Annotated in this window: 66 protein-coding genes and 1 pseudogene (2 of these 67 running past the window's edge); 18 read left to right on the top strand and 49 right to left on the bottom strand. The window is 50.8% G+C overall.

The genetic code is table 11. The features are described 5' to 3' along the window. From tssH to ETEE_RS21705, 8 genes are all read right to left on the bottom strand, one after another. On the bottom strand, positions 1-2,547 hold the 5' portion of the coding sequence (gene tssH, locus ETEE_RS18405) for a type VI secretion system ATPase TssH (protein WP_038631659.1). The gene continues 117 nt to the left of window position 1, outside the view; the window shows 2,547 of its 2,664 coding nt (coding positions 1-2,547); its start codon is at positions 2,545-2,547; its stop codon lies beyond the left edge, outside the window. 177 nt (positions 2,548-2,724) lie between these two features. Next, the gene (gene hcp, locus ETEE_RS18410) at positions 2,725-3,216 is read right to left on the bottom strand and encodes a type VI secretion system effector Hcp (RefSeq protein ID WP_038631662.1); all 492 of its coding nucleotides are present in this window, start codon (positions 3,214-3,216) and stop codon (positions 2,725-2,727) included. A 5-nt stretch (positions 3,217-3,221) separates the two neighbouring features. Beyond that, positions 3,222-4,952 (bottom strand): OmpA family protein, encoded by a 1,731-nt coding sequence (locus ETEE_RS18415; RefSeq protein WP_038631664.1) that lies wholly within the window; start codon positions 4,950-4,952, stop codon positions 3,222-3,224. After that, positions 4,949-5,638: a type VI secretion system protein TssL, short form gene (tssL, locus tag ETEE_RS18420; protein WP_034166038.1), complete on the bottom strand. Its 690-nt coding sequence runs from the start codon at positions 5,636-5,638 to the stop codon at positions 4,949-4,951. Before tssL ends, ETEE_RS18415 begins: the two co-directional genes overlap by 4 nt. Further along, entirely contained in the window at positions 5,635-6,975 is a 1,341-nt protein-coding gene (gene tssK / locus ETEE_RS18425; RefSeq protein ID WP_038631667.1) for a type VI secretion system baseplate subunit TssK, read from the bottom strand. Before tssK ends, tssL begins: the two co-directional genes overlap by 4 nt. A 17-nt stretch (positions 6,976-6,992) precedes the next feature. Then, complete coding sequence (gene tssC, locus ETEE_RS18430) at positions 6,993-8,540, bottom strand: type VI secretion system contractile sheath large subunit (protein ID WP_038631670.1); 1,548 nt, start codon at positions 8,538-8,540, stop codon at positions 6,993-6,995. 33 nt (positions 8,541-8,573) lie between these two features. After that, complete coding sequence (gene tssB, locus ETEE_RS18435) at positions 8,574-9,071, bottom strand: type VI secretion system contractile sheath small subunit (protein WP_034171959.1); 498 nt, start codon at positions 9,069-9,071, stop codon at positions 8,574-8,576. Between the two features lie 513 nt (positions 9,072-9,584). Then, positions 9,585-9,797 carry a hypothetical protein gene (locus ETEE_RS21705; RefSeq protein ID WP_174434940.1) on the bottom strand — a complete coding sequence of 71 codons (213 nt, stop codon included), beginning with the start codon at positions 9,795-9,797 and terminating at the stop codon, positions 9,585-9,587. Positions 9,798-9,820: 23 nt separating this feature from the next. Between ETEE_RS21705 and ETEE_RS22130 the strand changes: the two genes are divergently transcribed. From ETEE_RS22130 to ETEE_RS20540, 3 genes are all read left to right on the top strand, one after another. Further along, the gene (locus ETEE_RS22130; protein ID WP_034165339.1) at positions 9,821-10,339 is read left to right on the top strand and encodes a hypothetical protein; all 519 of its coding nucleotides are present in this window, start codon (positions 9,821-9,823) and stop codon (positions 10,337-10,339) included. Positions 10,340-10,521: 182 nt separating this feature from the next. After that, positions 10,522-10,674 carry a Hok/Gef family protein gene (locus tag ETEE_RS20535; protein ID WP_071881934.1) on the top strand — a complete coding sequence of 51 codons (153 nt, stop codon included), beginning with the start codon at positions 10,522-10,524 and terminating at the stop codon, positions 10,672-10,674. 639 nt (positions 10,675-11,313) lie between these two features. After that, positions 11,314-12,393 (top strand): acyltransferase family protein, encoded by a 1,080-nt coding sequence (locus ETEE_RS20540; protein WP_158407655.1) that lies wholly within the window; start codon positions 11,314-11,316, stop codon positions 12,391-12,393. A gap of 37 nt (positions 12,394-12,430) precedes the next feature. On the opposite strand, the gene ETEE_RS18455 is transcribed toward ETEE_RS20540, so the two are convergent. From ETEE_RS18455 to ETEE_RS18595, 30 genes are all read right to left on the bottom strand, one after another. Then, on the bottom strand, positions 12,431-12,958 hold the full coding sequence (locus ETEE_RS18455) for a tail fiber assembly protein (protein WP_034165338.1): 528 nt from the start codon (positions 12,956-12,958) through the stop codon (positions 12,431-12,433). 2 nt (positions 12,959-12,960) lie between these two features. Further along, positions 12,961-13,884 carry a hypothetical protein gene (locus ETEE_RS21720; protein WP_051905111.1) on the bottom strand — a complete coding sequence of 308 codons (924 nt, stop codon included), beginning with the start codon at positions 13,882-13,884 and terminating at the stop codon, positions 12,961-12,963. 56 nt (positions 13,885-13,940) lie between these two features. Continuing rightward, on the bottom strand, positions 13,941-14,534 hold the full coding sequence (locus ETEE_RS18465; protein ID WP_034165337.1) for a YmfQ family protein: 594 nt from the start codon (positions 14,532-14,534) through the stop codon (positions 13,941-13,943). Next, complete coding sequence (locus ETEE_RS18470) at positions 14,531-15,673, bottom strand: baseplate J/gp47 family protein (RefSeq protein WP_034165336.1); 1,143 nt, start codon at positions 15,671-15,673, stop codon at positions 14,531-14,533. Before ETEE_RS18470 ends, ETEE_RS18465 begins: the two co-directional genes overlap by 4 nt. 1 nt (position 15,674) lies before the next feature. Beyond that, positions 15,675-16,112: a phage GP46 family protein gene (locus ETEE_RS18475; protein ID WP_034165335.1), complete on the bottom strand. Its 438-nt coding sequence runs from the start codon at positions 16,110-16,112 to the stop codon at positions 15,675-15,677. Next, a complete protein-coding gene (locus ETEE_RS18480; protein WP_034165333.1) occupies positions 16,109-16,693 on the bottom strand; it encodes a phage baseplate assembly protein domain-containing protein in 585 nt (194 codons plus the stop codon). Before ETEE_RS18480 ends, ETEE_RS18475 begins: the two co-directional genes overlap by 4 nt. Continuing rightward, the gene (locus ETEE_RS18485) at positions 16,690-17,775 is read right to left on the bottom strand and encodes a phage baseplate assembly protein (RefSeq protein WP_034165332.1); all 1,086 of its coding nucleotides are present in this window, start codon (positions 17,773-17,775) and stop codon (positions 16,690-16,692) included. The genes ETEE_RS18480 and ETEE_RS18485 overlap by 4 nt, the downstream gene beginning before the upstream one ends. After that, complete coding sequence (locus ETEE_RS18490; protein WP_034165331.1) at positions 17,772-19,172, bottom strand: DNA circularization protein; 1,401 nt, start codon at positions 19,170-19,172, stop codon at positions 17,772-17,774. The genes ETEE_RS18485 and ETEE_RS18490 overlap by 4 nt, the downstream gene beginning before the upstream one ends. A 179-nt stretch (positions 19,173-19,351) precedes the next feature. After that, positions 19,352-21,157, bottom strand: a complete 1,806-nt coding sequence (locus ETEE_RS18495) for a transglycosylase SLT domain-containing protein (protein ID WP_034165330.1) — start codon at positions 21,155-21,157, stop codon at positions 19,352-19,354. Between the two features lie 141 nt (positions 21,158-21,298). Then, positions 21,299-21,577, bottom strand: coding sequence for a phage tail assembly protein (locus ETEE_RS18500; RefSeq protein WP_034165329.1), 279 nt, complete (start codon positions 21,575-21,577; stop codon positions 21,299-21,301). Position 21,578: 1 nt separating this feature from the next. Then, entirely contained in the window at positions 21,579-21,950 is a 372-nt protein-coding gene (locus ETEE_RS18505; protein ID WP_034165328.1) for a phage tail tube protein, read from the bottom strand. 3 nt (positions 21,951-21,953) lie between these two features. Further along, a complete protein-coding gene (locus tag ETEE_RS18510; RefSeq protein ID WP_034165327.1) occupies positions 21,954-23,456 on the bottom strand; it encodes a phage tail sheath subtilisin-like domain-containing protein in 1,503 nt (500 codons plus the stop codon). After that, positions 23,453-23,644 carry a DUF2635 domain-containing protein gene (locus tag ETEE_RS20550; protein WP_071881935.1) on the bottom strand — a complete coding sequence of 64 codons (192 nt, stop codon included), beginning with the start codon at positions 23,642-23,644 and terminating at the stop codon, positions 23,453-23,455. The genes ETEE_RS18510 and ETEE_RS20550 overlap by 4 nt, the downstream gene beginning before the upstream one ends. 3 nt (positions 23,645-23,647) lie before the next feature. After that, on the bottom strand, positions 23,648-24,193 hold the full coding sequence (locus ETEE_RS18515) for a hypothetical protein (protein ID WP_034165326.1): 546 nt from the start codon (positions 24,191-24,193) through the stop codon (positions 23,648-23,650). Then, entirely contained in the window at positions 24,190-24,549 is a 360-nt protein-coding gene (locus tag ETEE_RS18520) for a head-tail joining protein (RefSeq protein ID WP_034165325.1), read from the bottom strand. The genes ETEE_RS18515 and ETEE_RS18520 overlap by 4 nt, the downstream gene beginning before the upstream one ends. A gap of 4 nt (positions 24,550-24,553) precedes the next feature. Next, on the bottom strand, positions 24,554-24,892 hold the full coding sequence (locus ETEE_RS18525) for a hypothetical protein (RefSeq protein ID WP_225865080.1): 339 nt from the start codon (positions 24,890-24,892) through the stop codon (positions 24,554-24,556). A 1-nt stretch (position 24,893) separates the two neighbouring features. After that, positions 24,894-25,943: a major capsid protein gene (locus tag ETEE_RS18530; protein WP_034165323.1), complete on the bottom strand. Its 1,050-nt coding sequence runs from the start codon at positions 25,941-25,943 to the stop codon at positions 24,894-24,896. Between the two features lie 130 nt (positions 25,944-26,073). Beyond that, positions 26,074-26,478, bottom strand: a complete 405-nt coding sequence (locus ETEE_RS18535; protein ID WP_034165321.1) for a head decoration protein — start codon at positions 26,476-26,478, stop codon at positions 26,074-26,076. After that, complete coding sequence (locus ETEE_RS18540; protein WP_034165319.1) at positions 26,478-27,059, bottom strand: hypothetical protein; 582 nt, start codon at positions 27,057-27,059, stop codon at positions 26,478-26,480. The genes ETEE_RS18535 and ETEE_RS18540 overlap by 1 nt, the downstream gene beginning before the upstream one ends. 1 nt (position 27,060) lies before the next feature. Beyond that, on the bottom strand, positions 27,061-27,930 hold the full coding sequence (locus ETEE_RS18545; RefSeq protein ID WP_034165318.1) for a S49 family peptidase: 870 nt from the start codon (positions 27,928-27,930) through the stop codon (positions 27,061-27,063). After that, positions 27,927-29,564 carry a phage portal protein gene (locus ETEE_RS18550; protein WP_034165316.1) on the bottom strand — a complete coding sequence of 546 codons (1,638 nt, stop codon included), beginning with the start codon at positions 29,562-29,564 and terminating at the stop codon, positions 27,927-27,929. The genes ETEE_RS18545 and ETEE_RS18550 overlap by 4 nt, the downstream gene beginning before the upstream one ends. Continuing rightward, complete coding sequence (gpW, locus tag ETEE_RS18555; protein WP_034165315.1) at positions 29,564-29,827, bottom strand: gpW family head-tail joining protein; 264 nt, start codon at positions 29,825-29,827, stop codon at positions 29,564-29,566. Before gpW ends, ETEE_RS18550 begins: the two co-directional genes overlap by 1 nt. Before the next feature lie 8 nt (positions 29,828-29,835). Continuing rightward, entirely contained in the window at positions 29,836-31,965 is a 2,130-nt protein-coding gene (locus ETEE_RS18560) for a phage terminase large subunit family protein (RefSeq protein WP_034165314.1), read from the bottom strand. Further along, positions 31,907-32,488 (bottom strand): hypothetical protein, encoded by a 582-nt coding sequence (locus ETEE_RS18565; protein WP_034165313.1) that lies wholly within the window; start codon positions 32,486-32,488, stop codon positions 31,907-31,909. The genes ETEE_RS18560 and ETEE_RS18565 overlap by 59 nt, the downstream gene beginning before the upstream one ends. Before the next feature lie 242 nt (positions 32,489-32,730). Continuing rightward, complete coding sequence (locus ETEE_RS18570; protein ID WP_034165312.1) at positions 32,731-33,369, bottom strand: hypothetical protein; 639 nt, start codon at positions 33,367-33,369, stop codon at positions 32,731-32,733. Positions 33,370-33,371: 2 nt separating this feature from the next. After that, positions 33,372-33,566, bottom strand: a complete 195-nt coding sequence (locus tag ETEE_RS18575) for a hypothetical protein (protein ID WP_034165311.1) — start codon at positions 33,564-33,566, stop codon at positions 33,372-33,374. Positions 33,567-34,227: 661 nt separating this feature from the next. After that, on the bottom strand, positions 34,228-34,428 hold the full coding sequence (locus ETEE_RS18580) for a hypothetical protein (protein ID WP_034165310.1): 201 nt from the start codon (positions 34,426-34,428) through the stop codon (positions 34,228-34,230). A gap of 36 nt (positions 34,429-34,464) precedes the next feature. Further along, positions 34,465-34,935: a lysis protein gene (locus ETEE_RS22215; RefSeq protein WP_034165353.1), complete on the bottom strand. Its 471-nt coding sequence runs from the start codon at positions 34,933-34,935 to the stop codon at positions 34,465-34,467. An 11-nt stretch (positions 34,936-34,946) separates the two neighbouring features. Then, on the bottom strand, positions 34,947-35,423 hold the full coding sequence (locus ETEE_RS18590) for a glycoside hydrolase family 24 protein (RefSeq protein ID WP_034165308.1): 477 nt from the start codon (positions 35,421-35,423) through the stop codon (positions 34,947-34,949). A gap of 3 nt (positions 35,424-35,426) precedes the next feature. After that, positions 35,427-35,747 (bottom strand): phage holin, lambda family, encoded by a 321-nt coding sequence (locus tag ETEE_RS18595; RefSeq protein ID WP_034165307.1) that lies wholly within the window; start codon positions 35,745-35,747, stop codon positions 35,427-35,429. 593 nt (positions 35,748-36,340) lie between these two features. Between ETEE_RS18595 and ETEE_RS18600 the strand changes: the two genes are divergently transcribed. Next, a complete protein-coding gene (locus ETEE_RS18600) occupies positions 36,341-37,204 on the top strand; it encodes an NYN domain-containing protein (RefSeq protein WP_034165306.1) in 864 nt (287 codons plus the stop codon). Positions 37,205-37,440: 236 nt separating this feature from the next. Here ETEE_RS18600 and ETEE_RS18605 read toward each other — a convergent pair whose 3' ends face one another. The 5 genes and pseudogenes from ETEE_RS18605 to ETEE_RS18625 form a co-directional block, all read right to left on the bottom strand. After that, on the bottom strand, positions 37,441-38,211 hold the full coding sequence (locus tag ETEE_RS18605) for an antitermination protein (protein ID WP_034165351.1): 771 nt from the start codon (positions 38,209-38,211) through the stop codon (positions 37,441-37,443). Between the two features lie 19 nt (positions 38,212-38,230). After that, a pseudogene (locus ETEE_RS18610) lies at positions 38,231-38,596 on the bottom strand (DUF968 domain-containing protein); the annotation flags it as partial. Positions 38,597-38,863: 267 nt separating this feature from the next. Next, complete coding sequence (locus tag ETEE_RS18615; RefSeq protein WP_034165305.1) at positions 38,864-39,598, bottom strand: replication protein P; 735 nt, start codon at positions 39,596-39,598, stop codon at positions 38,864-38,866. Continuing rightward, entirely contained in the window at positions 39,595-40,638 is a 1,044-nt protein-coding gene (locus tag ETEE_RS18620; RefSeq protein ID WP_034165304.1) for a helix-turn-helix domain-containing protein, read from the bottom strand. The genes ETEE_RS18615 and ETEE_RS18620 overlap by 4 nt, the downstream gene beginning before the upstream one ends. Then, positions 40,631-41,521: a Rha family phage regulatory protein gene (locus ETEE_RS18625; RefSeq protein ID WP_081926460.1), complete on the bottom strand. Its 891-nt coding sequence runs from the start codon at positions 41,519-41,521 to the stop codon at positions 40,631-40,633. Before ETEE_RS18625 ends, ETEE_RS18620 begins: the two co-directional genes overlap by 8 nt. Here ETEE_RS18625 and ETEE_RS18630 point away from each other — a divergent pair. Continuing rightward, a complete protein-coding gene (locus ETEE_RS18630; protein ID WP_015461732.1) occupies positions 41,501-41,773 on the top strand; it encodes a BrnT family toxin in 273 nt (90 codons plus the stop codon). The two genes, ETEE_RS18625 and ETEE_RS18630, sit on opposite strands and share 21 nt — an antisense overlap. Then, on the top strand, positions 41,733-42,017 hold the full coding sequence (locus ETEE_RS20560) for a BrnA antitoxin family protein (RefSeq protein WP_034165303.1): 285 nt from the start codon (positions 41,733-41,735) through the stop codon (positions 42,015-42,017). Before ETEE_RS18630 ends, ETEE_RS20560 begins: the two co-directional genes overlap by 41 nt. 46 nt (positions 42,018-42,063) lie before the next feature. Here ETEE_RS20560 and ETEE_RS22140 read toward each other — a convergent pair whose 3' ends face one another. From ETEE_RS22140 to ETEE_RS18650, 3 genes are read right to left on the bottom strand one after another with little or no spacing between them, the layout of a single operon-like run. Continuing rightward, a complete protein-coding gene (locus ETEE_RS22140; RefSeq protein ID WP_227625195.1) occupies positions 42,064-42,429 on the bottom strand; it encodes a DUF4222 domain-containing protein in 366 nt (121 codons plus the stop codon). Positions 42,430-42,434: 5 nt separating this feature from the next. Then, on the bottom strand, positions 42,435-42,962 hold the full coding sequence (locus ETEE_RS18645) for a YmfL family putative regulatory protein (RefSeq protein WP_034165302.1): 528 nt from the start codon (positions 42,960-42,962) through the stop codon (positions 42,435-42,437). Positions 42,963-42,981: 19 nt separating this feature from the next. Continuing rightward, entirely contained in the window at positions 42,982-43,188 is a 207-nt protein-coding gene (locus ETEE_RS18650) for a Cro/CI family transcriptional regulator (protein ID WP_034165301.1), read from the bottom strand. 90 nt (positions 43,189-43,278) lie between these two features. Between ETEE_RS18650 and ETEE_RS20565 the strand changes: the two genes are divergently transcribed. Beyond that, a complete protein-coding gene (locus ETEE_RS20565; protein WP_071881937.1) occupies positions 43,279-43,929 on the top strand; it encodes a LexA family protein in 651 nt (216 codons plus the stop codon). Positions 43,930-44,855: 926 nt separating this feature from the next. Beyond that, complete coding sequence (locus ETEE_RS18660) at positions 44,856-47,681, top strand: hypothetical protein (protein ID WP_158407656.1); 2,826 nt, start codon at positions 44,856-44,858, stop codon at positions 47,679-47,681. Between the two features lie 480 nt (positions 47,682-48,161). Here the strand turns inward: ETEE_RS18660 and ETEE_RS18665 are convergent, their stop codons facing one another. Next, complete coding sequence (locus ETEE_RS18665) at positions 48,162-49,835, bottom strand: P-loop ATPase, Sll1717 family (protein ID WP_034165299.1); 1,674 nt, start codon at positions 49,833-49,835, stop codon at positions 48,162-48,164. A 504-nt stretch (positions 49,836-50,339) separates the two neighbouring features. On the opposite strand from ETEE_RS18665, the gene ETEE_RS18670 reads away from it, so the two are divergent. Beyond that, positions 50,340-50,627, top strand: coding sequence for a hypothetical protein (locus tag ETEE_RS18670; protein ID WP_034165298.1), 288 nt, complete (start codon positions 50,340-50,342; stop codon positions 50,625-50,627). Here ETEE_RS18670 and ymfI read toward each other — a convergent pair. Next, the gene (gene ymfI / locus ETEE_RS18675; protein ID WP_034165297.1) at positions 50,606-50,896 is read right to left on the bottom strand and encodes a YmfI family phage protein; all 291 of its coding nucleotides are present in this window, start codon (positions 50,894-50,896) and stop codon (positions 50,606-50,608) included. The two genes, ETEE_RS18670 and ymfI, sit on opposite strands and share 22 nt — an antisense overlap. 149 nt (positions 50,897-51,045) lie before the next feature. Continuing rightward, a complete protein-coding gene (locus tag ETEE_RS18680; protein ID WP_034165296.1) occupies positions 51,046-51,516 on the bottom strand; it encodes a hypothetical protein in 471 nt (156 codons plus the stop codon). Positions 51,517-51,762: 246 nt separating this feature from the next. Here ETEE_RS18680 and ETEE_RS18685 point away from each other — a divergent pair, with 246 nt between their 5' ends. The 9 genes in view from ETEE_RS18685 to ETEE_RS18725 are tightly spaced (at most 60 nt apart) and all read left to right on the top strand, a layout consistent with a single transcriptional unit that may run on beyond the window. Next, entirely contained in the window at positions 51,763-51,963 is a 201-nt protein-coding gene (locus tag ETEE_RS18685) for a hypothetical protein (RefSeq protein ID WP_034165295.1), read from the top strand. After that, positions 51,960-52,349, top strand: a complete 390-nt coding sequence (locus ETEE_RS20935) for an ead/Ea22-like family protein (RefSeq protein WP_081926447.1) — start codon at positions 51,960-51,962, stop codon at positions 52,347-52,349. The genes ETEE_RS18685 and ETEE_RS20935 overlap by 4 nt, the downstream gene beginning before the upstream one ends. A gap of 60 nt (positions 52,350-52,409) precedes the next feature. Next, positions 52,410-52,598 carry a hypothetical protein gene (locus tag ETEE_RS18695; RefSeq protein ID WP_034165294.1) on the top strand — a complete coding sequence of 63 codons (189 nt, stop codon included), beginning with the start codon at positions 52,410-52,412 and terminating at the stop codon, positions 52,596-52,598. A 3-nt stretch (positions 52,599-52,601) separates the two neighbouring features. Further along, positions 52,602-53,192: a hypothetical protein gene (locus ETEE_RS18700; protein ID WP_034165293.1), complete on the top strand. Its 591-nt coding sequence runs from the start codon at positions 52,602-52,604 to the stop codon at positions 53,190-53,192. Further along, complete coding sequence (locus ETEE_RS18705; protein WP_034165292.1) at positions 53,192-53,563, top strand: hypothetical protein; 372 nt, start codon at positions 53,192-53,194, stop codon at positions 53,561-53,563. Before ETEE_RS18700 ends, ETEE_RS18705 begins: the two co-directional genes overlap by 1 nt. Next, a complete protein-coding gene (locus ETEE_RS18710; protein ID WP_034165291.1) occupies positions 53,556-53,891 on the top strand; it encodes a hypothetical protein in 336 nt (111 codons plus the stop codon). Before ETEE_RS18705 ends, ETEE_RS18710 begins: the two co-directional genes overlap by 8 nt. After that, positions 53,891-54,721: a hypothetical protein gene (locus tag ETEE_RS18715; protein WP_034165290.1), complete on the top strand. Its 831-nt coding sequence runs from the start codon at positions 53,891-53,893 to the stop codon at positions 54,719-54,721. The genes ETEE_RS18710 and ETEE_RS18715 overlap by 1 nt, the downstream gene beginning before the upstream one ends. Then, complete coding sequence (locus ETEE_RS18720) at positions 54,718-54,975, top strand: DUF4224 domain-containing protein (protein WP_049703817.1); 258 nt, start codon at positions 54,718-54,720, stop codon at positions 54,973-54,975. Before ETEE_RS18715 ends, ETEE_RS18720 begins: the two co-directional genes overlap by 4 nt. Then, positions 54,975-55,925, top strand: partial view of a tyrosine-type recombinase/integrase gene (locus tag ETEE_RS18725; protein ID WP_034165289.1) — the 5' portion only. Its footprint extends 60 nt past the window's final position; only the first 951 of its 1,011 coding nucleotides appear in the window; it begins with the start codon at positions 54,975-54,977; its stop codon lies beyond the right edge, outside the window. Before ETEE_RS18720 ends, ETEE_RS18725 begins: the two co-directional genes overlap by 1 nt.

Raw genomic sequence — 55,925 nt, forward strand, 5'->3', positions numbered from 1 at the left:
CAGCAGTTGCTGACTCAGCACCGGCAGGATTTGCTGGTTGAGAAGGCTGTCAACGTTACGCGCACCGGTATCCGGCAACAGGCAGGCCGCGGTCAGCGTGTCATACAGGCTCTCGCCAATCTGCATGGTCAGACCGTAGTGACGCTTCAGGCGTTGACTCACCTGGCTGAGTTTCATCTCCACGATGGTGCGCATGGCTAATTCTGCCAGCGGACGGTAGATAACTGTCTGGAAACGGGCCAGCAGCGCGGGCTGGAAGTGGTCACGTAAAGTCGGGCGCAGCAGTTCGTGCAGGTCGCTTTCGCTGGCACCTGGCTGTTCATCCAGCAGCTGCATCAGGTGGTCGCTGCCGAGGTTCGAGGTCATCAGAATAACGGTATTACGGAAGTCGATTTCACGCCCTTCGCCGTCGCGCATAAAGCCGCGGTCGAACACCTGATAGAACAGGTTTATCACGTCACGATGGGCTTTTTCCACCTCATCCAGCAGCACCACGCTGTACGGACGCTTGCGCACCGCTTCGGTGAGAATGCCGCCCTGGCCGTAACCCACGTAACCCGGCGGAGAGCCTTTTAGCTGGGATACCGTGTGCGGCTCCTGGTATTCAGACAGGTTGATGGTGATGAGGGATTTCTCGCCACCGTACAGCACATCCGCCAGCGCCAGCGCGGTCTCGGTTTTCCCCACGCCACTCGGACCAACCAGCAGGAATACGCCCTGCGGGCCGTTCTCAGACGTCAGGCCGGTTTTCGCCGCGCGCAGGCGCTGGGCAATGGCGATCAGCGCCACGTCCTGCCCCACTACGCGCCTACCGATTTCAGCTTCCAGGGTCAGCAGTTCGGTCTGTTCATCTTTCATCAGGGAAGACAACGGAACGCCGGTCCAGTCGGCAATCACGTTGGCCACGGTGCGGGTGTCCACGTCCAGCGACAACAGTGGCGTGCTGCCCTGCAGCGCGGAGAGCTGGTTTTGCAGGTTGTTGATATCGGTCTGACGGCTGATGTCCGGGCGCACGTCGAGCAGTTGTTTGGTCAGGCTCAGCTCGCGACCATACTGGGTTTCCAGCACGTCGAGTTCGACAATCAGGTCGTTCTGCTGCTGCTCAATCGCCGCCAGGCGTTCGCCGTGCTGATTATTACCCAGCGCGATATCTTCCAGCAGCGCCTGCTTTTCGATATCCAGCGCGGTGAGCTGTGCGCGATACTGGGTCAGCGCTTCCGGCACGGTGTCGAGACTCATTCGCACACGGGCAGAGGCGGTATCCAGCAGGTCAACGGCTTTGTCCGGCAGCTGGCGTCCGGTCAAATAGCGGCGCGACAATGTGACGGCCGCGCGTACCGCGTCGTCAGTGATATGTACGCCGTGGTGTTCGGCATAGCGGGATTTCAGGCCACGCAGCATCAGGCAGGCGGTCTCGTCGTCTGGCTCGTCCACTTTCACCATCTGGAAGCGGCGCTCCAGCGCGGCATCACGCTCGAAGTACTGCTTGTACTCGCTCCAGGTAGTGGCGGCAATGGTGCGCAGCTCGCCACGTGCCAGCGCCGGCTTCAGCAGATTGGCCGCATCTGCGCCCCCGGCTGAATTCCCCGCCCCGATGATGGTATGCGCTTCGTCGATAAACAGCAGGACAGGCACCGGCGACTGCTGCACAGCATCGATGACGTTTTTCAGGCGCTGCTCAAATTCGCCCTTTACGCCAGCGCCCGCCTGCAGTAGACCGAGGTCCAGGGTACGCAGAACGACTGTTTTCAGGCTTTCCGGTACGTTGCCTTCGGCAATGCGCAGCGCCAGCCCTTCCACCAGGGCCGTTTTGCCGACGCCCGACTCACCAACCAGGATCGGGTTGTTCTTGCGACGGCGCGAGAGAATATCCACCATCTGACGGATTTCCGTGTCACGGCCAAACACCGGGTCAATCCTGCCCTCTCTGGCCTTGGCGGTGACATCAAGGGTGAATTTATCCAGCGCGTTCTGCAGCGCAGGCGACAACTCGCCTTCTTTGCCTTCAGAAACGCCGACCGGGCGGCCCACGAACTCAACCGTATCGCTTTTGGCTAATTCTTCATCCAGCTGCACATCCGGGCGTTCGTCTGACTGCGCATCAAGCAGCGGACGCAGACGCTCCAGCTGACTCTGGCCGAGGGTCAGCAGCGGCCACAGGCCATCGCAGCGCACCAGTTTTGGCCTATCGGCCAGCGCCATCAGCAGATGCACACTGCGGATATGCTCTTCGCCATTAAGGGAGGCAATCAGCCAGGCTTCCTGCATCAGCGTCTGAATGCTGTTTGAAAGCTGCGGGCGACTGCAAACAGAGCGGGGAAGTGAATCCAGCCAGCCGAGCAAATCCTGCCACAGCGCATCCATATCCCACTCATAACGGCGGGCCAGCACCGTCAGGTCACCCTCCCCCTGCTCCAGCAGCTTCAGCAGCCAGTGCTCAGGCAGGATTTCCGCATGGGTGCGGATCTGGCAGAGCGAGGCCGCCCCCTCCATCGCACGGGCACAGTGAGGATTCAGACGTCGCAGCAGGATGGCTGGATTTTCCATGACTTTCTCTCTTTGTCGGTTCCTGGACACGCTACCGCCCCTCACTATTTCCCGTTCAGGGGACCAAAGCGCACACGGTCGGGCTGGCAGTTTGTGGTTTTCTTTGCTCAACGCCCGCGCAGACAGACGTTGAGCAAAAATGGAAAAGCGGACAGAAAAAACCTGTCCGCTGGTGACTTACGCGGTAGCGCGTTCGCTCCAGGAGTCGGAATGAATGATGTTGCCGTCTTTGTAGGTCCAGGTGATTTTTTCGTAACGCAGTTCGATCTGCTCAAGGTGGTTGTGTTTCTCGAAGGCAGGATCCTTGATGTCGTGCATCTTCGGAGCCACTTTCACCACCTTCACGTTCTCCAGTCTGGTGTTGAAGTACTCCACTTCCTGGCCCGCATCGTTGATTTTGTACCACTTGAATTCCGCAGACTTCAGGGTCTGACCGGTGGTCACCGCCTTGTACAGGTACGGGCTGGACGAGTCGATTTCCTTGGTGAACAGGAATGGGGTGTGGATACGGGTGCCGGTCAGCTTGCCGGTGTTGTTATCGGTCGGGATATACAGGTTATGCTCCTGGGCCACCACTTCGATGCTGCCTTCGCGATCCTGCACGTCCACAGACCCTTTAATGTCCGCACCGCCGTCGTCCTTCAGCCAAAGATAAACAGGAATTGCCATGAGAGTTACTCTCCATTTGATTGTGATACGTCATCATCCTGCGATGACGCTGGGGTTTCGCCGGGTATCTGACAGGCATTAGCCTGCGGTACCAGACTGATTTCGACACGACGGTTAAGTGCGCGCCCTTCCGGGGTGTCATTGGTTGCGACCGGGCGGCTGGCGCCATAGCCCTGCACCGCAAAACAGCTTTCCGGCACATCGCCAGTGTCACGCATCCAGTCGCGTACCGCTTCGGCACGCTTCAGGGACAGCATCTGATTCAGTTGAGGGCTGCCGGTGTTATCGGTGTGACCACTGACGACAATCAGCCAGCCCGGCTTCGCCTTGATGCCGACCAGTGAGTTCACAAGCCATTTGGTGGAGCCGGTTTTCAGTACCGATTTGCCGGAATCGAACAGCGACAGACTGTCGAGACGCACCGTTGTCGGAGTCGATTGAGATTTCGATACCCGTTTGGGCGTCGGCTGCGCTTCAGATTCAAACGGCGGGGGCACATAAGCATGGATCGCATCCAGTAGCGGCATTCGCAGACGCTCACCCTGATATAAACCGAGGCTCAGACGGGGCGGTATCCCGTTGCGCGCCAGATTATCCAGCGCTGCCGCATCGTCACGCAGGACAGCAACGGCGTCGGCTTTGGGGCCGAAATCATGCATCGGGATACGGTCGTAGCGGGCAATATCGAAGCTCACACGCTGCAGTAACTGACGATTGTTCCAACCACTACTGAGCAGCGCTGCAATCGCCGCCAGCGTGAAAATCCCGAGCGCACAACGGAAGGCTCGCCCACGCGGCGTCAGGCCTCGCCCCTCCGGCAGCAATGGCAGGATAAAATCTGGCAACGGGGAGATAACCGAACTGTCCGTTCCCACTGGCTGCCAGCCCGCCACCTGCTGCATGGCGGTGTGGCGGGACAGCCACGCGGTCCAGGCCGATGTGGCCAGACTTCCGGCAAGGATCGGCCCCATACCCCACAGCTCCGCAACAGGTATAATGGCAGGAAAATCGGAGTTCTCATCCATAAAGACAGCTTTGACGTGTTGATGGAACCAGCTCATCAGGCTGTTCATCAACACCTGTTGCTGCATCGCAGGCGACCCACCGGCGGTGACCCATGCAGCGATGGAACCCGGCGCCGAAGACGCACGCCAGACTCTCACGCCTTCCCCTGGGATAGCCGCCTGCCAGAGCAGATCATTCGTCATCGCGCTGCCAATCTGACCATGCAGGACCAGCGGCACAGAATGACCCGTCTCTTTACGCAGCCGGCTGATTTGCCAGCGCAGGGCCAGCAGGCAACGGGTTAGATGCCCGCTGTCGGCGTATTTCTGCGGACAGACGCTGACCATCACCGACAGCTGATCTCCCCAGCCAGGGCGAAGCCATAACAGCTGACGGGCTGTCTGCTCCAGATCCTGAGGGCTCTCCACCCGGATCCAGCACCCCTGGGTGACGGTCAGGACCTGAGATTGCCCGGGCCAGGCCTGGGGGAGATCCCCACAGACCAGCACCACGGGCTGGCGATACGTGGCGTCAGGCAGGTCGTCGGGGCGCAACGTCGATTCATGCTCTGCACGCCGGCTGGCCACAATCCAGCACGCCAGGATAACCCCCAGCAGCGCCAGCAGAAGCAGCATGGAACCCCCTCGGGCTCCCGGCAGAAAACCCAGACAGATCACCGAACTCAGCAGGGCGGCCCACAGCGCAAGTCCGCGCTGTTGTGCCGGACTCATTTCACGACTCCCGGCAGCAGGCTCAACAGCATCTGATCCAGCCAGTGATCCAGGCCCCACCAGAGTGCGGCGACCGCCAACATGCTCAAAGCAATACTCACGGGCCATGACGCCAGCCAGCCGCCCACGCCCCATCCAGCACGGCTTTCCGCCAGCACCGGATGGGACGCTGGATAGCGGAACGGCGTGACATGTTCATTGAGTGCATTGACGAGTTTCTGACGTTCCGGGTCATTCTGAGAATGGAAACTGCCCAGGAAACCCAGCATCATCACACGCTGGAAGCAGGTCACAACGGCATGATCAGGCGCCGGCTCACGCAGCACATCACGCATCCGATCGCAGAGCGTATCGCCGGCATCCATGGTCCCCAGGAAATGTCCCTGCAGGGGAATGTCATACCACTGCACACAGGCGTCATCCTCCACGCCGCGCCCCTTGACCGTCTCATCAAGCAGCGCACATTGCGCGGCAAGAATGTGCTGACAGCCCGCCTCATCCAGCTCACGCGCTTTCAGCTCTTGCTGGACCCGCTCCACATCAGCAATACAGCGCTCCCACAAGGTGCGCCCTTCGCCATCCTGGAATGTCGGGCCGTGACGCAGGCTGATGACCTGCAGCCAGGTATCCTGCAGCAGGGCGTCAATATCGATGGACGCGGCCGCGCCGCGTTTACGCTCACTCATGTTCTCAATACCGCAAAGAGTTCAAGCTCAGGCTCGCCGAGCATCCCCGGGACATAAAACATACAGCTGCCGCTTTGCAGCATCTCGGTGGCCAGTGGGTGTGTCACATCGAGGCTGAAATACTGATTTTCCAGGCGCAGCGGAATGGCGGCCGGCACATGACGTAGCGGCGCCAGAGGCACCCCCACCCGTGAAGAATTGACGATACTCCTGACATGATCGGGACTACCGACCTTGCACTGACGCGGGAACTGTTCCTGTAGCTGAGCCGCCGGTATCGATGAACGTACGGAGAGATAGTAATCAGCCCCTTCGCGCAGGCGCGGGTCATGCAGACGGGCATGCCAGACGTGAAGCCGGGCATCGTGCTCAAGCTCAATCGACACCACCCGCGACGGCAGGCTGGCTTCCAACAGATCGCCCAGCAAATCAAACAGCGGCGGAAAAACGTTATTCAGCTGCTCATGCTGCCAGACAGGAATAGCACTCACCTGGTGCTCCAGTGAGAAGGTCAACAGGCTGCCCGCAAGGCGCGCCAGCTCCGGATACAGACGCTCGGGCGGGCTTTGCGGGTGACACTGAAACTGCCCCAGCACCGGCTCCGCGCTGTTTAGGGCANNGAGCAGCCAGAACAGGGAGACGTCCGCCACGGCAAAATCCGCCATGCGCTCGTTACTTTCCCTGCGCATGGCCATCAGGCGACGGCGGCGGGCGCGCAGCTGCGTCATCAGTTGCTCCAGTTGGGTCACCAGCCAGCGACTGCTCTGGATGGTAAGGAGCGGGGGGAGATACGCCTCATCAAGCGCCCAGCGCCCCTGTGAATCCTGCCGCAGACGAGCGACCGGGCAGATCAGGTAATCGCTGTTGTTCTGATGGATGAAACGCAGCGTCAGCTCCGGCTGCATCACCGCAATCTGGCGAGTATCCTCCCCGAAGGTATTGCGGACATCCCGCCAGCGCTGGCGATAGCGAACAGGGCGCCCGGCCACCTCATCGGGTTTAAGACAGTTGCCACCATTCGCCCGCAGCAGCGGAAGGGCCAGAACCACCACCACTTCCTGTGATTCACCCTCAAGCGCCAGCGCCGGCGGCAAGTCGTCAGCATTATCCGTATCGATAAGCGTACCGTCCGGAAACCGGATATGCAGGTGGCGGGCCTGCAGGCGGCCCAGTTTCAGTGCATCCGGTTCAAAAACGGCATTTATCACGCCCCAGGGCTGTGCAAGACCCAGCCGGGCAATGCATTCCGCAGACCAGGCCGCGTATGCGGCCTGTTGCTGGAAGTGCTGAGGAGAGACCATAACGCCCCTGCCCCATAACGGTTGTTCCGTTTTCATCGGCTTCCTGCCTTAGCTTATGATTTCGCCTTCGGCATCTGAGAGACCAGTGACAGGTTGACGTCCATGCCCTCCACCTGGAAGTGCGGGACGGCATACAGCTTCACACGGAAGAAGCCCGGGTTATCTTCAATGTCCTCGACCACCACTTTGGCATCGCGCAGCGGGTGGGACGCCTGCAGCTCGTCGCCCGGATCGGTCATTTCGGTGACCAGACCTTTCACCCAGGTGTTGAGCTCCAGCTCCAGCAGACGACGGTCTTTGGTGGTGCCAATATTTTCACGCTGAATCAGCTTCAGGTAGTGGGCAATACGTGACAGCAGGAAGATATACGGCAGACGGGCGTTGATACGGCTATTGGCCGTCGCATCCGCAGTGTCGTAAAGCGCCGGTTTCTGGGTGGAATTGGCCGAGAAGAAGCAGCTGTAGTCGCGGTTCTTGTAGTAAGAGAGAGGAATGAAACCCAAATTGGCGAACTCAAATTCACGGGTTTCCGGGGTCATCACTTCGGACGGGATTTTCACCTGGCTGCCGGTGCCCAGATCGTAAAGATGGATTGGCAGGTCCTGAACGGCACCACCAGCCTGCGGGCCACGGATCTGTACACACCATCCGTTGTTGATAAAGCTGCGCACCATGTTGGCCGCGAAGGCAAACGAGGCGTTGGTCCACAGATATTTGTCGTGGTCCGGGCCCTTCACTTCTTCCACATAGTTGAAACTGCGCACCGGCACGGTGTCCGGGCCATACGGCAGACGGCCCAGCACGCGCGGCATTACCAGGCCGATATAGCGGGCATCGTCCGTCTCGCGAAAGGATTTCCACTTGATATATTCGGCGCGGTCAAAGTGGTTACCGATATCTTTAATGGCCGCCACCTCCTCCATCGAATCCTTGAGGAAAAATTTCGGGCCGGCCGCGCCGATAAAGGGCATATGGGCAGCGGCCGAGACTTTCGAAATATTGCGTAGCAGGGCAACGTCCTGCGCAGAGGCATCAAACTCGTAAGCCGAAATCAGGGCCGCAATCGGCTCTCCACCCGGCGTATCGTATTCATCGATATAGGTGTGTTTATACAGCCCGCTCTGGATAATCTCCGGACTGTCTTCAAAATCCTGACGCAGGTCGTCTTTAGACATATCCAGCAGTTCAACTTTCACATTCTGGCGAAAATCAGTTTTATCGACCAGAGATTTAACGCCGCGCCACAGGCTTTCTACCGCCTGGAATTCTCCGCTGTGCATTATCGCATCCAGCTGACGGCTAATCTGGTAGTCCAGCTCAGCGATATGATGGTCAATCAGGTTTTTGTCGAGTTTCTCAACTTTTGAACCCGATTTTTTCAGGCATTCCAGAAATACTTGCATCCCGGCCGTTAACCGCTCATCTGCCGTCGCATCGGACATCGCCTGCGCGTCCTGCCAGATATCCAGCGCGCTCAGCGCGGAGACCGGGCTCAGATTGATTTTTTCAAACAGCGACGCGTAAACTCCGCCAGCGACAGGGTGTTCGAGCACCTCGCTCTTACTACCCGCGATATTTTCATTTTGTACAGACATGAGCATTCCTTGATTAATCCGTTATAACATCGTGAGGGGTTAAGGCTGTTTTGGAGCCAGAGCGGATAGCTCGCTCCTGAGCTCTGCGCTTAACGCCGGATCCAGCAGAATCTTTTCCAGCTCTTTTCGGAAAGTCTGGTTATCCAGCAGGTTCGCCTTTAAATCACGAAGTAAATTACGCATGGAAAGCATGGCCTTCAGCTGGGGAATTTGCCGTGAAACCTGCTCTGGAGAGAAATCCTTCATGCTCTGGAATCTCAGGCTGATATTATCTTCGCCAGCGTCATCAGCAAGGGTGTTTTTAACGGTAAGATTAACCTTTGGGGAATACTCGGAAAGCACTGCGTCAAAATTGTTTTTATCTAAATTAACCTTTTCGCGCTCAAACAATGGTGCAGACGCCTGACCATTACTGAAGTCACCCGCGATCAGCAACTTCAAGGGGAGCTCAGTCTTTTTGCCTGCGCCACCGGTATGCAGGTCAAGTTTGAGATTAATGCGCGCCTTTGGCACTTCGTTCTGGAAACTTCCTGCCATACACCCCATCCTATTTATATAAATAACGGGGCAAAAAATCGCCCAGCGCCGTCTAGATTAAAGTCTAAGCATTAATCAGTACTTCAACGACAAAAGCAAGCATCGATTATATTTTTCAGACTTTCTATTTTTTATTGTTGGCGCTCTATCAGAAGCGCTGATACTTTATCGAAAATTCATAAAAAAGAATACCAGGCTTATTAATTTTATATTTATTGACTATTTATTTGTGGACGCTGATGACAAACACATTGTGTTTTAATGGGTTGTATTGAATAACTCGAATTTTTACTGAGTTGAAGGATCAGATCGCGCATTATCCTGCAGCATAGAGCATCCCGTAGCAAAGCAGAAGTTCAGATCTGGCGAAGCCTGGAGAGATAACGGACGGACGTAGCGATCGATCGCGTCAAGGCGCTCAGGGAAAGCGCTGGGGTCGTACAGCGGGAGGATGCGAGGCAGGCGAAAACCCAGGGCAAAAGAAGACCATCCGTAGCATCAGCGACGGCCCATTTAGCGCGACGCGCGCCCGCGGATTGAGCGACTCAGCGATGCCAGGATAGACGAGGATGGACGCGGGCTCTGGCTCTGGCTCTGGCTCTGGCTCTGGCTCTGGCTCTGGCTCTGGCTCTGGCTCTGGCTCTGGCTCTGGCTCTGGCTCTGGCTCTGGCTCTGCAGGAGACAATTGAAAAGGAAGTGATGCGGATGATCAACAAATACTCGCACTCTCCCGGTAAAGGAGAAGCAAAATGAATAACACCATTCAGGCTAGCCCACACTCTTCGGAGGAGAGCAGCATCCCCAATAAGACAATCAAATTGCTGACCAGATATAAAATTTCATCCAAACATGTAAGAGCCTGCGTGAAGCTGGAATTTTCTTCATTATCCGGCGAGATAGCCACCCACGAACCACCTGAGCGAACGCCAATAACCCACGGTCTCATCGTCAAAGAATGCAGGATACCCCCTGCCCCAAAATTCCCCACCAACCCACGCCTGCACTGGGGGGTTGGGAAGGTTCCAAAATTTCACGCTTTTCAGTTCATTGCAGTTTTAGACGATCGCATCGGGATCGCGCCACTCAGCGACAAAACGAGGGAAACCTTACAGAGTGCGGTCTACGCATTTTTTGGGACGCATTGGAAAATTGCAAAAATGATCACAGGACGATCGCGCAAAACGACCGTGAGGGCACAGCGGCATCAGGTGCGAAACTCACGTGAAATCGGCAGTGGACTACGCGGCGGCAGGATGCGTATGTGGTGATTATTTGCGCAGAATAGGGAAAGGCGATAGATTAGCCGCGGGTGCCTTGGACTTGTCTGTCCGGGCAACCGGCAGGCAAAGAAAAAGCCCCACCTGACGATAAATCAACGTGGAGCTTCTCTCATGCCTCAACAACGTGAGGATAGCCCACTTACTCGCCGAAAGGCAAGGAGAGGTTGGCTATGGAGCCACAAAAACCAGTGCTCATTGCGCTAATCGTTATCAGTATCACGCTATTAGGCGTACTGCTGCTGACAAAGCAAAATCTCTGCGACGTTAGCTTCCGAAGCGGCAAAGTGGAGATAGTGGCTCACATGGCCTACGGATCCGAGTAAGTGAGCGACAGGGGCGGTTCGCCGCCCCGATCGCATTGTCGAACGCATGGCCCCAAGGCACCCAAACCTCAGTAATACAAAAAGCCCGCAGGGAAACCCGCGGGCTTTTCTGTTTATACATAGCATGGCACGTCACCACCCTATCGCCATTTCATCGCCACTGGACAAATTTAAGACACAAAAAAACCACCTTGCGGTGGCTTAATAACAAAACATATCGTTTTGATTTTTATACCATTTTGTCATGGTGCCCGGAGCGGGACTTGAACCCGCACAGCGCGAACGCCGAGGGATTTTAAATCGTGCGTTATTCCTTTTATTATCAATGAAATAACGTATTTTTTTCATAATAACATGATAAAAAATAATTTTATCTTTCATGCAGTTAGAACCCTTTACATCCAGTAGTTATGAAGGAGGCACCTTTAGTAGAAGACATATTACCCCATCTGAAAAAATAAGGCTGGCCTATATACCGCGATATCAGAATAAACACAGCGCATTCATTGCGCTATGTTTATATGTTTTGTTTAAATTCACATCAATTATTAACAGATGATTTTCCAGTGGAAAGCACTTGTGTATTTATATATAATAAAAAAACAATTTTATTGTTTTATGCGTTTAATTAGGACGAGTATGATGGTAGAAAACAATGATAAGAAATTAACATCACTACAAGTTGTTCGCGGAATAGCTGCTTTGTTAGTGGTGTTTTTTCATTATCGTTTTTTCTTGAAAGACAATGGGGCTATGACGCCTGATTTTTGGGAGCAATTACTATCCCCTGGCATTATAGGTGTTAATATATTTTTTGTTCTCAGTGGGTTTATTATAGCTTGCTCTACGAGCAAGTACCAAAAAGGTGTTGAATCATTTAAGCTATTCGCTAAAAACAGAATACTCCGCATTGTCCCATTGTATTATTTTGGTTTACTCGTTGCTTTTTTGCTTGGTGGGGCAATGAGCACCTTTCACTATTCACAAAAAATTGAAAACTTAATTAGCGCATTAACATTTACTGTGTATGATAATAATGTATCACCGCATTATATAGATGATAGCGGGATGTATAATGTACGATGGACACTAAATTACGAAATATATTTTTATTTTGTTTTTGCAGTGTGCATGTTATTCAGGTCTCGCCTGACTTTTTTATTGGTGTGGTTTATATCACTGACGCAAATTATACCCGCTTTGCTTGGCTTTACGCCAACACTAAGCGTATCTGGTTATCATTTTGATTATGCGAGCTATGGATTTTTTACAAACCCGATAGCTCTTGAATTTGTTGTCGGTGTAATATTTGGGTTATTATATCTCAAAATTCAAAATAACATACGCGAGCATAACTATTTAAAATATAGTTTTTTGCCAGCAGCAATTTTCCTTGTCATCTTGGTATATATTAGGATTATTTCCCCCTTTGATATATTAGCAAGCGTAATTATTGGCCTCATAATATTATCATTGGCTTTGTATAAGAAAGCGACATCAAGATTTACAATTGCTTTCGTATATCTTGGCGATATTTCGTATTCACTTTATTTATTACACAATCCAATTGGTAGTGCCATATTTAAAAGGGTTGATGGAGCAAATCACCCCTATTTTTGGTTTATGATTGCTGTATTATCATCAATTGCGATATCACACTTCACTTATAGATATATAGAAGTGTCATTAACAAATTTCCTGAAGTCAAAATTGCCATAGCATAAAATAAAAGCCCACATTATTGTGGGCGTTCTTTTCATTCTGGTATGAGTGGGAAAACCACAGGCAATTTCGTTGAGTCTACCCGGTTAACGTTTACTCTGAATTTTTTCCAGATCTTCAATTTCACATCTTCCTCGGGTGTCGCTTCGCCAATATCGACTGCATCCTGTAACGGGGCAATGGCTTTCGCGGCTTCGGCCAGCAGGCCTTGCTTCTTCTGCTTGGCCTGTGCTATCAGTTCGGCCAGAGTATATATCCGAGGGACAATACTCCCGTCAATAAACTGCCAGCCACCATGGGTATCGACACCATCCGGTAATGACGCCATTTCTATGACACTGCCACCCTCGGGGCAAATAGCACTTGCGTCTTTATCAATAGCGCAAATGACTCCATTGGGAAGGTATTTCACTTTAAAGGTATCAGGCCGACACTGTGTAATTGCTTGATACCAGTCGTCCCCCGACTCATCCTGCCAAAAAATAGCATGGTACTGTTCGGCTATTTCTTTTTGTTTATCGGCCACTGGCGTGTATTGGGTTAAGTTTTTTAGATGCAGCATTATTATAGCCCCCCTACGTTATACCATGTTCCATTAATAAGCTTTTGTAGTGCTCGACGGTAGACTTGATCGGGGAAGTCATCGCGGTTACCATTTTCAACCCCCGTAATTACATAAGGTGGCTGATCACTATATCCTATCCCACGCCATATTTGGGAACCCTCACGAGCTGAGAATCGAATATCTTGAACTGTTTTTGTGGCTGGCATTAGTTCAACCCAATCATGTTCAAAACCATAACCATCACGCGCAGAGCGGTAATAAATCCCTCTATTTCCATGATTCACTTTAAACTGTACAGCAGGGCAACTGCCCACCCCCATATTGAAATGAAGAATAAGGCACGATGCGCCAGGGAGAGTTGCTTCATAAACCCCGCTTGACGCATTCCAAGGCACTGCATCCTCGCTAGCTACTCTCCCCCCTGTTTGCCCCAGAGCAAATGCTGAAACATCATCCGCCGTTAAAGTAAGGTCTGATTCCAGTGAATAACGATTCACGGTTCTTGTTTTTGGGATGGCGTTAGCTGCCTGACTTATCGTTTCCAGTAAACCAAGGTATTGTAGAACCGCATCAGTGCTGGCTTTACCGATGATGTCCCGCCCGACCTGAGTGAGATCAGTCTGACCGGCGGTGTCTGTCCCGGTAAAGTACGGGAGTTTATTAGCGCCTGTCGCTAGGCCTGCTAACGCCGTTAAGGTGGCGTCACTGGCTTGAAACTGTTTATTTAATGCTGTAAGAACCTGATTCGAATCATCAGGAGAGAGGGATATTCCAGCTGACTCTACGATGTTAGCCAACTCCTCTTGTATGGCATTAAAAGCAGCGGCACGCAGTCGTGTTGCAGCGATGCCACCAGCAACATTGCCATCCGTATACTGGCCACCTGGTGTTGCTGTAGATTCAACCTGCCCGATTCTGAGCATAAGTCATCCTCACTATATTAAGCGATAAAATACAAAATATTCATTATTACAATCGGTTATACGTAACTAAAAATAAGATGCAGATGAGAGGGGGCAATTTTAGTGAGCGCACACTCTAATTGCTTATTTCCCCATGAAGCTAGGGGATCACCACAATATGAGGCTCCAGACCGCGCATATTTAATGGTGGTTTCCGGCGCATTGATCCGCCAGACAAAAGGCCACTCATCACCGTTCAGGGCATCACCACACGCAGACATACCGCACATCGAGGGGCGAAACTGAGTGATGGTAATGATATACCCCAGCGTTGCGGCAATATGGATATAGTAATCCCGGTTCAGGCCGCCGGTACTGATTAGCTTTGCCACCACCATGCGCTGGCGATCGCTGACACCATCGATCTCACCGATGGAGCAGTCATCCGGAAGACCAAGCGTAGCCTCCCACTCAGGAAGCATGCTGGTCGCAGTGGGCGGGAATGCCCCGGAGATGAGATTTACCGCATCGTCATCCGAACGCTGGAATGCCCTTCCCAGAGCGCGCAAAACCGCCGACTGAACTGTTTTTGACGCCCTAGGCCACGCCCTGCCGGTAGGCAGTAGCGCCCCCAGTGCACCGGCGTAATCATCTTTCGAAAAGAGGCTCATACAAAGCGCACCTCACCCAACACCGGAATTTCGCCAACTGCAAACGCAATATTGGCAGTCGGAGAATTCAGGATATAACCCGTCGTTCCGTTAACATCTCCAATGCTCTTGTTGATATCCGAGAGATAGACCTTACCGGAGCCATCAGGATTGGCCTCTTCAAAAAACAACGCGGCGAGCGCATCCCTGATGCCCTGTACAGTGGCGCTGTCAGCATTCTTGAGCCCTGCAATTTCGACGTCGATAATTTTCGGGATCGGAGAGCACACAAAAACGATCGCTGTGTCAGTCTGCTGAGGGTAGATGTGATCGGCGACAGCCAACTGGTCCCCGGTGGCTCTGACAGCCCCCCAGTCCTCCAATTGTGATATCCCGTCGGAGCCGACTGGAAACCCGCCGCTGGCATTCCGATTACACATGATATACACCCCAACGGTCCCTCCCCCATTCAGGCGCCGTTTTACCCACGCACGGGTCACGTTAGGCACTTCAAGCGCCCATTTTTTATAATCGGTATCGCTGCCGCCCTGTGGCGGATTCTGCCACGCCAGCAGGCCACGGCGGCGGAATTCGTCTTCGCCTTCAATATCCGCCCCACCAGTTGCAGCAGACAATAACGTTACCTGCGGATCCACGCCGGCAATATTGGCGTCTAGGGTCAGCATGGTCCCTGCATCAGCGTTGCCGCGCGCCCCTCCGCCTGTTACATCGTTGGTAATGTCAGGCAGTATGGCAGTCACTGGTACAACACCAGATCCATCTGCCTGGGTTTTTAGCTCTGAGTCTGTGCGGTACTGGTAACCGTCGCCACGGTTCAGGATCGTGCCAGCCGGAATAATGCTGCCAGCGGCACCGGTGGCCTGTGCCGATTGTGACTTCGCGGCCATGGCTGGTTTACGGAAAACCTGCTTCATAGCCATCCACCCCGCCAGAAACTCATCGGTAGAAGTGAACGGGGTAGTCTGCAGGGCAATATAGTCTAAGTAGGCATAGTGCAGATGCCCCATCCCGGCATCCATGTCGGCGAGCACTTTCAAGTTAGCGAAGCGCAGTAGCGCGCCAACATCCTCCAATTCCGCCTGCATAAACTTCCGATTTCCGTCACGCAGTTCGCTGAGTGTCGGTCGTTTAAACGGCATATTATCGTTGCTCCCATATCCAGTAAAACCTGAATTCTTGCCAGTCTTTGCCCGGTGCCAGATACCGGATAGTGAGGTTCAGGCGGTTCGGCATGACGATCTGCGCAGTAGGGATAACATCGCTGACCACGCCATCATCCTTAAGCCAGGCAAGGGCCTCGCGCGCATATTCCTCCGCTCTTTTCGCCACGTCAGTCGTCAGTTTCTGCCTTCGGAGTAACCACAGCCGGGATCCGAGCTGCGATTCATCGCCTGAATCCCCCCACCAGCCACGGCGATCGTTGTCTTCATAATCATCATCCGCGCGCGCCAGCCGGTCGGTAAACAAGCTATCCAATATCGCGGTCTGTAAATCGTACCCTGTAGTGAGCGCTCCAGGGCCTGCCCTCCAGTCGGCAACCATCTCATCCACACTCCAGAAAGAGGCAATGTCACTCATGTCACCACCTCATCGGTTTTTTCACTGTAGATATTGTCATTGCCTCTCTGGGTATTTTTAACCAGGTGATTGTGGTCATTGTGTGCCTCCCGCAGGTCTTTCAGCGTTCTGCTGTTGGTTTCGCAATTGTCCACAATATCGCCAGTGCATCTCAGAAGTGGGGTGTTTGCCAGAATCCCCTCGCTGGCATTAATGGTCACGTTTGTGGCGTTGTTGACTTCTACATCCTTGCCATTCGCGTCGACAAATACCCCATCTTTGGTCAACAGCACCTCCTGCCCCCACTGGCTGTAGATAACGGTTTCGCCATTTTTCAGCCCAGTACGCCGGAATCCCTGGTGATTCGTGGCAATGACCACCGGACTTGAGCGGTCACCTCCAATAAAGGCCAGAACCACATCGGTGCCTTTCGGCAGCCCGGAGGAAAAGCCAAACTCGGCAAGCCGCGGCGCGCTGGCAACTTCAAGCGGCGTCTGGTACTGAAGGGTCTGCACAACACCGCCGTCCTTCTGCACGGTTACCCGGCCAATGCCCAGCATGCCGGAGATCCGGGCGGCCGTTCGCCTGAATAGCTGATTCATGTATTAAACCCCGCAAGCTGCTGGTAGAAGGCGTATGGCTGAACAGCGAACGCTTCCGGCGGCATCAGTGTCATGCGCGCATGCGTCCCGTTGTCATCTCGCATGTAAGTGACATCGGCCAGCAACAACTCGGTATCCAGTAGGTGGAATGTCGGTATATTCACCGGGATAAGGGTATTAGGTTCCCACAACTTACCGCCCTCATCCCGCCAGGAATCGATCGTCACGGTTAGCAACTTTGAGCGGCCATACCGGCGATTCATTTCCCATTCGATAGCGCGCTGTGCCTGTTGTGATGCCATCATCGTACTTTCAATAATGGAAATGTGCTTCCGGTAGCGCATGCGGGCAGCTTCCGGATCCCCAGCTGTCGCCAGGGTCACAGAGTCATACGCCATATCTGGCGAATATCCGGCTACCGGGGCAATGCCCATCGATACGCCAACGTAGTCAGAGAACCTGTCAGCCATCGATTTGCGGTAATATGCCAGCTCAACGTTCACACCCTCGGCAATACCGCTGGCGGCACGATACGTACCGACGCGGGTCAACAGCAGGTTACCATCAGGTTGATCGTAATAAAGCAGGGCTGACCAACGCGCTACCCGCTCGATAATCTCCTGTGGTGATTCCCCCCAGTTAAGCGTGAACTGCGGAACCTTAATCAAGTCACTCACATCCGCCGAGACACTGATGCCGTAATACGACGCCAGCCGCATGGCGATTTCCAGCGCATTACCGCCATTGATGACGTTATTGGGCCACTCGGCGGAACAATCCACCAGATCCTGGCATTTGCTTCTCCCTGTCGCGCGCACCTCGTGGCGAGAGCGCGATATTGACGACTCCCAGTCATCCACATATCCCGTCAGTGTCAGATCATTCCCGATACGGACGGAACATGGCATCCCCTCTTCCACAAGCTGACGCTTATCGTTACCGGGGAAGTAATCCATCAGGCCGAGATCGAAATCTGAGGGAAACCGTTCGATACCGCGAGTCACCCGGACAGAATCCCAACCCTCAATGATTTTCCCGCCGATCGTCAGCGAGACGACGTCCTGATCGCTGTCTGCACTCATTGCCTTAATACCTTCATAGTTGTTGGCATAAATGCCGGATGCGGAACGCGGACCTCCTGCACAAGTTCATCCGCACGGATGGCATCCTGATACAGTCGGTTAGCCAGCGTCAGCGCAGGAAGAGGCTGAGCCATCGTGACCTGAATCAGCTCGCTCAGTCCAGATGCGCGGTCACTCATCGTAGCCAAGAAGGAAGATCTGACGGCAAACAGGCCCCCATACATACCATCTTCAGCACGGTCTCCAGTCAGTATCAGCGCCGTATCAAGTTGAACGGAGACCCGCTGCGTTATCGCTTCAGCCTCATCGCGGCTGGTCGGGCTGGCATCGGCAGCCACGCGGGTCATGGCCCCCGAGCACAACACAACGATCAGTGTGTTTATAGTGGATGATATCGCCTTGCTGCTGTCGGATTGCTGGTATTCCGTACTAATGGCATTGGCCAGTTTCTCCAGCGCTGAAATCCGGTCATTCATACTGCCGGCACTGACAATGATGGCATTCACGACATCGGCGATCCCCTGCACAAAGTCATCCGGGGCCGAGGCGTTGTTGAGGTGTTCCACCGTATCAGTGATGTTTTTCCGGTCCATCACTGATTGCGCGATCACCTGATTCGCGAGAGCATGATCGTCCCCTACATCCCTGGTTGACGCATTACCGGAAACAGCAGAAGCGCTGCCGCCGACCGCGCCCTTGTTGTAACGACCATATCGGGTATTACCAAAGGTGGAATTCAGGACGTTGCTGAGATTTGTAACTTCACTGATGGTGCTGTCCACCATGCTAGCCCAGAACGTGACGGTACCTTTAATAATGTTAATCGCCTGCGTAACACCGCGGATTTCTCCCTTTATCCTAGTGAGCGTACTGGCGAGCGTCGAGCTAACCAGCTTCAGGTAGTTAGTATTTACCGTATCACCTGCCGTGGTACTGTCCGTGATAGCGAATACTTTAAGTCCTGACTCAATAGCTATTAGGGTGAACTCAAATACTCTTCCGTTTTCTTGTGAGCCAGAAATACGTAAACCATTCTCTGGAATGGAAACGGTTAATTCACCGAGCGTCGGATGAACCAATGTGCCGCTTCCCTTTGTTTCACAGGCAGCAATCAATGACTGGCGCTGAGTGATAACATCCCCGCCACCATAGATCTGACTGTTCTGGATAATAAATCCACGGAGAACAAAACGGCGGACTCCACGGCCAATGTCCTCAATCCAGGCGGAATTACGATAAGGATACTCATGCACGGCCTGACGACGTCCATGGCTACCCTCCTCCATAACGACGGCAAACGGAACTCCGCGAAACGAACTGGCGCGCAGTTTACTCTGCCAGTCATCACTGACACCGCCCCCCATTAGGGAGGTAATTACATCCTGAATAATTGGCATATTCTCCCCACAAACAAAAAAGCTGCCAGATTGACAGCTTTTACATTCAATTAACTAATAAAATCATTCACGCACTGAAAACCTATCTTGAGATTTAGAAATAATTAACGTGCGGCCATCTATCGTTTTTATCACAACCAAGCTATAGTCAATATTTATTACATCAGAAACGGCCATCACTAATAGTTCATCGCCGTTGTTATTCGGCCATTATTTTCAACGTTATAAGTTTTGCGTTTTCCCTTATCGCTTACCATCGTGATTTCAAGCTTCACCTTTTGCTCCTCCATGGCACTCTTGAATGAACGAGTAATGTTATCTACAAACACTTGCCTATCGCCTCCTTCTGGCAAAGCTGGTTGTATAATACCACCTTCCCTTTTTCGTCCATCGGCGCCCCCCTCTGATTGAGCGTCACTTTGATTGGATTCCCTTCCTATGATCCGCTGATAATGACCAAGTACAGTTACTGGGTACGCTTGATTTTGCTGTCCCCACCTTCGAGTATCATACCCACCATTATAGTAACGCAGTGCAAGTGGAACGTCCCCGCCAGATTTTTTCAGATTTTCAGACAGAATCTGTGCGCCAGCCATTATGTTCTGCCGCGGATCTCTCCAATCTGTGACTCCTGTAGCCCTGAAGTTTGATGGCATTATCTGCATAAGCCCTTGGGCACCAGCACTACTTACAGCATTAGGGTTACCACGTGATTCTTGGGTCATAATGGCTTTTAGCAGGCGGGGATCAACGCCATATTTTTTGCCAGCCTCATCAAGAATACTGTCATACTTCCCCCCCTGATTATATGGTGAGTAATCTCCCCTAGAAACCGGTTGGCGGCTAATAGCACCTATATCCCCCTGCAACTGTTGAGCAAGATCTGTTGCGCGATAGTGTGAATCATATTGTTTTCTGACGCCATCAGTCATAAGGCCTGCATTAACCATCGCCCGATCACTCCAAGGAAGGCTATTATAAAACCCTTTATCTCCTTGTATTTTACGTATTTTATTTGTATTTTCAGTACTAACAAAACCAGCTGCATGCGATAATCCGGTTAGATCACCGTTGGTTAAAAGATCGGTAACCCCCTCCAGACCATCTTTCACTGACCCATCAGAGAGTAACGCTTTCAGCGCCTTATTCTTTGAACGCTGCCACAAACCATCCCATGAGGCGCTGAGTTCATTCATCGTGCCATTAATGTCACCGAGCTCTTTATTGAGCTCAGGATCGATGGTCAGCCCAATCTCATCAGATTTAGCCAGGAGCGTTTTCATGCGCTCACCTTCGCGCATTAACGCCAACATTTCTGGTGTGAGCCCAAGGGCATCAGCAACTGACTTCTGCTGCTCAGGCCGTAATGTAGGAAACACTTGAGCGATATCCTGTAACGTTTTCAGCGTATCAACAGAGCCATCATTATTTTTCTGTATCTGGACCCCGATCTGCACAAGAGCGCCAAGAACTTGACCATTAGCGCCACTGGCAGCCTCTTTCAGCGTCTTCGCCACCCCGTCAATGGATGTATTGGCACTTTCACTATCGGCACCTAAGACTCGCATCGCACCAGCCAGACGGGAAAAATCCTCAACACGCATACCCGCATTTTTCGCGGAAACGTCCAGGTTATATGCCTCTCTGGACGCCTCACGAAAGCCATAAGCAACCTTTTTAAGCCCGTACCCGACAGCGCCAACAATCCCCAGTGTTCCCAACTTGCCAGATAACTCCCCTACCATTTTCAAGGGAGGAACCATATCCCCAATAAGCTGCACATTATCTCTGGCCGCTTTAGACAGATTTTCAAAACGCGAGATAAAGCCATTCAACCCATCAACTGTCTCCTGCCCACCTAACTGAAGCCCTTCTCTCGTTTTATCGAGCTTAGGCTCAAGAGCACGAATGGCCTCGTTAATGCGGTCAATAGCATCACTGACCTGATCATTGGCCACTACCTCAAAATCAAAGACATTACTCATCGTCTTCAGGTTTCCTGAGTTTGTTGATACGGGATGCCTGGGCTACCCACCATTTCAATCGGGCGTGAGTCATCCCCCACGCCCTATCCTCTGTCCAGCGAAAGTAAAACGTGACGTCAGCTGCATCCTCCTGCCAGGCTGTCAGGGCTTCCAGGTCAAAAAACTGAGCAGGTACTCCTCACACTTGCGAAAATCAATGAAGTCCATCGGCTGCAGCACGCTTTCACGTGTACCAGACACCAGCGAGATAAGCAGACGCATGGCCGCCAATGAGGTAGAGGCAGCCTGTTTTTCGTAAAACTGCTCTGCCTGGCTGAGCGTCGGGGCTTTCAGCTCCAGTTGCTCATAGCGGGTTTTCTGCACCACATCTTCAAGCGGAACCGATAGCGTAATAGTTTTGACTCGTTCAATTTCTGCCATCTTAGTTCTCCGTTACTTCCCGGCCTTCCCAGCGAACATCAAACACCGCATCTTCGCTCTCCACTTCCTGAACGTTTACCGTCCAGAGCCCTTCACCAATAATCGTTTTACCATTTGCCAGCTCAGCAACGATGTTGACGTTGGTTTGCTCGTTAAAGCCAAGAACGTTAGTCCCACCGCTATCGCGCAGCCGTGCGGAAATGTACGGCGCCACAGGTTTTTCTTTGTACCCGTGCACACCATCCATCCCCGTCAGAGTGGTGCGGTTAACTTTGGATGGCTGATACTTAAACGAGCCCTCCACCATCACCGTCACCCCGTTCACCGTTACGTACGCGGTTCCGGCCAGGCGGTTAGTCGTATTACCTGCCATCGCTTATGCTCCTGTTGATTCAGCCCGCGTACGGAACTGGTTGAGCAGCGCAAAAATACGCAGCTGGTTTATGAGGGTTCCCGGCCACAGAACATCGACGCGGTTCGGGTTTTTGGCGTTCTGCTCAACAATGATATTTTTGGCAAACGCCGCCTTGTCCTGTGCATACCCGTTCCACACCAGGTTGCCATACTCCGCAATCTGGTCAGCCTTGATGATATTCGGCGTGACGATCGCAGCACCGGGGGCAAAGCGGGTACCATTGGCCGCCAGCTTCATGCGACCAAATTTGCTAGTTACCGCCGTGCGCAGGTAGCGGGTAACAAACATCAGGCTGAAGAGCGTTTCGACCTCAAGGTAGCTATCATCCGTATCACCGTAGCTGTTCTTCTGGTAGGTCGTGATCAGGTTTTCAATGCGCACCGTGCCATCATCATCAACCGTGAACGTCGAAATACCGCTGTACAGCAGGTTATTGCGCTCGGTGATCTCAAAGCGATCCTGTAGTGCCGGAGCCAGAACCCCCTGGATAGACAGTGACTGCACAGGGCGCCCCGGATCATTACGTAAGCTGACCGCCGCAGCGCCGGTGTACCCGGCAGACCATACCCAAGGGGGCGACGGCGACTTATTGACCCCCATCAGCGTTTCATGCTGGTTATTTCGTACCTCGCCTTTCGTTCCGAGCTGTGCGTACGTTCCGGTAGTTGTGCCAAATGAATGGCCATACAACTGCTTATCCCATGCCCAGCGACCGCCAACGTCTGAAAGGAACGCCTTTATCGCATCCAGTGACGTGGTGTCGTCATAAGGGTTAACGATGAAGTCGAACGTCCGATCCTGCAGGTTGGCCAGCGCACCGGTGATATCCGGTGCACTGGCGCCACCCTTCATAGCCGTAATGGTCAGCTCCATACCAGTAGGCGTGGACTCCCCACCAGGAAAACCGAGATAGTTCAGACGAATATCAATATTGTTGCCGATAAAACCAAAGTTTTTTGCCGTCAGGGTGACAGTATCGGCAGCTGCGCTGGCAGTTACCGGAAGCGTGGTTTTTGCGTTAATCACCGCGGTCAGAGCGGTGGCGATCGCAGCAGCCGTATCCGTCGCCACCACAGTCAGTTGAATGCGCTCGCCGGCAATGTACAGCGAAATGACCCCGGTTGCCGTTGGCGCACTGGTCACTTTGACGGTACCTGTTGCAACAACCATGGAATCAGGGTCTTCTACCAGGGGAAGGATCCAGATTTCGGCGGCGGTATCATTTTTCTGATACGCCGTCATCATGCTCTGCAGGATGCCTCCCTTCCCAGTCATCTCGCCGACCGCGTCATCAGAAGATACACGCTCAGGAATACCGGCGGTTGCCGTACCAGTAGCGAGCATCCCACCGATCAGCAGAGTACGCTGCGTGGCTGTGGCGTTATTCGCCATCGAGTTATCAAACTCGACATAGAAAAGCGGCACGCGCAGACTATCAGGCACTCGAGCGAATGGAACCGTCATTCAGCACCTCCCGGTTTTTTATTCGCATCCGTTTTTGCAGTTGCTTTCGACTTCACGACAACCACATCGCCATCACTTAAGCGACGTCGCCAGAAGGTATTATCCGGGACCTCTGCGCCATCTTTCGGCAAAAGGGATCCCTTAATGGGACAGCGAACGCTGAGCCCATTATTCGGTTTTACAAACATGATTTACTCCTGAAGGTTGATACTAACCCCAGTCTGCGGGGCACCATCCGGCATTACGATCGTGATATCTATCCCCTCCAGAGGAGCCGTTTCAACCGGATAGAAATCTTCCGGCCCCTGGTAATGTTCGATATCAATCTCATACAGCAGTTGCCCCATATGAGCCTCGCCATCGGCATCAACGTTGATCGTTGAGCGAACTTCGGCGTACTTTTGTATTTTCCGGGTCAATTCATAACTGTTGATAACAGCTCGCTCTACCTGTTCACGCAGATCCTCCAGAGCGACCTCTGCGCGCATAGCGCCATCATCATCCGTTTCACCGTCATACTCCTGAACCCGGCCAGTAATACGGACGGTCGTTACAGTGGTAAACGACGGCGTGCTCCGCCCCATCGCCTTTTTATGGTCGAAAGGAGTCTGAATCAGTAAAGCGGGATAAACTACCGATGACGTTGGCCAGTCACGCGGGGAAAAGACACGATCCTCCGCATCAGTAGTGCCAGTAAGCGCTACGACTACCATCTTTCGAATATCTGAAGCATTCATCGCTGTTTCACTACGTTAAGTACAAGTTTTGATCCGCCATGGCTGTCCGGTTCAACGTTGGTCACAACGAACAGCTGATTTATCGGTTTTCCGCCTACGGTTCTGACGAACACACGATCGGACACCGCGGGGAGCTGCCTGCTGGAGTCGATAAACTCCGCATCTCGCACCCCCAGCACCGGGCTCGTGGTATTGATCGCTGAATCACCGTCCAGGTTCTCGGTTACCTGGGCGTAACCACGGTCGAAAATGCCGTGAATCAGAAAGGGAGCGCCGTTTCTGGGGCGGTACTCCTGCTCATCGCCAAAGATGCCATGCAGCGGGCTCAGGAGGTGTAAATCCCAGTCCACGCCCATGACATTACCCCGCCGTGACAGTGACCGATGACTGAGAAGCCAGCGCGCGCTGGCGCAGTTCGCGAACGTCGGCAATAATTCCCGCCTGCAGCAGGCGTTCTGCGTCTTGGCCAGCGACCGGAATGGTGCTATTTTCCCGGTAGACCTCGCCATTGTGACGGATGCTGTTGCCCTTCAGTACGACGAACTCCGGCTCATCATCCATGATGACATCAACATCATCACGCTCTCCGGCGCCCACTGAAGCATTCAGCTTATCAGCAGATGCGCCCATTTCTGGGACAATACCTTCGGCATTCAAATCATCGGAGACAGGTACCGGATTGTTTATTTTTTTTGCCATATCACACCACCGTTGCGCAGAGGGATGCATTTACCCGGCTCGGGATGACCAGCGGTGATGATTGCATCAAAATGAGACGCTGGGCCGGATCTTCTTTCACCCAGGATTTTGGCGCATAGGCCAATGGACCGTAGTTGAATGCCGGGTCCAGGATAACGCCAAAGGCGCGGGTACCCATCAGATCGGCACCACTCATAATGACAGCGCCATCGGGGATCATGGGTTTCTCGACGTTGTCCAGCGGGTCAATAAACCAGTCGTTATATAACCAGAGATCAAAGTTGCCCCAACGCCCTTTGTAGATAGCGCCCTTCGTCGCCTGTGGGCCGGCGTTGATCTGGTTACCAAACGGGCTCAATGCCGGGAACGTGATGGCATTATCCTTGATGGTGGTATCCAGTCGGAATGCACGCCATGCCTTATTCGTGAATACCAGATCCGTGGCGACAGAGCCGGACTCTTTCAGGAAAGTAGTCTGCCAAATTTCAATATCGTCCGAAGGCTGGGTGTTGGTAGTACCCGCGGCCACGGTCAGCGGCCATTTATCCGATCCGCTCAGGGTGATGGTCAGATCAGGAGAACGCCCGAAATTAACCACTTTAGTTTCATAGCCCTCCCCGGCTACGGTAACGGTGCCGGATACCAGCGCACTGGCAGCCATCCACTCCAGGCGACGGTTGATCATGTCAATCTGGTCAGTCATTTCAAACTGAAGGTTCAGCATTTCGCGCTCGGCGGCGGTATATTCCCCACCAATACGCTCACCAATCTGGCGGCGGATAGGCTTACGCAGATCCGGCGCGCGCTTATCTTTGATGTAAGCCGGTTTGAAGGTGTTGGTCTGGTATTTACGGGATTCGACCAGTTTACCCTCCACCAGTGGGGATACGAACGGCGCCATACGACGCAGGCCAACATCAACATCGATCGCCACTTCTTCAGTCTCGTAAGTCACGACATTCGGGAAGAAGCGATCGAGCAACCAGTTCTGACTGGTTTTCAGGTTAGGAACGACCTGCACCAGCACACTGGTATCATAAATATTTTGCATATTCAGTCTCTTGATAGTGCCAGCCAAGCGCTGGCAAAAATTTAGATGATCAAATCCCTGCCGGTTAAAGCATTCGTCAGGAGAGATATGAGGGAAATCAGGGCATGCCCCACACCTGTGGGGGTGTTTCTCAGGAGGTGGTTACAGGTGCCTGGCCACTGTCCTTCAGGAAGATAGCCAGCGGGCGGAGCGATTTTTTCAGATCGGCAACTGTCCAAGAGTTATCAAAAATCACTCGATGCTGGTTAAACTCACCCATCAGATACAGGCCACCGTTCTGATCAGACGATGAGGCATCAACATTATCAGCCAGAATAGCCACAGGTGCCTGGCTGCCATCTTCAGCTGTTTTCACACATTGCGTATATTTGCCACTGGCGGTCACCAACCCCAGCACAGTGCCACGCTTAAACGCGCCCCCAGTAATGACCCCGGTGTCAGTTACCAGCTGGAGTGTGCCAGCTACGAGCTGATCCGGTACAAACAATGCGCTCTTCATGCCGGGCGCAAATGCATTCTGACCAAACTGATCCATTATTTTTCCCCCCGAGTGGAGTTGTAGAGACTGGTCATTTTACTTACCAGCGCAGACTTACCGCTCTCTTTCTGTCCGCCATCCGGATTAAGTCTGACCTGGTGACTTTCCTGCATCCGCTGGTCGAGCGAACGCTTACGCGACATAGCTGGTTGTGATGCCGGCACGGTAGAGTCCAGAATATTAATCGCAGCTGCAGAGCTCATCCCTGTGTTGAATGCCAGAGACGCAGCTAGTGACGGATTCGCTGCTGCATGCTGACTACCAAAGATACGAGAGCAGCGTTTACGCTCGGCGACGCGGGCAGTTTTCGCGGCTTTGCTTTCTTTGCGATCGTCGCCGTCGTCTTCGGCATCATCGTCTTCAGATGCATCCGGATCATCACCGTCATCTTCAGCATCATCGTCGCGTTCGTCGTCTTCGGCGTCCTCATCACGCTCGTCGTCCTCGGCGTCTTCATCACGCTCGTCTTCTTCTGCCTTACGAGCCTTCGCTTTTTTGGATTTTTTGTCCTCATCTTTCTCCGAGGCTGACTTTCCAAACCCCATTAGGTGAGCGAAATTAAAAGTTTTCTTCGCCATCTCAATCTCCTGTTACTTGAAGTAAATGTCTGAACGCAGCATCAGGAGGGCATACCTCATCCGCCAGTCCAAGCTCCACACCATCGACAGCCATAAAACAGGCGGCCTGCGTGTTTTTGATGATCTTTGCACTGATCCCGCGGTTGCGAGCAACGGTATTAACGAACAGTTCCCCCATGGTGTTGATATCATGCTGAATAGCCGCTAACGCATCTTCTGACAGCTCACGATATGGAGAGCCCTCCGCTTTCCGGCTACCGAAAGTAACGATAGTGACCTTCAGGCCGTCATCTTTAATACGCTGCGTCCAGTCAAGGTGCATGGTGATTACGCCCACCGACCCCACGCCGCCAGTGCGGGGAACCGAAATCCGGTCAGCGGCACTGGCAATCGCGTACGCTGCTGAATAGGCATTCTCTGTCAGAATGGCATGAATCGGCTTTTTACCGCGGGCATTGTAGATTTCGTCCACCAGGTCGAAACACCCTGCCACCTCTCCCCCAGGTGAGTCGATATCCAGGCAGATACCCTTCACATCCGGGTCGGCGAGTGCGGACAAAAACGCCTGGCGAATACCATCGTAACCCGTCATGCCACTGTATGGCCGCAGGCTGCCGAGCTTTTGGACCAGGGTTCCGCAGATGGAAATCACCGCAATGCCGGCTACATTGTCATAACCTAGGTCGCTCCGGGTTTCCCGCCCTCGGGTGTCGTCGTAGCCGTACCCATCGTCATCCTCCATCACCAGCGAGGTTTCGATCCGAGTGATTCCGAAGCGATCCATAACGGCCGCCATAATGACATCGGCTTTATTCGGGTGAAGGGCTAACGGCGTGTTAAACAACCGCTGGGCAAGATGAGGTAGATTCACTTTTCCTCCGGATCTTTAATCGTTTCAGGCGCAAATACATCAGCCTGCGCCCAACTTGGTAACGGCAGGCCGCGTTTCTTGCAGGCATCAATTTCACGCTGGCGCTGATCGAGCACCTCTTCCCAGTCCTCACCTACGTTCTCACCCACCTCAATTTCGAGGGTGGAAAGTCCGGCATCTAGACCCAGAATGGCGCCTTTCTTCTCTGCAACCGGATCCACCCAGCCGCGGCCTGGTCCCATCCAGCGAGCACGGGAATAAGCAGCTCTGGCGTCGACAAAATCCGGTGCACCGGCAGGCAGAGGTAAATCCTCATTGTCATGTACCTCTTCAGCAAAAGCGGTCACCACGGGTTGTGCGGTTCCCATGGCAAAGTCATCGCGCCGCCGGGTCAGTGTCTTCCAGGCCTCCAGCAGCGAAGATCGCGCGGAGCTGTAGTTAACATCAGACCAATCCTGCGTGACCTGCTGTGGCGATAAGCCGGTGCCAGAGGAGAAATTACGCAGCACGGCAGATTCAAACACCTCAAAGTTGCTGTAGGGCCGCGCCGCATTGACCGTAGTGATCTTTTCACCGGGGTATAAAATGGGCATGCGGGCGCCATTTTGTAGCGTCAGACGCCGGTCACTGTGAAATTCGACACGCCCATCCTGATAAACCCCCAGCTCAGACTCATCGTAGGTTTCACCCATCGCCGACTGCACCATCGCCGGGTCATAGGGCGATTCGATATAGGCTGCAAAAATAGCGTTGAGAATGGCAGCCTCGAGCTCGCTCTGATCGTACTTAACCAGCATTTTCAGACGCTGAATAACGGGTGTCAGGATGCCGTTACCACGATGCTGAGCACCACGTTCATGATCAAAATCATGAACTACGTGCGGGCGCCCCCATTCAGTCTCACGCGGGATGCGCCGCCAAGTCATGGTTTTAGCACCGCTCCACCAGTCACCGATATGTGCTTCACGAATGTGGTAGGCCACCGGCGCACCGTCAGCGTCAATCTCTACGCCGCCTCGAATATTCGGCATATCGAAATTCTGCTGCGGGTTACTAAGACGATCAGGATCAACAACCTGCACCGTGGTGGCATAGCGCCCACGACCGCGCCCTAATCGATCCGTCCGGTACTGAAGTACCAGCAACGCATCGCCATCGATTAACTTATGGCGGAATGCCAGCCGCAGCACCTGAGGCACCGTCAGCTTTCGCTCGGCATCACAGTAGCGCCCAGGGTCATATGCCCACGTTCGCCAGTGTGCCTCCATCGCCTTACCATATTCCTCAGCCCACGTAGCATCGAATGAAGCGTTGCCGGTCATCATTCTGAGCACCCGGTGATCCGGTTTCATGACAGGGCGAAAATTTGCGCCGACAGCATTATCCAGCAGCCGGGTCACCGCACCGTTAGCCCAGCCATCGTTACGAACCAGATCCCGCGCACGGGAAACAATCCGATCCCGGTAGATGTTGATTTCGTTATCCGGCGACCAAAGCGCTGGCTGCCAGTTCGCCAACTGGTCACTGAACGAGTCCGCCGCGTCATAAGGTACGCGGCTGCTACCTACCAGCATAGATGGGCGCGCGGGGCGTACAGGCTGACCGTCTGGCCCCAGTATCTGTACTTTGTTCATCAGAATCGAAACCTCGCTGGTTTACGCGGGCGCGAGATAATGCCCAGCTGAGCCTGTAGTAGCTGGATCAGCGCCAGCAGGTCAGCCAAGGTACTTTGCTGGTAGGACACGGATCGCGTTCCATCTCCCTGGGAATAGGAGAATGAAACACCGTGACTCCCGGTCGCTAAATCGATGTAGGCTTGCTGGGCTTTGGCGAGCGCAGCCCTGAGCTGCTCATCAGTCATCGCGCCAGCAAGCAGACTGGTGTTCCGGTTAAACATAGTTGTCCTTATTGCGGCAGGAGTTTTGATAATCGCTTACGCTTGGTTGGAGTGTGATCCTCAATAACAGCAACAGCTCCCGGCAATTCGTAGCTGATACTTTCTTCCGGTACGGTAGATGCCGGTAGGAACTTATCTGGATTAGCTTCAAGGTTTGCTGCGCGCACGTTAAGTTTGAGACCCATGTGCATCAGCCCGCAAAGAGCTGCATAACCATATACCCGACAGTCAAGAGCTTCGTTTGCCCGACCGGGTATAGGATCCCACACGCTGAATCGCTGGCCTGCAACCACCTTATATACAAGCCTTTCCGCCAGCAGTTGGTTGAAATAACCAATATCTCTATCGTCTGGGAAATGCATATACCCAGGAGCGGGCATGCCCGGTGCAGGTGGTTCGATATGCAGCCGCCCGCGGATCACATCCTTGGCGGCGTTCACCCCCAGAATTATTGGCCTGAACTGAGCTTTGCTCTTCGATGATGGCCGCTTAGTGGGCCATACAGGGTTACGCTTCCCTCCTTGGGCTGACTCTCCCTTGATGGCCCAGATACGGCGCAGGAGGCGTTCTTTCGCAAACTCATAAACCTTCTGGGTATGGTGTCCACCGGAGTCGTGGCAAGCCGCCATAATAGTCAGCCCCCTACCATCATTCCGGCGCCATACCTGCTTCAGATACGCATCAAGTCGTCGCCATGGCTCATCGGTTTCCAGATCGCCATAAATGGCATCATGGGAAATGGACCAGGATTCCTCATTTTTCCCCCAGCCAATGACCTCAATTTCAAAGCGGTCGTCCTGGGTGTCAATGCCAGCAGTGAGCAGGGCCACCCCATCTGGTACTTTCGCCGGGAAAACCTCCCGGCGGGCAAGCAGGATATCCACCGGCAACTGCTTGCCGTGGTTTGGCCTATGCGGCAGCCCCATCTGGGTGTTCCACCAAGCCTGCTCTTTATCTGGATCTCCCTTTGCTTTGAGATATTTCTCAGCAATATCAGATGGCTTATCTTTCTGCCATGGGCTGAAGAGCTTGGATGCCTGATACCCGGCATGATGGTTATCGACAGAGTCTCGACCGCAGTCCGGGCAGATCGCGCGATATACTGCATGGCGTTCGGATTCCGACCATATCCATACTTTTTCAATGCTGCCCTCATCCTCCTTCCGCCAGGCCTGGTCATACTCCATCAACGGGGAGTGCCGCTCACCACAGCACTCAAACGGTCGAGTCTGATGCCAGCGGATGGTTTGTAATGCCCTTAACCGTTCCCCTTCCGACCAACCAGCCCCACAGCACTCACAGTACAGCATGGTTGATTTAGTCAGATGCTTATCCCCATCTTTGGGCCAGTGGACATGCTTGAAAAAGTCGGGAAACTGACGATGGCCGCAGTGCGGGCATACCACCGAGGCCCGGCGCTGATCGGAATCGTTGTAACTATCCGCAATCCGGCTTTCATCTTCCACCGTCGGCGAGCAGGCGCGAACCGACAGCCAGGTAAGACCAAAGGTTGCCGTTCGCTCTTCCGCCAGTGCGATGGGATCGCCTTCACGGGTGATCGGATACTTGTCCACTTCATCCGCCAGCAGAACGCGAATAGGACGGCGCGCAAGGTTATCAGGGCTACCGGCACCCGCCAGCGCCAGAAAGCCACCAGTGAACGCCTTATAGAGAATGGTTTCTTTTGAGCTCTTCTGCTTTGAGTCGCCGATGATTCTACGCAGCGCTGGCGTCACCCTCACCAGTGGGCTGATACGCTCCTTCGAGAACTGCTCAGCAGCCTCCTCTTTCGGCTGCAGCAGCAGTATCGGACAGGGGTCGAGATGTGCAAAATAACCGAACAGATTTTCCAGAAGCGCCGTTTTCATCAGCTGCGTACAGCACATCACCGTAATTATGTGGACACCCGATTCTGTCGCTGCCAGCATCGGGCCTCGGGCGATCTCAACAGTAGAGGTTTCCCAATTCCCCGACGTGCTTCCAGCCTCTTTCGCCAGTTTGCGATAATCATCAGCCCACTGAGGAACGCTAATCCTCGGCGGCGGTGTCCAACCTTTTCGGGCGCTCAGCTCAAGACGCTCAATTTTCTGCCGGGTTAAACTCTGGCTCTCCGAGGACTGAGATATGTTTGTGGACATGTTCAATCAGCACCTCTGTCATCCTGTCCGCCGGTACATCCAGATCAGCAGCCATCAGAGGCGCCACCCTGGATGGCCAGTTGAGCCAGGCGTCACGCTGTTGGCGAAAGGCGTTGAAAAGAACCTCCTCGGCGGCGGCCATCTCAATGAGCTGGCCGTCTTTTTGCTGAAACTCCAATTTTGTCAATAACGCCAGGTAGTTCTCCTTTACTCGGCGCGCTTCATCCAGCGATAACTCAGCACCGTTTTCGAAGAGGAATTCTCGCGCAAGCCCCTCCAATGACAGGTCACTTTCTTTCGGCGGCCCCCGCGCAGGTAACACCCGGTCAGCTTTCTTTTTTTCTGGCACAGACGTTTTCTGTTTATCGGGTCGGTTAACGCTCTTCCTATATTTTTCAAGTTGTGCATTTGAAGCGGCAACATCGATATCATCGCCGGACATGATCAGCCATCCCCGGCTTTTCCACATCGTGACGGTCTTGCGGCTAACGCCATGTAACCGAGCAAAATCTGACTGGTTCATTGTTACCTCACTTGTAACCTAATCTGTTACCTGACACTGTTACTCAACCAGAAGAGGTAACAGCATGGGTAACAACCAGCTGATGGGAATATTTTTTGTAATCAAGGACAAAACTCAACATGTAACAAAATGCAACTGTTACCTGTTACCTAAATTTGAAAACTTGTAGCTAAGAAAACAACGCGGCGCGCAATGCCCGTGCTTTACAAAAGTCACAGGAAGGACCCAAAAAATATTGGGGGCTATTTTGCTGTTCGAATTGCTTCAGCAATGGCTGCGCTTATCGCGCCCGGCAGCAAACCCGACGCCATTGCTCGCGAGCGTTCCATATAGCCCAGCACAGGGGTCACCGGTAGCGCATCGCCAAACCGAATCAGAAGCTTCGGAGAGCGCTGTTTACGCTTAGGTCTTCGGGTCCCATTGGCGGAGCGCTTGGCCCGTTTCTTCTTGGCCTTCATCGGCTTCCTGCGCTGCCAGACGGCATTGACACCGCCTACGTCACCGACAAATACATTTTCCTTTGCTTTCAGCTGAGGGAGCTTGTTGCGCGGCATGTTACCGTACTTGTTTAGCTTGACGTTCTTAGGGTTCAAAAGAGCTTGGCTATTGAGTTTATGGTCTCCACCAAACTCGAATGGCTCGAGGTAACCAGCGGCGGTATCACGAACAAACACTTTTGCACGCAAATTACTTTTTCTGGCACCGACAGATCCGACTGACTTCACAGTAAATGGTGTAGGGTTTTCAAGATAGCGATCGAAAGCCGTTCTCTGCGCCGATTCGATTTGACGGACAACCTTCGTCATCGCCTGAGCCATCGCAAACGGTATCTGTTTCTGTAGCGCATTAAGCTGCCCAGATAAATCCTTTAATGTTGCCATGACTATGGACCTTTGGTTTCCGCGGCGGTATTACCACGCACCTCCATTTCTTTTTTCTGCCGCAACATCGCAGCACGCTGCTCAATACGAACCATGCCAGCGTGCGTCTTCGGGCAGAATTGAACGATGTGCGTTCTAGAGCCGCAATAGCTGCAGCGGCGCCCTCGCGTGAATTGAAACGGTGACGGCTTCTTCATACATACCTCCAGAAAAAAAGGCCGCACATGGCGACCCTGTTGCATTATCGCAGGCCCTCATCGAAGACCTGCTGTAATGCTTATACGTTTTATCCCATGCGGGGGATAAAATTCACTTATCCGTTATAGGGTATAAACGACCCTGCTCCATTTGCTGGATGCCGGCCTTATCCACATTGCATTGCACCAACAAAGACAGCAGACTCACGTTAAGATCCAGGCTGCTGTTACCAACGCTGGCAATGGCGTCGGGATGTATACCGTCCGCGTACGTGTATATACATTAGCATTATTTCCATCCCAACTAGTTGACAGGAACAATAAAAAAAGCCGCAAATGCGGCGATCGGGTGTTTATCAGATTTTACGCTCAAGATGCACCGCTTGATGCAATGCACCCTTTTCGTTAAGCTTCAATCCCCACACGGATGAGATAACTGACTGGGGACTCAATATTTCAAGATGCCATTTTTCCAGAACTGCGCCGTATTTTTATGGCTGTTAAACCGATAGTTTTCCATTAACACCACCCACATTAATCCAGGTGCCTACCGTAGTATCCATAAGTAATAACTCTGATATGCAGCCCACAAAGATGATCTCAACCTGTTAATACCATTGATCTATGATGGGCTAAAAAAGCCGCCCGGAGGCGGCCTATTTTACTTTTTGAACTCAACTGCTTTTTTAATTTCAGTTAAAGCGTTATTTACATGAGGGTGCTCTACAATTCGATAAGTGGAATTGTCAATCAACAGCGACTCGGCCCGCTGAACGATACGATCAAAATCATCACTACTCTCACGAACGGCACCAATAACAGCGATCAGTGCTTGATTAAGAGCTATCTCTCTGTCAGTCATTCTGCTTCCTTTTTAATCCAAAAGTAGAATGATATCTCATTTCAAGCATTGAGTATTGATGTATTCCTGCAATGTTCTCAGGGCTGTTTGATCGCTGACAATGCCGGATCGGATACCGAGAACATTTCGTCCAGCAGTGTCAGAGAGTTCGACGGTGGTTGCATCGCCCACGCGGGTGGTGCTGGAGGATTCGGTCGAGGCTGGCACTGAACACCTTGCTTTGACGAGCACCCGGCCACCATTATCAAGCTTGCGCTGAAGAGCATCGTTCTGAGCTTTGGCATCTGCCAGCTCCTTTTGGTATTTGATATCGAGAGCCGCCACATCGCGCTGGCGCGCCTGCAAATCGGTGATAGTGGCATTTGCCAGGCTAAGCGCTTGCATTTTCTCGTCACGCTGCTTCTTGTACTCGGTGGCGTTGTTACGGTAGTGGTTAGCCCTCCAGGCCAGTACACCAATCACCACAGCAATTAGCACTGGCAGCCAGATCTTTTTGAGCAGAGACAAAGCGACTTCGATCATGCTGCAGTCTCATTTAGTTTACCGCCTACCTCTTTGAACTTGGCGATCAGGCTCTCCGCCTTGTGCTCAAACTGGCCATAACCGGCCCCAGGGAGTGAGGCCCAGATGTTACTGCAACGGTCGATAGCCTGCCGAATATTGCCATTATCGATTAACGGTAGCGCGCCACGCTCTTTGATCTGCTGAAGTGCGACGGCATCCTGACTGGCAGGCGAGAAATCCTTCAGGCCAAGCTGCGCGCGATAAGCATCCCACCATTTTGACAACAGCTGGTAACGGCCGGCGGCAGTGGATTTTAACGAGGGATTTAACGTGATGAGTTTGCGCGGGTGGTCAGAGTAATCAGTAAACAGGGAGCCACCGACAATAACGTCGTACCCGTGGTCTTTTGTGGGCTGTCGGCCGTTATCCGTTTCCTCTGACCACGCCAACATATCGAGAAAGGCTCTACGCTGTGGATTAACGTTCTGCATAAATCACTCCTGCCGCTGGATGCCGGCGCGCTTGTCGGCGATCTGTCGGATGAAATCGACGCCAAGGAACCCGATAAAGACGCTGCCCAGTGACGCCCAGTTAGGGTCTAGACCGAGCAGAGTTAAGCCATCCTTGATGTAAAACGCGAATATCGCGCACATCCCAGCTTCGATAATCCGCCGCCACCACGGCTGCCGGCCGGTATATGCACCACGCAGCAACGTCATTAAACTGGCCAGCGATGCGTACCCGATTTCGCTACGATGCGCGGCAAACCACGCAAGGAGGGCTGCCCATACATCCGGGGTCTTGTCCATTTTCATAGTCTCCACCTCCCGATCGCGGGTGGCGTGAATAAGGGGCTCCAGCGCGGCGGAAGCCGTACTAAGGCCGGATTGGGTTATGAACCCGTGTTCTGCGGGTCAAAGGGTAGCCCCCTGCGCTTATCTCAGGACGTCGATCTCATCGCGTGTCAGCTCTACGACGGGCTAAAAAGAAAAAGCCCCGCACATGGCAAGGATTAGGGATAACTGTGGTAGTTGCTCAAAAATTGTAAGCAAACAACCATTGGTAGTGGGTGTTAAACAAGATATAACTCCAGCGTACCTCTTCGAAACCTATCGTTCTACCTACTAGGTTTTAGTAAAAACCATACAGAATCTGATTGATAGTCTCGAAGTAGTCATTGTTAACATGATATAATGTTTCAAGCAAAGCACGGGTCTCTATATATAGTATGCAAAGAAACAAACAACCACTATATATTGATATGGAGGAAAATTTACATTCCTACTGTGCAAAAACCATTGACATAAGAAATGTCAATGACTAAATTTACGGAACCAGCTCAGCACTGTTCGTAGATAATGTTTAGGGTCTACTCAACGGTTCTGAGCTTTTTTTGTGGGCATTTTTAATGAAGAAAACAGCAGTCTTAATTGATGGTGGCTACTTCATCCGCCGTATCGACTACTTTCTACGCAAGCATTTCCCCGATCATGAGCTTGACAGTCAACAACTTGTAAAAATAATTTGGCGTATTGTCAGATTTCATGTTGAAGTTCCACATGGTGGTCATCCTGAACGAGAGGCTTTAGAGCTTTATCGAATTTATTATTATGACTGTCCCCCTCTTGATAAGCAGATAAAGTACCCTCTTCCTACAGATGGGAATAAAACTCCTGCGACAAAAAATTTTAAAACACATGCGCCAAATATTTTGAGGACAAAACTCCACGAAGAATTAAGAAAAACGCGAAAAACAGCTCTTCGCATGGGTGTTCTTTCTAATGTAGGTAATTGGCAGATTAAAGAACACATATTAAAAAAGCTGCTGCGAAATGAAGTACAATGGTCTGATCTAACCAATGATGATTTTTACTACGAATATAAACAAAAGGCCGTAGATATCAAACTTGGCATGGATATAACTATTCTTGCTCATGAAAAATTAGTCGATGTTATAGTATTAATAGCAGGAGATGCCGATTTTGTTCCAGCAGCTAAACATGCTCGAATAAAAGGCGTCGATTTCATACTTGACCCTATGCATCAACAAGTTCCAGCCTCACTAGCCGAACATGTTGATGGAGTTCAATCGAGCAATATCATTGTTGCTATAGCAGACATTTGCCGAATCGTCCCATCAGTAAAGCCTGATTGGTGGGATGAGCACATAGATAGACGGAAAGAAAGAAAGCTCAATGGCGGTAAAAGAATTAAACCCACTAAGCGACATATACAAAGGAGCGCTAGCACCTCTGAAAATCCCCAGGAGTAATCCGGGATTACCGATTTGTCAAACCATCTATCAACTAGTTCATTGTTTGACATACTCCCCCTGCTCTAAAAGAGCCAGGTTTACGGCACTACGAACAAAAAACCCGCTCAATGGCGGGTTTAATCAGTGTTGCAACGGCTTTGGGTGAAATATCCCATCGTTAGAGCCATGGTTCCACAAAAAACGCCAACATACAATATCATTGTGCTATCTTTTGTGAAATAGAGCACATATTCCTATCTGGTGATTTTTTTCAGTTGCTGGTCAGCAATCGTTTCTTGGCGATCACACTCCACAACCATCCTCTCATACAGAGGCTTATACGAATTACGCCATGACGTCTCTGGCAGGCCATTGATGTAGTGGCTAATGGCTTGATAGGCCTTTGCCACAGGAAGTCGCCTATACCCACGACCACCACACCGTTTACATGAACACTGAACCGGAACCCCCTGACGCTCGGTCTCTTTCCGGTCGATAGCGACGCGACGCCCACGGCAATCATTACATACGGCGGAAACGACGCCCTTACCACCACACTTTCGGCACATGCGGCCAACTCGCTCTGTGACAACCTTTGCGGACGTGGATCCGTACCCAGGGTGTTTAACGACATCCTCCTGCCGATAAATCATGCCATGGCCATTACAGCAATCGCATAACTCTTGTCCTGCAGCTGAGCGGCAATAATCGCGGTATGCAAACGCCGCCAGGGTGGCGATCACTTTCGCCTTTACAGTAGGGGGGAGTTTGCGAATAGCCGCCACTTTGTCACACTGCTTCATGCCAAACTGCGTCAATAGCTGCACGGCACGATCGCGATCTGCAACACTAACGCCGACCTTCCCCATAAACGCGGAGAATCCAAACTCTGCGCTACTCTGGCACATCCCCATAGCGGCCATAACATCAGTCCCCGTAAGGCTATCTGTTGCTGTTGCTCTCGGCGCATCGCTCAAGCTCGGGGTTTTTGGGGCAAAAAATTTCACAGCATTCTCTAAATTCATGTTCAGCGCTCTCCACACATTACGCCTTCACTATGGCACCTATCCCCAGCACCCGATTCAGGAATTGCACCAACAACACCAACTGGCTGCCGTTCCTCTGCTCCCAACCACTCATATCACGATGTAGTTCGTCATGGCACCGCCGGCACAGCGGTATCACAAACAAATCATGCGTTTTAGTTCCTATGCCACCCAATCCCAACCCCGAATTGATGATGTGATGTGGGTCATCGGCAGGGTTTCCGCACCCGCAGCACGGCTGTGTCTTCACCCAGCGCGTGTATTTACCACTCTCCCAGCGCTGAAACTTAGGCCGCAGCATAAACCCCGCCGCCGGTGCCTCATCTGCCGCCAGCTTGATCACCGGCTGTGGGATAACGGCCTCTACGGCCGCCCCCCTGTTTGATTTAAGGCTCACAGGACTCCCCCACGCAGTTGTCGTAATCCATACGCGGATCACCACTGACACGCTGAGCACAACGCACGTGGCGCGATAGTTCGTTACGGCGCACCACAACCCTGCTTATCTGCGCCGCATCGGCAAATTCCGCCGCCCTGGTCAGCTCAGTAAGCGCTCGGCGATACAGCCCGCGAGATACCAACTCTTCTGCCCGCCGGCAATGTGCATCGGCCATAGCCGAATTCTCTCTGCTCATACCGCTCCCTCCCCTGGATTCCCTCGCATTTTCTGGCGGATAGCTGCCAACGCAGCGACCCCGACCGATTGGTAATGCTCCGCGTTCCCTGCCAGCTCCGCCGCCGTCTTGGGCCTGCGGCAATCGGCAATTCGGACTACCGGCTGTGGGATCACTTTTCCGGACGCTATGTCCTTGGCCCACTGCTTCATCTGCGCCTTGATCGCCCGCAGCACCTCGGCCTCGGTGTAGTTGTACCGGTACATCAGTTGGCGTACATCCAGCACCACCCAGTACATCACCGGGTGTGCCCAGTCGAACGCCTCCGGCGTGGCAAAACGGTGTTTATCGCGGGCATAGCGGTGGAACTCAGCCAGCACCTCATCGTCAGAGGGCAATCCACCCGCCCCCCGCGCTCCCTCACGGCACCACGCCATGAAGCGCCCGCAGGAAGGCCAGAAATCCCCGCCGTGTTGGCGGGCCATGCTGACACCGGCCCTCACCTGCTCCAGCGTCGTAATCCCCCCTTCGGCGAATGCTGTAATCCACTGGCGCTTCATCGCCGCCACCTCATCCGGCGCGCCAAACACCGTATTGCGCGCCGCCGGGAACAGCAGCAGCAGATTTTCAAACAGCACATCCACCAGCTTTTCAGCGTTGCCGTTCACCACTCGCGCCTGCAGGGGCTGACCAGCCATGCGGGACAGTGCGGCGGCATCCCGGCGCTGTACGGCAGAAACCAGATTTTTCATAGCACGTCCTCCCATCCCTGCGCCGTGTTCCACTCCGCTCCCAGCAGGGTTTTCAGTGAGCGATCCTGAACACCCGCTTCCGGTGCCCCCAGGCGGATCACCAGCTCATCCCATTTCTCACGCAACTTCGCCGGGCTCAGGACATTGCGGCACCAGAACGGATCACGGTTTACTCGGCCAAACAGCTCGCAAATCTGCCGGTGAGTGCGCCCATCCAGCTCGCACATCAGGCGCACCTCGTTAGCCCAAGCTATCCAATTGGGGGCCTTGGGCCTAACCATCTCCCCATCGTATTCAGCGGCTTGTTCGTGCAGTCGAAGGATGCGCCCCCATATCCATTCGGCGCAGGTCAGATCCTCCTGCCTGCCCCACAGGCGCTTTTTGGCACTGAACACCACCGCCTCTGGATGACGAGACAAAAAATCATGATCGCGGTCAGACTCGTCCGGTTGCGCAGCGTCCGGACAAGAAGATCTTTTTACTGACGGATCTGTTTTAACTGACGGATCGGGGTCAACCATTGACCCCTTAACGGGGGTGTTTTTACCAATGGTTGACCCCTCAACGATTGGGGGGTCAATATTTGGGGGGTCAACCGTTAACCCCTCAACCGTTGGGGGGTCAATATTTGGGGGGTCAACCGTTAACCCCTCAACCGTTGGGGGGTCAATATTTGAGGGGTCAATCATTGGGGGGGTAACGCGCCCACCCCGCTTTTTGAACTTGTTGGCCATGCGGGCCGCCGCTGCCGCCTCCTCCAGCTTATCGACATTGATCTGGTAAACATTGCTCAGATCACGCCCACCAGACTTACGAGCAGTCTTAGTCAGCCAGCCATCACGCGCCAGCTCATCTATCGCCGCTGAGACTGTAGTCTTGCTCCTGGCACCTATCTGACGCTGGATAGTCTCCACCGCCGGCCACGACAGCCCCTCATCGTTGCTGTAATCCGCTAACCGAGCCATCACAGCCACGCGGGAAAGGATCAGACCAGCATGGGCACACCCTTCCCATACCAGACCATGCAATTTGCTACTCATCGCATACCTCCTTGTTGCTGTTCAGCGAACGATCGACAAGCGCTGAGGCGAAAAGACCATCGTTGATGTAGTCATGCAGGCGGTGAGCCAAGGGGGACTGGGAAGCCACCAGCATGGGGTACAGGTGAGCCATCCACACCCGGTGGATCTCTGTCATGTAGAGATATACAGCGTGCGCATTGTGTGCGGGGCCTGGTAGCGTTGGTACGTCGTTTAGGACCCTTTCCATCTGGTTAAAGGCGGTGATGTAGGCTTCTTTGAACCGGGCCGCCCGCTTGCCGGTAAAGCCCATAGCCAGGAACGCGAAACCATCGCGAGTGATTTGGTAGGCAGGGGTTCGGCGAACGGCGCCATTACCCACGGTCACATCGATAAACATCTCCGCAAAATTGCGGGCATGAAAACCGGGGGAACACTCGAGGGTGCGGATTTTCTTTAGAACGTCATCGTGACGCTTAAGGAAATAGTCAGCAATAGCGACAGAGGAAGTCACGACCTGACCGTTGATAACGGTGATTTCAGGGTGATCGAGGACGGGGATCGTAGCCATGATGGCAGCCTCTTGCGAAAGTGATATGTCACCACCGCAGACGCCAATCTGACTGGTGGTGAACCGAACAGGGTTGGCGTAACCGGTCGCAAGAGAACCCGGCGCATCTTTCGATGCCCCTGCCCGGCCCACCATAATCTGGATGTAGCCGTGCATCGCACACAAAAAAACCGCTACAGCGCGGTTGTGCGCTCTTACGAATTCCGGGACGCCAATCCCGGCAACGGATTTTGCCGTTGCTTTTCCAGTGTAGCGCCCGCAATTTAAAGAATCAACATTTGACTTCCGATTTAATGTAACTACACTAATTGTATGAAAATTGAATATGACCAGAACAAGCGGGAGAAAACGCTGCTGGAACGCGGCATTGATTTTGCCAGAGCCAGTGAAATCTTCGCGGGGATGCACTTCACCGCCGAAGACTGCCGCCAGGACTATGGGGAGATCAGAAAAATCACCGTAGGGAAACTGGATGCCAGAATTGTCGTCATGGTCTGGACGCCACGCGGTAACGGGCGGCGCATTATCTCTATGAGGAAAGCCAATGAGCGAGAAATTAAAAGATTTGAAAAGTACCTGGGTTGATCCGGATGATGCGCCAGAGCTGGATGAGGCGTTCTTTGCCGGTGCAGACCTGTATGACGGCAAAAAACGTGTTCGGCGCGGAAGACCATCGTCCGATAAACCAACCAAACAATCCGCCACTATCCGGTACTCCCCGGAGGTCATCGCCGCATTCCGCTCAACCGGACGTGGATGGCAAACTCGCATGGATGCCGCCCTCAAAGACTGGTTAACGCAGCACAACCCGGCGGATGTCAAAATCTGATCGTACCTACCCACCCGCCTGTGGGCGATTAATCGTTGATCAATGCTCACGCTAGCCTCCTGAAATAGGCGTTGAACACAACCAAGGCCGCGTTAATCAGCCAGCCACAGCCCGGTTCAGTTCGCAGATAGGTAACCTGTTGCCTCTCTGCGCACGTCGCAACCACACGCACGGTATGCCCATACACGTCTTGGTACAGATGGCCGACTCGCGGATACTTAGCCATGATCCCCCTCCCGTAAAACGCCCCCCAGGCGATACCCACCGCCTCGCGGCTGACTACCAATCCCCGGCGCGGTTGGTTGTTGCCAGGTGTCCCCTGCCCCGCTACGATTTGCTCATAGCTCAGACGGCCACCGGCGATCCGGCACCGAAATTGCGCCCGAGGGCGGTTTGGGCTTAGAATGTCCATGCGTCTTAATCTCCACACGAGTTATGCGCAGGCGCACTGGGACGGCATTCCCGGTGCGCCACCCACACCGCTGAGTCATCAGCAATTGCGGCACCATTCAGGGCCATGAAGGCAAAAAACCCACACGCGTGATGGCGCATCTTCCGCCAGAACAGCGTCATTAACGCCTGCTGTTCAGCGCCACAAATCACACCGTCTGCAGCAGCCTCCACTTTGGCTTTCGCCAGCTCACCATCGGCGACCAACTCCCGCATGCTTTGTTCGTACAGCTCCACGTTGTCGATCTGCTCCAGAACGGGGATATCAACCAGTAATTTCCCCCGGCGCGCGGCGTGGTATTCAGCCAGCAGTGACGTCCCGGAGACATCCTCCATCCGCTCTATCTCTGCCAATGTGAAGAACCGGCTGGCGCACTTCTGATCAAGGTGGTTGCGGAACGCGTCATAGGTCATGCCAAGCTGTACGGCCATCGCCTTCTGCCCTCCCGGGTACGTCCGACATATCGCTTTGATCGTCGTCTTGATGTCTACCATCGTCTTTCCCTCTCGGTAGTTACTGGTGATTACAACCGGCTGTATTATTCTTCTGGTACAAGGCCGCGTCGTACTTGATGCCGCCCTTGGTAACCTTCTCGACTAGCAGTGCATATTTCCAAGGAATCACCACATCCCATAGGCTGACTGTTGATTTGGAGATGCCTAGCGCTCTAGCGGTTTTTGTGCCATTGCCGAAGTAAGCAATGACGTCATTTTTATGCATGTGACCCTCCTCGCTCAGATAGATGCAGTTTAATCTTTCAAACAAAATAAGGTCAAGAAATTAAACTCATTTTGGTTTAAGTTTTTAAACATGAAGAAAGAGAGTATGAGTGACCGCATAAGCCTGCGAATGCGCACTCTAAAGCTGAAAAACAAAGATTTAACTGATGCAACAGGCGCATCAAAAGGTACTGTTAGCCAGTGGGTTAACGGTGGGACGGAACCATCTTCGAAGTACATGTCTCCGCTTGCCGGAGTTCTCGGAGTATCTGAGCGATGGCTCCTAGAAGGAGGCCACATTGAGGAAGTCAGTGGCAACGCAATACCTGGGCCAGATGTTTGCCGCCGGGTTCCCCTTCTGTCTCAAGTTCAAGCAGGTAACTGGAAAGAAATAGTAGAACATCACTTTGATGATTTAACGGAGTGGGTTGAAACTACAGCAAAAGTATCACCTTACGCATTCTCTCTTCGCGTGGTCGGTGATTCAATGTCTAACCCTGGTTCCGGAGTGTCGTTACCAGAGGGATCTATTGTTATAGTTGACCCTGAAGCTGACCTGGTAAATGGGCGCATCGTCGTTGCTAGGCTGAAAAGCACAAATGAAGCGACAGTGAAAAAACTATCGATAGATGGGCCAAATATCTACTTAATGCCTCTTAATCCCAACTACAAACCAATCCAACTAGACAGCATGTGTGAGATCGTCGGTGTCTGCGTTAGAGTTGAGCAAAGCCTGATCTAACCACACCCATCCATCCTCCATCCTCAAACATCAAACCGGCACATGCCGGTTTTTTTCATATCCATAGAAAAAATGTTTAAATATTTAAACAAAATCATTGACCATTTTGTTTTATTGTTTAAACTCTCTTCATCAGCCATAGCACAAAGTTTCAAACCAATGTCATACCCGCAACATCGTAGGAAAACGTTCGCTTGCAGCAAAAAGCGCCCTATCGGACGCTCCGCTCTTTAACAATCAAAACAATGCACTCGGCGTTGAGCGAAGAGATTCGCATAACTCAGTTCCCAGGCATCCCCAGGCATCACGGTGCTATGGCATCCCTGGCCAGCAGCGGACAATGATGAGTGCAATCTGCCAGTAAACCTAGCCATGGATACTCAACTTTTATGTTAATAGCATCTATTTATTACTAAATCTAAAAATTGAGCCGTGGTAGGAAAGATCGTAAGTAATACGAATACACAAGGCAAACCAACTCATAGAGGATTATTCTTGGTAATTTTTTACAGTTCAGCTCATTAAAAGTCATGGGATGAGCTTCAGATAGATCATCTGTGATCTACATAATGATATTTCAATGAAAAACTAAAAAACATGACGTATAATTGACAATTAACTAAAAAGATTAGGAAAATTATGTTTGGCTTACTCATTAAGAGCCTCTCAGATAAAATCAAGGCTGATATCAAAAAAACTTAAAAAACAACGCGATCTATAGAAAACATTGCTGGAATCTGCCTGAAAGAATACAGGTTTACTGCTCCACTCACTACTTAAAAGCAATGCTCATTCTCTGGACTGCAGCAGGTTGCTCACTACTGATAGCTGAACTATTTCGCTCACAATTTCATTCAGTTGCCAGCACCCATCTGAAAGGGGTCACTACGTTGCCGACATGGATGTCTAGCCTCCTTGGTGGCCAGTTGACAATCATTGGTATCGTATTTCCGCTTGTTGTTGGCCTAATCAGTGTTCTTTTCCAGAAAAAATCATCCAGGATACATATACAATCAGCCTACCAATTGCATTCAGGCTATATGTTTGCTGGGCTTAGCGGATTGTCATTAGCCGCATTTATACTAATTGGAGGGATGGTCTCGTCTATAGGGGACAAATATCTTGATGTAGCCTTTGCCATTACGGCATTAGTATGGATGCTTTTCAATATTTCACTGTCAATATGGTTCTTTATCACAAGCCTTAATATATTAGATGATAAAAAACGTGATCGCCTGATGCTTAAATATTTTCAGTCAGAGATTGTGAGTAATTATATCATCCGTTCACAGATAGATTCATCGATCAATTATCTTAGTATACATATCGACAAACAACATATCAAAGGAATAGAGATCGTTAACCGGTATGATTCTAACATGCATCTAATACATCATAATCTTCATGAAGATAAAGAAATCAGAGATGTAAAACTATGGCTGGTAAATCTTTTATTTCGCAGATTAAAACCTGTCAAAGGGAAAACTGGTAAAATAATCATAACCTCCTCCTTAAAACATAACAAAAATAAAATTACGTTACTTGCATCTTCGGATGTAATCATTCCTAGATACTGGACTTTTCTATTCAAAATTTGTTTTATCAAGGGACCTAAAGAAAACCGAAAGGCGTATAGAAATATTACCCGTGACTTCTATGGTGAAGCGTATGATGCTTTGAGCGACAGGAATATTAGCACCTTCATCGCAGCAACCGACAGACTGATTGAAACCTATACAACGCTAAAGAAAAGTTTTCAGTGTAATAGCATGAACTATTTGGATAAATATAATGATTCAGGATCACTTGTTACGTTTAGCCAATCTTTCCACCATGATTTTTACGCATTCAACCATGAAGCTGTAAAGTCACTAGAAACAACAGGAGAGTATTTCCGAAAAATAATTGATGTTCCATTTTCTATTTATCGTGAATTGGATTGTGTTAAAATTAATGAATTTCAACAGTGTATTCAGTCTCTCTTCTATTTATGGCATGCACTCATCAACTGGAGATCTGGTTATGGAGATAATCTATCAATAAGTCAAGAACAACGCTATAGGGAGCTTATTCGATGTTTAATCGGGGAATGGGAAAGTTGGTACATGTGGCGACGTCCTAATGACAAGTCAGAAGATAGATTGGATGATTACTCGGAGCACCTCTTATATCATCTTAACCAGACTGCTCAGATAGCCATGACTGCTATAATGGCAGACGATCGCTTTGCCTCAGATCATAGCTCAGACATGCTGTTGCTTTGGTTCAGCCAGAATCGTTTTGAGCAGCATTTTGAAGAGTATCGTTGGCACAGTTTTTTCCTAACACCGTCATATTTAACTATGACACCCGATAGTCAAGAATGGTTATCTATACTCAGGGGATACCCATATTCTTATGAGGCGGCGCAATCAATTATTTTTTCCAATGCTCTAGCAGACATACGACTACTGACAGCTGGATATATTATCTCTCATGTTAAGCAGAGGAATAATATTCGTCTGAAAGAAGTAATAAAGCGATTACTTAAATCTGAACTTGTTTATCCGACAGGAGCAAATGATCAGATGACTGCCACATTTACTTCTGCCACAGATATTATTGACAGTATTATCAGACTTGGATATCAACAGGATACTCATAAAGGTTATTGGTACGAAAAACTATCAGATTTAGTTGAAAAATTTTCTGCATACAATGAAACAAAGATGATATCTGGACGTATCCACATGGGAATCTATGAGGATGTAAGCAATATATACGAAGGTTATACAGATATCGCATTTTATCTATCATCCAGCCCTCATCCAGTCAGTAGAAGAGTATTAAATGCACTGAATGATAATATCTTTTCGTACCATAGAAAGGAGCGAATCATCTTTCAACTAGAACGAATGAAGCGCGATAAAGAAACATCTTCACGTGGATACTTAATGTCTAAAGAAGAGTTTAAAAATAAAATAAATTTCTTTAATGAAACTCTGGATGCGTATATTCAGGCTTTTAATCAAAGTCTATATACAGATCTTCTCAACGCTGACATTGATACCGCACGTCTGAAAAAAACCGACCTCACTCTTACCCAAGAATTGCCTCAAACACTTACTCAGAATACTCTTCTTTCTCATTTTTCCTTCAGGACTTCTGAGGACAGTACCAAACAATGGGAAACTAAATGCATATGCACTGAAATTCCTAAAAACATTATCTCCAGAGACATCAATAGCAATTTTTTCGAAGATCTAACATCGATTTCTAATGTAGAAAAACACATGCTTCACAACGTGTACCATCGCCTGTTACACTTATCCTCTTCCCGCACAGAAATAGTCCACGATGTAGAGGAACTTCTAAAAAATTTACGGGAGATAACATCGGATGAAGACAATTATACGTTGATCTTATTCGGAACCTACTTTGGACAGACACTACGTGAGCTAACTCATCACGAGAATAGACATTCTGAGCTAGGGATTACACTTAACACAATATCAAACGTAAGAGACTTGATGCCGATCAGAGTCAATAATTGCGATATATATCAAGTCTGGAGGCAAAACGAAAATCATTCCCTACTTATCCGGAATAGTATTTTCGGTGACATTTACTTCTTTAGCGATTCTGATAACACACTTTTCAATTCATCCTGGCAGAGTAGTGACGAAAATCCACTTGAAGGTATAGTAACTACCTGCTGGAAACAGGAAATGGAAATAAAAGGTTCTGCGGTTGCTAGATTCGAACATCTCTGATAATTATTGCTGAACGAGAGACCTGAGCCAGCTGCAGAGAAGAACCACTCAGCGAGCTGATCGAGTCGCGTATCGATCATGCGCTAGGTTTAAAATTAGCGCACCGCCCTGCCCTAAACCGGGCAGAAATCACCAGCAAGCGCGAGTCGCATCGAGTAGATGTGATCGTACTGCGCGCCGGCAAACGTCAACAACCACAACCCAGTTGGAATAACTGCTGTTTGGCTCAGGTGGCGCTGTATAGGGGAGCGTAGATATCCACTAAGAGTGAGAGGAAAGGGGTTATAAAGAGAAATAAGCTCATAATAACAAAATAACTTAGAATATTATTCGAAGTTATTTTAATATAAAATTTATGAATCGCAATTAGCTATATGCAAAAGAGGCCATAGAAAGGCCTCTTTTAATAAAACCATCAATATAGTTGATACACGCATTATCTATTATTAGCGAGCAGTTATGGATAAAAGATCAATTACTCTAATAATCCCCCTCCAGCTCATCTTTATCTTTTACAAATCGAGTATCTGTATTCATTCTTATATCAAGTGCAGAGTGAAGCATCTTATGTATTTTCATACCGCTTGCACGCTTAATTTCATTCTTTGTGGCAGGGGTACTGTCTCTGGATGACCATTTATATGGTGTAAGACTGCTGACTTTGAAACCAACTATACCAAGATTATAAAGACATAGAAGAAGTTCATTAATCACATCAGATTCTCTGCTTTCACCATTAAGCATTTTATTTGCAATGATAGCACAAGGATCTTTAGTTCCTTGTATTGACAATTCACTTATTACAGAATCTATGCTCGCTCTGGGAATAATTGCTCGTGAAAATTTATCAGGAAGATTCCTTAATAATTCAACTGATTCTTCAAATGATGGATAGATATCTCCCCACTCCTCTTTGAGAGATCGTAAACGTTTTAGAGAATATACTGACTCAGCTTTTTGAATAGAATCCCAAGAAATACGCTCGCGATTAAGAGCTACGCTAAAGCATTCATTTACATACTGAAGTATATCTCTAGGCCTTAGTAGGGTTCGTTCAGTTATATACTCAATAGCAGTTAATCCTGATGGCCCTCCCTTAGGTTTCGGAAAAATATCATATATTTTTACATTATCGCGCGTGTACTGTTTTCTATAAACTTCACTAACTCTTTTTTGAACCAACTCCGTAAGCTGCTCCGATGTCCATTTTATATCGAGAATATATGATTCATACTTCTCCTCCTGAAAGCCTGAGCTACGAGTCAGATTAAATACCGAACGGAGTAGATCGAGCCTTAATGCAACTATAATCTTTATATTTTTTATTTTACGGAAGACCTTTATTTCTTCAATTAATGCTCTGATGAACTTATAACGCGTTTCATTCTCTGCCCAATTTTCATCCAATTGATCAATTATAATAACATATTTTTTCTGGGGATCGTCGAATGAGTACTCAGCTAAGAGAGATAGTATCTCATTAAGTTTTTGTATCTGAAGACTACTTACTACTTCGGTCGCTCGCTTTTTTACATCGAGTATTTGTTCTTCAGTTAACTTTTTTGCATATTCAGCATTGAGCGCTATACTACTATATTCAGCACCAATAGATGCTTTAGTATCACGCTCTAGTTTTAATGTAATTTCTCTTAAATGAGCATCTGTATCGATCCAAAATTTATCACCCCATTCCATAAAATATTCAAGAGCCTTTCGTTTTATTTCATCTTTCTTTAGTCGATTCAATATCCCAGAAAAAAAATTATTTGTATCTGACTCACTTTTTATATCGTGCCGTAACTTAAGCAACTCCATAATAAGTATATGGCGCCACAACACCTTATAGAACATATCGAGATTTACGTTTAACGCTTCAAAAAAAGCAATAATGTCAGACTGTTCCAAAAAACGTATGGAAATATCATTAGGATCAAGTTGCCTGCATTTGTATGCGCGATTCATAACCATATGCAGTAACGCACTTTTTCCTGCACCTGTTCGCCCTCTAACTATTGAAGAGTTATCAAAAGGATCAAGTAACTTATTCAAATATCCACTATCAACAAAACAACTCTCCAATAAAAGAGTGTCAGATTCTGCATCCAACTCACCGATTTTAAGATTTTGTCTGATCGTAATAGGATTATTAGCCATTTAGTGCCTTATGGATAGCCATGAATATTTTATCAAAATAATAAGATGACATATCTGCTGTTACTTTTTTGTGAGTTATGCCTTAGTTTTATGACCTCAGTCATCTCTACCTATGCAAAACTTCACCATTTACATAGCATTATTTAAGGTAAAAAGCTAATACGCATACTTTTGGCTCACTTTTACAGACATGCTTAACAAACCAGCTATTTAATACAATGCCAAGTCTTTGGATAATTCCATCTCATACTGGTAAGAATTAATACGAATAACAATAAGGGAGGTTATTATTATTGATAAGAATAATAATCATACCCACCTGCGGTCTGCACTGTCATTACGGGCGTCATGGCGGTGAGCCACAGACCGCAGCTGGATATGTAGAGTGATGGAGAGTTCGATGAGTCGGCAACCATTGAAGAATTTGCAGTAGTTCGAAATAAGGAATTAAGTTCTATTCGCAGAACTATAAACCATTATATATGGATGGTAAACGGAGGATTTATGAGTAATGATGAATTGATGCACGTTATCGCCCTTCTTCTTGAGGACGCTAAATACCTACAGAAAGTTGAACCCAATGCAGGTACGGAAGCCCGCATATACTTGGCGCAAAAAGCAGTTCAGCCAGTAAGTGCTGATGCTGAATACACCTCGAAAAAATCTGAAATCACCCCGCTGAAATGCGACGGAATCAACAGAGTGTATCATGAGACGATGGTTAAAGCTCTACGAATGGAAATTAATAAATTACAGGATATTATCCATAATCACCAATTAACAAGCCCGTAACCTGGAAGAAGTTCTGAAAAACGTTCGAACTCACAGGCAAAGATATGAGCATTGACACCTGCTGTATTAGCGATAGAAAAAGTTTGATCTACTACCCCCTGACAGCTAAGACGTGATTTACCAATATAACCATTAGGTGGAAGTTGTAGTTTTTCATCTTTGTCTTGGATTGAGTCAACGAAACCAAAGCTCCTCATGATTTCTTTGAATTTAATGGCCTGCTCAGATGTCGCCTGGAAAAGTTGAACATGAACATAAATTTGCTTCATACGTTTTTCCTTCCTTGCTAGCTGTGTGAGAGCAACTAGCATACCACCGAGCCTGAAGTGGTGAAAAGACAGGCACACGCGTAGATAGTTTTTAGCAACAAAAAAGCGCCCTATCGGACGCTTTTCTCTTTAATCATCAACGTAGCAAATCATTCATCTTTTGGAAGGTCACCTGAAAACCAGGCTGCGACCTTCTCTGACATATTCAGCTTAATAGCCGCAGACTCTGATGAACGGCCAAGAGAGATAAGCGCCCTTTTATAAGCAGGGTCTCGTAACATCCCAAGCGTTGGGTTATCGCCCTCTTCCACTTTAACGTAAGCAGCATGAAGATCAGCGTCTGAGACGCTATCCGGCATCGTTATCAGCGCCTTCATTTGTTTCGCTTGAATCTCATGTAGCATAGCCGTTTTACCCGGTTGCCATACAAAACTGGCGATAGATATCACGGCAATAACGGCACCAAAAAGAGGAGCGCTACCATAGGTGGCAAATATTGCTGACCCGAGCGTAATTTGAACAAACGTTAGCAGGCGATCCAATCTGGCGTATAAGATCGCATGCATTTTTTCTATATAAAATGAATATCGAATACTAAAAAGCAATTCATCCCGGGTCATTTGACACCTCTATTTTTTCGGCTTTGGCGCAGGCGTCGGCCTGTACGGCACTTGTCCGTCAGGTCTTGGACGTTCTGTACCACCAAATTGATTAATACGCATTTTACCCTCCATTGGGTGGAGTTAATGGAGAACCTCCATGTGGTGATGGAGTTCGTGCGCCGGACACGGGTAAGAATCCGGCTTAAATAAAATACTACCCCCGCTTATACGCAGCGAGCAATCAAGAAATAAAGGGAGTGTGAGATGAAGGTATTAAGAATTAAATGGGCTGGATATTGCCCAGCCTGTGACAGCGATGAACTTGACGTTACCACTGAACTCGGCACCAGTGACTTTCTGTATGCCGGCGATGGTGTCGTCTGCTCTGAGTGCGGTAAGAAAGGCGAAATTGATTGTGATGATGACAGCGCATTCGCTGTATGGGATGAGGAGGCGTCAGCATGAGCCAGGTAGACAAACAGGCGCTGCGCACATATGCAGAGAACGCAAACCAAGGTGAATGGTGTTCAGATGACCACGATGGCGTCATTGCTGATGCTGGGTTGAATGGCAATTACTACATAGCGCATAGCTCAGGGCCAGATAATCAAGCCAATGCTCGTTATATCGCCGCAGCTAACCCCTCCGCCATTCTAGCGTTGCTGGATGAACTGGACGCCGCAGAGAAGCGCATCGCGGAGCTGGAGGCGCGGACTGTTACTTTGCCACCTGAGCGATTCCGCTACGGCGAGAGCGAGTACGATGACGGTTACGTGAACGGCTGGAATGCACACGGCATTGAAACAAAAGTAGCGCTACGCGCCGCCGGTATTGGCGTGAAGGAGGTTTGATGCGCGAAATCGGAGAACAAATTACGGCCAGCGCTGCTGGCGCCAGTAAGGGGGAGTGAGATGAAAATTAGAGATCATATGGAAGCAGTAATGTCGGTCATCGAAGAAATAAATGGAGATAATACCGATATGAATCTGAAACTTCTGTCAATAATTATTGCTGAATACATGATTAATGCCGAAGTCACTGGTTTTGAAGTTACTGCCTGGAAAATGAAAGTTTCAGTAGAAATAAGCTCGGAGGACTAACCCATGGCCACTATTACCAAAGAGCAGGCGCTGGCTGTTTCCGATTTGAAGGCAGGATACACGCTTGGTCATGCCGATGTAGCAATTATAAAAGATATGGCCCGCATCGCGCTGGCGTCTGCAGCAAGCGGCAATTCTATCCATGATTTGTTTTTGCGGGCAAAGGCGCTGATGTACCAATCAGGCGGTTCACCAATAGAAAACTCACTAAATCCTATTGATGCATGGCTGTTTGAAGCAGAGCGCTCCGGGCTGCCGGTAGCGCCACTCTACATCGCCCCGCCAGTGCCAGCAGTTATAGATGAGCGAGCATTGTTCGACGCGTGGAATAACGAAGACAACCTTCCAATTGCAGGAGTTGGTGCGAAAAACGCTGCCTGGTTAGCATGGCAGGAACGAGCCAAGATGGGAAACCAGCCAGCACCTGAACTGAAAATGGCGCACCTGATTAACAAATTTTATGAGCGCTATCCGCTGAACACCTTCAAAAGCGATTCAGAACGCAGCGAGGCATTGGGTTATTTCATGGCTGGCGCTGAGTTGCAGTGTTTTGGTGAGTTTATTAATTATTCTGAATTGCTGGGTGATGAATAATGAAACTCACAAAAGAGCGCCTACAGGAGATTGTAGAAGATGGCTTCCTGAAGCACGGGGAAAGCAAAGATATGGCGCGCATCGCGCTGGCGTCACTGGAGGCTGAGCCGGTGGTTCCACCGGAACTGCATTGGGAGGATGTGTGCAGGATAAGCCCAGAGATTACGATCGGAGACGCCATAGTGTATGCGGGCGCCTGGAACGCCTGCCGCGCGGCAATGCTCCAGGCTGCCCCCCTCACTGGTGAGGATACCTCCGCCGAACTGCCAGAGCCGTGCCCGCGTTGTGGGTGTCGCAGTAGCCGTCCTAACGGTGAACACTACTGCCACCCGTTGGCAGCACCACCACAGCAGGAGGCCAGCGATGACTGAGCGAGAGCTTGACCAAGATGCGGCATTGAGTTTCGAGCTTTTTGCCGGAGATTTCGGCGGTGCCGATGATGTATCTCTGTCTAATAAAATAGTTAAAGGTCGCGGCGTATATTCCTGCTTTATCTGCGCTGGAGAAATCGCTATTGGTGAGCGGCATCGCTATGCCGTTCATAAATTTGACGGTGAGATCATGACATACCGCTGTTGTAACGCATGCTGTGTAGCTATGGCTGATAGCGTCAATTGTGATTATGAAGATGAAGATCCAATTGACGCTCGTTATGAGCTTGCTTTTCAACGCAGAAAAAATAGCCAGGAGGTGCGTTAATGGCTAACTCATTCAAGCAAATGATTAAAAATGGCACTATCAAGCGCCGCGACAGCGGGATGTTCATCAATATGGATGATATCCACGTTAAAGAGGGTTTTAACAGACGCATTGAGAATGAGCGCAAGCACAAGGCAGACGAGAAACTATTTCAGTTCCTGATGGCAGGAGGAACTGTACCACCTCTCGAAGTATATCCGCGTGATGAGGGCGGCGTATGGGTCGTCGAGGGTCACCGCCGTATGAATGCTTACCTACGCATCCGTGACGCGGGAAAACCAATCAGCGTGATCGCCATCACCCCATTCATTGGAAATGACGTAAAACGGTCAGCGCGAATCATTAATAGCAACAATGGCTCTGGCCAGCTCAAACTGAATCAGTACGAGGAAAGCCTCGTAGTGAAAGATCTGGCCGCCTTAAATCTGAAGCCTGATGAGATCGCCGCCGAGATCAACAGAAGCCGAACTCATGTCGATAAGCTGCTGTTCCTATGCTCAGCAAATCGCGATGTGCAGACTCTGGTCGAGTCTGGAGAAGTAGCTATGGACGTAGCTATTGAGCGCATCAAAGAACACGGGGAACGCGCCGGGGATGTACTGCAGGAGGACGTGAAGCGGGCGAAAGCCCAGGGGAAAAAGAAGGTCACGCGCAGCGTCACCGGCAGTCTGTTTAGCGCGACAAAATCGCGCCAGCTGGTTGAGCTGCTCAGCGATGCAGAGATCGATGGAGATGGACGCACCCTGGTCCTACGAGAAGGTATCGGAGAGGAAGTAATGCGGATTATCAACGAATACTCGCACTCTCCAGATAAAGGAGGAGCAAAATGAATAACACTATTCAGACTAGTCAATACTCTTTGGATGAGGCCATCATCCCCGATAAGACAATAGAATTGCTGACCGGATATAAAATTCCATCCAAACAATGCAAGACCCTACGTGAAGCTGGCATTTTCTTCATTATTCGGCGAGATGGCCGCCCACGAACTACCTGGGCGCACTTCAATAACCCACTGTCTCATCGTCAAAGAATGCAGGATACCAACCCAACTCCAGAGCCGGATTTTGGAGCGCTTGACTGATGCCCAGGATAAGAAAAAACAAAGATGATGCCTGGATGCCGCCCCGGGTGTATATGGGGCGATCCGCCTATGAGTTTCATCCAATAAATGGTGGAAATATCCGCTTATGCGATAAAACGGCGACACAGGCCCAGGTATGGGCTGCATGGGAAGCATTGATTAACGAGAGACCAGACACCACAACATTGGCCGGACTGGTTGATAGGTTTTTTAAATCTGGTGATTTCTTCGAACTGGCGGCAGAGACCCAAAAAGACTACCGGAAATATTCACGTAAGGTTCTGGATGTCTTCGGCAAAATGCCCCCCGACAGCGTTAAACCCGAACATGTCCGCAAATACCTGGATATGCGAGGGGTAAAGAGCCGGACGCAGGCAAACAGGGAGAAGGCATTCATGTCACGTGTTTATCGCTGGGCATACGAACGCGGCTATGCGAAGGGTAACCCCACTAAGGGCGTCAAGCAGTTCAAGGAAACCGGGAGAGATCGCTATATCACCCACGAAGAGTACAACGCGCTATATAGCGTCGCTCCGGATGTTGTGCGTGTTGCGATGGAGCTGGCTTATCTCTGCTGCGCACGCCAGAACGACGTGCTGGAAATGAAAAAAAGCCAGCTTATTGCGGAAGGGATACTGATTAAGCAGAGCAAAACCGCCGTAGCGCAGATAAAAGCATGGTCCGAACGGCTCAATGCTGCCATTACGATGGCGAAGGCACTCCCCCTCAATGCCGGGATGAGCAGCCTCTACGTGATCCACCAGGCATCCGGGCATAAGTATACCCGCGACGGTTTTAACAGCCGCTGGAGAAAAGCGAAGGAAGAAGCAAAAGAGCGATACCCCAAGTTGGACTTTAACTTCACCTTTCACGATCTGAAGGCTAAGGGGATCTCTGACCTGAAGGGGAACATCTACGAGAAGCAGGCCATTTCTGGCCACAAGAACGTG

Source organism: Edwardsiella anguillarum ET080813, from assembly GCF_000264765.2.
Classification (GTDB): Bacteria; Pseudomonadota; Gammaproteobacteria; order Enterobacterales; family Enterobacteriaceae; genus Edwardsiella; species Edwardsiella anguillarum.

Excerpts from the sequence above, each read along its gene's own strand:
- ETEE_RS18550 (WP_034165316.1), bottom strand. The coding sequence starts at position 29,564 with ATGAACAAAGTACAGATACTGGGGCCAGACGGTCAGCCTGTACGCCCC.
- ETEE_RS18580 (WP_034165310.1), bottom strand. The coding sequence starts at position 34,428 with ATGACTGACAGAGAGATAGCTCTTAATCAAGCACTGATCGCTGTTATT.
- ETEE_RS18495 (WP_034165330.1), bottom strand. The coding sequence starts at position 21,157 with ATGAGTAATGTCTTTGATTTTGAGGTAGTGGCCAATGATCAGGTCAGT.
- ETEE_RS18485 (WP_034165332.1), bottom strand. The coding sequence starts at position 17,775 with ATGAGTGCAGACAGCGATCAGGACGTCGTCTCGCTGACGATCGGCGGG.
- ETEE_RS18670 (WP_034165298.1), top strand. The coding sequence starts at position 50,340 with ATGAGTAATGATGAATTGATGCACGTTATCGCCCTTCTTCTTGAGGAC.
- ETEE_RS22130 (WP_034165339.1), top strand. The coding sequence starts at position 9,821 with ATGAATAACACCATTCAGGCTAGCCCACACTCTTCGGAGGAGAGCAGC.
- ETEE_RS18530 (WP_034165323.1), bottom strand. The coding sequence starts at position 25,943 with ATGCAAAATATTTATGATACCAGTGTGCTGGTGCAGGTCGTTCCTAAC.
- ETEE_RS20560 (WP_034165303.1), top strand. The coding sequence starts at position 41,733 with ATGAGCGAGAAATTAAAAGATTTGAAAAGTACCTGGGTTGATCCGGAT.
- ETEE_RS20935 (WP_081926447.1), top strand. The coding sequence starts at position 51,960 with ATGAGCCAGGTAGACAAACAGGCGCTGCGCACATATGCAGAGAACGCA.
- ETEE_RS18705 (WP_034165292.1), top strand. The coding sequence starts at position 53,192 with ATGAAACTCACAAAAGAGCGCCTACAGGAGATTGTAGAAGATGGCTTC.
- ETEE_RS18700 (WP_034165293.1), top strand. The coding sequence starts at position 52,602 with ATGGCCACTATTACCAAAGAGCAGGCGCTGGCTGTTTCCGATTTGAAG.
- ETEE_RS18525 (WP_225865080.1), bottom strand. The coding sequence starts at position 24,892 with ATGGCAAAAAAAATAAACAATCCGGTACCTGTCTCCGATGATTTGAAT.
- ETEE_RS18575 (WP_034165311.1), bottom strand. The coding sequence starts at position 33,566 with ATGAAGAAGCCGTCACCGTTTCAATTCACGCGAGGGCGCCGCTGCAGC.
- ETEE_RS18415 (WP_038631664.1), bottom strand. The coding sequence starts at position 4,952 with ATGAGTCCGGCACAACAGCGCGGACTTGCGCTGTGGGCCGCCCTGCTG.
- ETEE_RS20535 (WP_071881934.1), top strand. The coding sequence starts at position 10,522 with ATGGAGCCACAAAAACCAGTGCTCATTGCGCTAATCGTTATCAGTATC.
- ETEE_RS18600 (WP_034165306.1), top strand. The coding sequence starts at position 36,341 with ATGAAGAAAACAGCAGTCTTAATTGATGGTGGCTACTTCATCCGCCGT.
- ETEE_RS20565 (WP_071881937.1), top strand. The coding sequence starts at position 43,279 with ATGAAGAAAGAGAGTATGAGTGACCGCATAAGCCTGCGAATGCGCACT.
- hcp (WP_038631662.1), bottom strand. The coding sequence starts at position 3,216 with ATGGCAATTCCTGTTTATCTTTGGCTGAAGGACGACGGCGGTGCGGAC.
- ETEE_RS18510 (WP_034165327.1), bottom strand. The coding sequence starts at position 23,456 with ATGACGGTTCCATTCGCTCGAGTGCCTGATAGTCTGCGCGTGCCGCTT.
- ETEE_RS18630 (WP_015461732.1), top strand. The coding sequence starts at position 41,501 with ATGAAAATTGAATATGACCAGAACAAGCGGGAGAAAACGCTGCTGGAA.
- ETEE_RS18535 (WP_034165321.1), bottom strand. The coding sequence starts at position 26,478 with ATGGATCAGTTTGGTCAGAATGCATTTGCGCCCGGCATGAAGAGCGCA.
- ETEE_RS18615 (WP_034165305.1), bottom strand. The coding sequence starts at position 39,598 with ATGAAAAATCTGGTTTCTGCCGTACAGCGCCGGGATGCCGCCGCACTG.
- ETEE_RS18645 (WP_034165302.1), bottom strand. The coding sequence starts at position 42,962 with ATGGTAGACATCAAGACGACGATCAAAGCGATATGTCGGACGTACCCG.
- ETEE_RS18465 (WP_034165337.1), bottom strand. The coding sequence starts at position 14,534 with ATGAGCCTCTTTTCGAAAGATGATTACGCCGGTGCACTGGGGGCGCTA.
- ETEE_RS18455 (WP_034165338.1), bottom strand. The coding sequence starts at position 12,958 with ATGCTGCATCTAAAAAACTTAACCCAATACACGCCAGTGGCCGATAAA.
- ETEE_RS18540 (WP_034165319.1), bottom strand. The coding sequence starts at position 27,059 with ATGGCGAAGAAAACTTTTAATTTCGCTCACCTAATGGGGTTTGGAAAG.
- ETEE_RS18680 (WP_034165296.1), bottom strand. The coding sequence starts at position 51,516 with ATGACCCGGGATGAATTGCTTTTTAGTATTCGATATTCATTTTATATA.
- ETEE_RS18520 (WP_034165325.1), bottom strand. The coding sequence starts at position 24,549 with ATGGGCGTGGACTGGGATTTACACCTCCTGAGCCCGCTGCATGGCATC.
- ETEE_RS18695 (WP_034165294.1), top strand. The coding sequence starts at position 52,410 with ATGAAAATTAGAGATCATATGGAAGCAGTAATGTCGGTCATCGAAGAA.
- ETEE_RS18565 (WP_034165313.1), bottom strand. The coding sequence starts at position 32,488 with ATGAACCAGTCAGATTTTGCTCGGTTACATGGCGTTAGCCGCAAGACC.
- ETEE_RS22140 (WP_227625195.1), bottom strand. The coding sequence starts at position 42,429 with ATGGACATTCTAAGCCCAAACCGCCCTCGGGCGCAATTTCGGTGCCGG.
- ETEE_RS18500 (WP_034165329.1), bottom strand. The coding sequence starts at position 21,577 with ATGGCAGAAATTGAACGAGTCAAAACTATTACGCTATCGGTTCCGCTT.
- tssB (WP_034171959.1), bottom strand. The coding sequence starts at position 9,071 with ATGGCAGGAAGTTTCCAGAACGAAGTGCCAAAGGCGCGCATTAATCTC.
- ETEE_RS20540 (WP_158407655.1), top strand. The coding sequence starts at position 11,314 with ATGATGGTAGAAAACAATGATAAGAAATTAACATCACTACAAGTTGTT.
- ETEE_RS18720 (WP_049703817.1), top strand. The coding sequence starts at position 54,718 with ATGAATAACACTATTCAGACTAGTCAATACTCTTTGGATGAGGCCATC.
- gpW (WP_034165315.1), bottom strand. The coding sequence starts at position 29,827 with ATGTTTAACCGGAACACCAGTCTGCTTGCTGGCGCGATGACTGATGAG.
- tssC (WP_038631670.1), bottom strand. The coding sequence starts at position 8,540 with ATGCTCATGTCTGTACAAAATGAAAATATCGCGGGTAGTAAGAGCGAG.
- ETEE_RS18480 (WP_034165333.1), bottom strand. The coding sequence starts at position 16,693 with ATGAATCAGCTATTCAGGCGAACGGCCGCCCGGATCTCCGGCATGCTG.
- ETEE_RS18470 (WP_034165336.1), bottom strand. The coding sequence starts at position 15,673 with ATGCCGTTTAAACGACCGACACTCAGCGAACTGCGTGACGGAAATCGG.
- ETEE_RS18685 (WP_034165295.1), top strand. The coding sequence starts at position 51,763 with ATGAAGGTATTAAGAATTAAATGGGCTGGATATTGCCCAGCCTGTGAC.
- ETEE_RS18715 (WP_034165290.1), top strand. The coding sequence starts at position 53,891 with ATGGCTAACTCATTCAAGCAAATGATTAAAAATGGCACTATCAAGCGC.
- ETEE_RS18490 (WP_034165331.1), bottom strand. The coding sequence starts at position 19,172 with ATGCCAATTATTCAGGATGTAATTACCTCCCTAATGGGGGGCGGTGTC.
- ETEE_RS18560 (WP_034165314.1), bottom strand. The coding sequence starts at position 31,965 with ATGTCCACAAACATATCTCAGTCCTCGGAGAGCCAGAGTTTAACCCGG.
- ETEE_RS18475 (WP_034165335.1), bottom strand. The coding sequence starts at position 16,112 with ATGAGTGACATTGCCTCTTTCTGGAGTGTGGATGAGATGGTTGCCGAC.
- ETEE_RS18595 (WP_034165307.1), bottom strand. The coding sequence starts at position 35,747 with ATGAAAATGGACAAGACCCCGGATGTATGGGCAGCCCTCCTTGCGTGG.
- ETEE_RS18620 (WP_034165304.1), bottom strand. The coding sequence starts at position 40,638 with ATGAGTAGCAAATTGCATGGTCTGGTATGGGAAGGGTGTGCCCATGCT.
- ETEE_RS18665 (WP_034165299.1), bottom strand. The coding sequence starts at position 49,835 with ATGGCTAATAATCCTATTACGATCAGACAAAATCTTAAAATCGGTGAG.
- ETEE_RS20550 (WP_071881935.1), bottom strand. The coding sequence starts at position 23,644 with ATGTTTGTAAAACCGAATAATGGGCTCAGCGTTCGCTGTCCCATTAAG.
- ETEE_RS18710 (WP_034165291.1), top strand. The coding sequence starts at position 53,556 with ATGACTGAGCGAGAGCTTGACCAAGATGCGGCATTGAGTTTCGAGCTT.
- ETEE_RS21720 (WP_051905111.1), bottom strand. The coding sequence starts at position 13,884 with ATGCTCAGAATCGGGCAGGTTGAATCTACAGCAACACCAGGTGGCCAG.
- ETEE_RS18650 (WP_034165301.1), bottom strand. The coding sequence starts at position 43,188 with ATGCATAAAAATGACGTCATTGCTTACTTCGGCAATGGCACAAAAACC.
- ETEE_RS18505 (WP_034165328.1), bottom strand. The coding sequence starts at position 21,950 with ATGGCAGGTAATACGACTAACCGCCTGGCCGGAACCGCGTACGTAACG.
- ETEE_RS18590 (WP_034165308.1), bottom strand. The coding sequence starts at position 35,423 with ATGCAGAACGTTAATCCACAGCGTAGAGCCTTTCTCGATATGTTGGCG.
- tssL (WP_034166038.1), bottom strand. The coding sequence starts at position 5,638 with ATGAGTGAGCGTAAACGCGGCGCGGCCGCGTCCATCGATATTGACGCC.
- ETEE_RS18515 (WP_034165326.1), bottom strand. The coding sequence starts at position 24,193 with ATGAATGCTTCAGATATTCGAAAGATGGTAGTCGTAGCGCTTACTGGC.
- ETEE_RS18570 (WP_034165312.1), bottom strand. The coding sequence starts at position 33,369 with ATGGCAACATTAAAGGATTTATCTGGGCAGCTTAATGCGCTACAGAAA.
- ymfI (WP_034165297.1), bottom strand. The coding sequence starts at position 50,896 with ATGAAGCAAATTTATGTTCATGTTCAACTTTTCCAGGCGACATCTGAG.
- ETEE_RS18605 (WP_034165351.1), bottom strand. The coding sequence starts at position 38,211 with ATGAATTTAGAGAATGCTGTGAAATTTTTTGCCCCAAAAACCCCGAGC.